Below are 54,671 nucleotides of genomic sequence, written 5' to 3' on the forward strand. Positions count from 1 at the left end.
CGGGCGACGACGGATGGGTAGTTCTCAGGGAGTGCCTTGATGTCCAGGCCGACCCAGTCGACGAGCCCTTCTTCGAGGAGGGTGCGAAGGCGCGCGGGATAAGCACCCGCGGTGTGCAGTCCGACGGCAAATCCGAGGTCTCGAACACGTCTCATTGCGGGGATGAGCGCCAACTGACGTGTCGCTTCCCCGCCAGAGAAGACGACGCCGTCAAGTAGGTCGTGCCGTCGCGCGAGTAGGCGTTCCAAAGCATCCCACGCGACGACGCCCGGGATTCTCGGGTCGAGGATCGCACAATTCTGACAGTACGCGCACTCCCACGGGCACCCCTGGCAGAAGACGGACGCGACGAACTTTCCCGGCCAGTCCACCGTCGACATGGGGACAAGTCCCGCGATTTGCAGGTCGTCGGGGGTAAATTCACGAGGCCCGGAAGCGAGCGTCAGACCGATTTGACCAGTGTTCACCGCTCGCCAACCGGCGGGAACGCAGACACCAATTCGCCGTGGTGGGAAGCGGCATCCTCGCTGAACATTGTGCGCTCAGCGTATTCGCCCTTCTTGCCGATATTGAAGGACTGGACTGGGCGGAAGTAGCCCATGACGCGGGTCCAGACCTCGCACTGCTGGGGCTCGCGATCCGGGTGGGCGGCGGCGCACTTTTCGCACGTCTCATGCTCGCCAGCCAAGTAGCCGTGAACAGGGCAAATGGAGAAGGTCGGCGTGATCGTGATGTACGGGACCTTGAACGCAGTCAGGGAACGGCGAACCAATTCCTTGCACGCTGCGCCGGACGAAATACGCTCACCCATGTACAGGTGCAGAACCGTGCCACCCGTGTACTTCGACTGCAGGACTTCCTGATCCTCCAAAGCCTGGAAGGGGTCGTCCGTGTAGGAAACGGGAAGCTGGGACGAGTTCGTGTAGTACGGCTCGGTCGCGGTTCCCGCCTGCAGGATGCCCGGGTAGCGCTTGCCATCTTCCTTCGCGAAACGGTAGGTCGTACCTTCAGCCGGCGTCGCTTCGAGGTTGTAGAGGTGGCCTGTGGCTTCCTGAAGCTCCACCATGCGATCGCGAATATGGTCGAGGATGCGGACGCACATGTCGAAACCGCGTTCATCGGTCAGATCGTAATCATCGTGACTGAAGTTTCGGACCATCTCGTTCATGCCGTTCACACCGACCGTTGAGAAGTGGTTGTCCAGGCTTCCCAGGTAGCGACGAGAGTACGGGAACAGACCGCGATCCATGTGGAACTGGATCGTTTCACGCTTCAATTCAAGGGACTGTGAGGCAAGGTCAATGAGGTGATCAAGTTCAGCGATGAGGGCTGCTTCATCATCGGCGAAACGGTAACCGAGACGCGCCATGTTGATCGTCACCACGCCGATTGAACCCGTCAATTCTGCCGAGCCAAACAGACCGTTGCCGCGCTTGAGCAGTTCGCGCAGGTCAAGCTGCAGGCGGCAACACATCGAGCGGATCATGTGCGGGTCAAGGTCGGAGTTGATGAAGTTCTGGAAGTAGGGCAGGCCGTACTTCGCCGTCATTTCGAACAGGCGATCCGTGTTCGGCGTATCCCAATCGAAATCCGGGGTGATGTTGTAGGTCGGGATCGGGAAGGTGAAGACGCGACCGTCGGCGTCACCACCGGTCATGACCTCGATGAAGGCCTGGTTGATGAGGTCCATTTCATGCTGGAGCTCGCCGTAGGTGAAATCGCAGACCTCGTCGGCGATCAGCGGGTATTCCTCTGCCAGGTCATCCGGGCACGTCCAGTCGAAGGTGAGGTTCGTGAACGGGCACTGGCTACCCCAGCGCGACGGAACGTTGAGGTTGTAGATCAGTTCTTGCATGCACTGGACGATCTCGTCGTACTCCATGTTGTCCAGGCGGACGAAGGGCGCCATGTAGGTGTCGAACGAGGAGAACGCTTGGGCGCCGGCCCATTCATTCTGCAGGGTGCCAAGGAAGTTCACAATCTGACCACATGCGGAAGAGAAGTGTGCGGGTGGTCCGGAAGCAATCGCGCCACCCACACCGTTGAACCCTTCCTGGATCAGGCGTTTCAGCGACCAGCCTGCGCAGTAGCCGGCGAACATGTCGAGGTCGTGGATATGGTAGTCACCCCGGCGGTGCGCTTCGCCAATTTCACGGGTGTAGACCTGTTCGAGCCAGTAGTTCGCAATGATCTTGCCGGCTGAATTCAGGATCAGGCCACCGAGCGAGTATCCCTGGTTCGCGTTTGCGTTGACTCGCCAGTCAGAACGGTCGAGGTATTCGTCGACAGTTCCCAGCGCATCAACGTCATAGCGCAATTGGGTGCTGGTGTTTTCCGCGAGCGGGGATAGTGTGGATGGCGAGGCTTTTTCAGCGGCGTTCATTGGTTGACCTTTGGCGATTCTTCGTTGAGGAAAAGCTCTGACCAGTGGAAACGGTGCGTTCCCAACGGTCAGACACGAACGCAAACACTACATCTAGTGCTTGCGCGAAACGCTCACCACTATATGTAGTTGCTCAAGTGAAATCGAGTCTCTTTGACGCAACACGCCCTAGTATCTTTCGATCATGACACACACCAACGCAAAAACGGGACCAACGTCCCGATCGTCGTTTTGAAGGCGGGCGAGTGTCGACTCTAGGCACGCGCCGGATAACAAGAATTAGCGTTCGTTCCCACTGAGTGAATCGACCTCATCAATGACCCAGCCGGAAATCACAACAACCCACAGTGTGCCCGCGATAGCCAGAATGCGCGCGCGACTGGGAGATTCTTCAAGGAACTCGGCGAAGCCGTATCCGGACGGTCCGGGGTTTGCGACCGCTGACACGTCTACGCCCGCAAGCGCCACAACTGTCAAGATCGAGGCAACGATAAAGCCAATCACCAAGGCCATTGCGACGTACGTGCGCATCCCGCCGATATGTCGTGTGCGGTGTTCAATCGGCGCCAATGCCAGCGCCCAGGCGCCACAAATCAGGAACGCGACAACGACGTCCGCGATCCGGTGCCACGCTGAGATCATCACCGATATCCCCATCAGGGCAGTCCACACCCAGCCAACCCACGCTGAAGGTGCGCGAAGCCACGGTGGCGCAACCATGACCAGAGCAAGCGCGATCGCCATGGCAACTGTTGTATGCCCAGATGGCAGGGAGTTTGCAACGTCTGTTGTCACGCCGAGGTTTGGCCGATCCAGCAGGTATTTTGCGATCTGAGTTGTTGCGTTAGCCCCGATCACGACAAACATTGCTCGACCCGCCAATGTTGGGCGACGACGGATCACTGCCACAACAAACACGATTGCGCCGACGATGATCATCACGGGAACAGATGCAATGGATGTGATCAGATGCGTCAGGTTGCCTGCGCTGTCACTCCAGCGGATCGCGGCTTCCATGAACAGGGTGTCCAGAGCCTGCCCAGCGGGCGTCGTGACGGCGACATAGCTGATAACAACTGCGCCGATCACACATGCGATCGCCGAAACGATCCTTCGACGAAGCCGACGCGCATACCAGTGGCCCGTTGACGTCCCGCGGGCAGGTGCCTGGCTAGTTGGGGACGAGGCCGCGCCTGCTTGCGTGCCTCGTGGTCGGTTGAGGCGCGATGGTTGAGGCTGGCGCGCTTGGGGAACGTTTGGGCGTTGCATACGCGTGTCACCTCTTCGTGCCTGTTGCCTTGAACTGTCCGCTTCATCTGGTGAAAGTGTCGAAGCAGGACTCTGGGACTGCCTGCACCATTTTCGTGGTCTATACAAGTAAACGGTACGCACATACCTTATCGATAACCCGCCCATATCCGCTGAACAGAGCGGGTCAGGCGTGAACAAGCGCGCTTGAACGCGCCGGCGTACGCATACTTCGATAGAGTAAACCAACTCTTTCGAACGTCGTTCGCCGAATCACGATCCGTGGTGGTGGACGGCCTCGTTCCTTCATCTTCAGGAGAATCTGGATGTCCACGACGACGCCCGTCAGCACCGAGCGGATTCGGCAGTTGCTTTCCGATCGCGATGTTTCGTTCGGAGAATACGGCGAGGCCGAACTCGCGATCCCGACGCGCAACGCCGTTTTCTTCTGGAATATGTCGAACCCGCAGGTATTACAGTTGCGTGCTCAGTGGCGAGGAATTGCCACCGACGACGCTCAGTTCACCGCACTGGTCAACGAGGTTTCGGCGTGCAACTCGTCGCGCATCCTGCCCAAGGCGTACCTTGCTCCGCTCGAAGACGCCGGGAAGTTCGGCCTGATTGCCGAGTGCAATGTGGTCGCGTCGCAGGGGTTCACGAAGGCTCAGCTGGATGCGTTCTGGGAGTCGTCGATGTCGATGATCCTGACGTTTATTACCGACTTGGAAGCAGCACTTCCAGAATTCGTCACGTGGTCTGACGAGCTTGATATTCAGGAGGACAACTGATGAGTGCTCCCTTTGCCGTCCCGAACGATGATCAGACTCCCTACCCGATTACTTTCGACCGTCTGCTCAAGGCGTTCTCGGATAAGAACTTCCAGGTGGAGCAGGTCAGCGAAGGCCGTGTTGCCGGCGCCATGTTCGATACGACGCCATTCCTCATCATGCTGGATACGTCGAACCGTTTCATCACGATCCGCGCGATGTGGGCAGCCGACATTCCGCTTGCGTCGTCAACCCAGCAAGTTTTTGCCGCCGCAGATTCGTGGAACCGCGAAATGTACTTCCCGACCGTCTACTCAATGCCGGACGAAGATGGAAACCTGCAGGTGTGCGCTGATTTCAGCATCGACGCGATCGCCGGGATCTCGAACGACCAGCTGTCCGAAAACATTGACGCAGGCATTTCGACGGGTCTGAAGGCGATCGAATACATGAAGCAGGCAGCCGAGCAGACTCTCGGTTGGACTGACCCGCGCAAGTGAACGAGGTTCCCGCGTCGGGTATAGCCGGTCAATCCGACGGTGAAACACCTGCGCGCGCCGACGCCTCCTTCGCCCCAATTCCGTCCCCGAATGCCGGCGATCTTGCGCGTCTGCTGATGGATATCGGTGCGGGCGATGATCGTCTGATCGATATGCACGTCATCGAAGGACGGGCCGAGCGCACCGCTGAGTGGCCCACCTGGGTTGCACTCGACGTTGTAGAAGCATGGAAAGCACGAGGTGCTCTTCGCCCGTGGTCTCATCAGGTTGAGGCGCTGGATGCCATTGCATCGGGCAATGATGTTGTCCTCGCGACGGGCACGGGGTCTGGTAAGTCTGCGCCAGCATGGACCCCGATCCTCTCTGACCTGGTGAACGCCGAAGACTCCGGGCGTATTTCGCAGATTCGTCGTCGCCCGACCTGCCTGTATATTTCGCCGACGAAGGCGCTGGCCGCCGACCAGATGGCACACCTGTGTGCGTTACTGTCAGCTGCACCCTCTGATTCTGCTCTGCGTCAGGTTCACGCGGTGACCGCAGACGGTGATACTCCGAGGGAAACAAAGGATTGGGCGCGAGCCAACGCCGACATTATTGCGACGAACCCGGACTATCTGCACTACGTGATGCTCCCCGGCCACGAACGCTGGACGCGATTCCTGGCTTCCTTGAAGTACATCGTCATTGACGAACTCCACCATTGGCGTGGCGTCGTCGGCGCTCACATTTCGCTGGTCATCCGCCGTCTGCTGCGCATCGCGCACCGTCTGGGTGCTGATCCGATCATGATCATGCTGTCGGCGACAATCCGCGATCCCGAGGCCGTCGGCGAGGCTATGACCTCCCGCCCGTGCATCGGCGTGACCAACGACGGTTCGCCCGCTTCAGACCACCAGTTGTTCCTCTGGCAGGGGCGCCTCGTCCCCGATGAGGCCGAAATGGATATGAGCGCATTCTTGAAAGCGGTCGCAGGGGAAGAGACCGTTGTGGAAGCGCCGATGCGTCGCGTTTCTGCACAGACCGAGGCCGCGTCCCTGACTGCCGCAATGATCGAAAAAGGCGCGAATCTTCTGACATTTGTTCGTTCACGTGCGGGTGCTGAGTCGGTTGCGGCGCAGGTTCGCGATCAACTCTCATCCCGTGGTTCGCCTCTGGCCGGGCGTGTTGCCGCGTACCGCGGTGGCTTCTTACCCGAGGAACGTCGCGCCTTGGAATCAGCGTTGCGAAGCGGGCGATTGCGTGCGGTTGCCACAACATCTGCTCTGGAGCTGGGGCTCGATATCTCCGGTTTGAACGCGACGGTGACTGCAGGCTGGCCGGGGACTCGCGCGTCGCTCTGGCAGCAGATTGGTCGCGCCGGACGCGCAGGGGCAGGGGGCGTTTCTGTTCTGGTTGCGTCCGATAACCCGATGGATGAATACCTTGTTCACCACCCGGATCAGATTTTTGCCCCCGTAGAAGCAAACGTCATTGATGCCACCAACCCGTGGGTGTTGGCGCCTCATTTGTGTGCGGCGGCCTCGGAAATCCCACTGTCGCTTGAGCGCACTGATGGTGAAGATCTGGCGCTGTTTGGGGCCTCGTTCCCACGTCTTGCACGCCAGCTTGCCGACGAGGGCTACCTTCGCGAGCGACCAGCCGGCTGGTACTGGGACGCCACCCGTCAAGAGAGGGCCGCCGACCTGACTGACCTGCGAGGCGGGTCGGGAGACGTGCAAATTGTCGACGCACGCACGGGCGCGGTGATCGGCACGATGGACGCTGGATCCGCGGATGCACACCTTTTTGCCGACGCGATTTACGTGCATCAGGGGCGGACGTACCACATCGTGGAGTATTCACCGATGATGAGCGCCGCGCCTGCTAAGGAAGCGCGAAGTGGCGGGGGCGTGCCACGGGAGCGGAGTGCGGGCACGCTCGCACAGCCGGCCAGCGATTCTTTTGGGGGCCAACCCGACGCCGGCACCTCGTCCGCTCGGCCTCGACCTATCTCTTACATCGCGCCACCGACCCCTGAGGAGAAGCAACGGATTGCGCTCGTCGAAGAGGTCCGCACTCCCCTGCGTACGCGCGCCAAGCAACATGTGTCCGTGTCGATCACGTCGATTGACGACACGTGGACATCCGACGATGGGCTTGTGACCTGGTCGTTTGGCAGTGTGGATGTGTCGACGCGCGTGACCGACTACGACCTGTTGCGCCTGCCGAGGCTTGAGTTCATTCGCAACATCGAGCTCCACCTGCCAACGCATACTCTGCCAACGAAGGCGGTCTGGTACGAATTGTCGCCGGCCGCTCAGGTGCAGTTGCGCGGATTAGGAATCGGGAACGAGGATCTGCCTGGGACGTTGCACGCGGCCGAACATACGTCGATTGGGCTCCTGCCCCTTTTGGCTACGTGTGATCGCTGGGATTTGGGTGGCCTGTCAACCGCGGAACATGATGACACGGGTCTGCCGACTGTGTTTGTGCACGATGCGTTCCGTGGTGGAGCTGGATATGCTTCCGCTGGATTTGAGAACGCAGGTGAGTGGATGCGGATGGTGCTTTTAACCCTGGAATCCTGCGACTGCGAGGACGGGTGCCCGAGGTGCGTTCAAAGTCCGAAGTGCGGGAATGGGAATGAGCCACTATCGAAGGCTGGCGCCATTGTTCTGACGCGGTTCCTTGCCGAGCGCGCGCCGGGAGCCTGAAGCTTTTCTTTGTGCAACTGGGCTCTTCGAGAGTGTGGCCTGATCCTGGCAATACGCCACGTGATGGTGGCGTAGATGCTTCAAAGGGCCAAACCTTGCGGCTTGGCCCTTTGAAGCATCCCATCAACACAGAAAAGAGTCTCCCGATAGCGTCTCCTTAACAATTCCATCGGCGCTGACGAACCCTTGTGGTCCGTTCGCCGTATTTCTTTGTGATGACTATTAATGTAGACACCCAACCTGAGAAGACCACCGAATCTCCCTATGAAAATGCTGTGGGTTGAAGGCTATGAATTGAAGGAGCAACCAAAACCATCGGGTTATACGACAAAATGTGTGGCATTTGGGGTCCTGGTTCGTTTAGTCCCAGGGGTTGGTATATGGGCTGGTGTTGTGGTGGAGGTCTTGCCAGGTGATGGCGTCTCCCCATTGGGGCAGGCTCGTTGTTTTGATCTCTGCGGGGTGGATAGTTTGATAGGCGGCTTCAATGTCAGCATCTGTTGGCATCGTTTTGAGGATTTGAGCTGGTGGTAGTGGGTGCTCAGTGTGCATGTAGCACCACCAGAAAATTGCTTTGATCCGCCTAGTAAGGCTCAGACCACGGTGATCGGGCAGCATCTGACGAAGAGGGGCATTTGTCGCCCCCTCAATGCGGTTGGTCATTGCAGGCATGGGCCGATCCCAACTGGGGTCAAGGAAAGCAAACAAAGTGCCCGTGCTGATCAGACGGTTAAGAGTGCGACGGGCTTACCAGCCGAGCATGCGTGGGAACCCAGCCCCCATCTGGAGTGAGCGTGCGTTGGGCAAGGAAGTCCTCCCACCGTTGAGCCCACCCAATGTAGGCTGCGAGCCACTCTGAGGCCTCAGGCGCGGTTTTCGTCCGAATCAGGCTCTTACCTAGAGCGTAGAGCTCTTGACTGGCCTGTAGTCGCGGGCGAGTGGTGGTGGCACTTCGGATATTGACAAAAGCGTGGAAGGTGCACCGCTGCACCACGGTAGTAGGCCAGATGTTCTTGCGCGCCTTCTCAAACCCGCTTCCCCCATCAGTGACCACCAACAAGGGCGGGGCGATACGGCTCATTAACGCTTCCCACGCGCTTGCTTTCTCCGCTCTTGCCGCATACCAGCCCAACACATACTCATCGCTTCGGGCAATCAGAACAACAGCTTTGCGCCCTAGATGGATGCCATCAACGTAGATGACGTCATGGACCTGGTCAGTGATGGGTGGCAAGGCCCAATAGCTCCACAACGCCTGGCAACGCCTCTGGAAGGATCTGCCCTCACCGGGAAGCTCTTTGAGGGTTGTCCCTGACAACAGCCAGTTAAGGAACGCTGATAAGTCTTTAGCTCCCGAGTCGATACGTTGCACCATCGAGGAATTACACCCCCGACACCTCCACCTGACTCGTCCAGCAGACGTTCTTCCATTGCGATTCATTGACTGGGCGCACACAGGGCAAACGGGAACTCTCATATCTCCCAAGCAAACACATCAACTTAAAACCCGACTTTTCCGCACCAAAACAACGAAAAGTCACCAAAAATGCCACACATTTTGTCGTATAACCCAAACCATCAGCCTCTATCGGCAACCAGATACTCACTGGTGCAACCACACATAAACAACGTAGCTTAGATACCACGAGGGGCTAGGCCTTACGGCCTAGCCCCTCGTGGTATCCCATCAACACAGTCAAGTCTTCGAATAGCGCCCTTTCCGTCAGTTACGAAGCGTCCATTTTCTTCGCATCTGCTTTCCTCTTGATGTCTACAACAGTAACGAGCTCTCCTTGAGAAACCATTGAGTCTTCCTTAAAGTTCTCTGGGAGTTTTTGTTCCCTTCAAACATCAGTTCTCACGTTCACCTCACTCGTTCACAGGCCCACCACGCGCACGGGAACGTAGCGTCACCGGAATATTCATGACAACAACCGACTGTCTGACAACAATTCGGGTATCCGACTCGACCACTTCGCAACTCTCGAGATCCGCATCATTACGAGCCACCACGTCGCCCGCCAGCTCACACGGTCTGGACCCCACGTCTTCCCACTGCGCAGTCGCCGACGCATCCGCACCCGCGAGCGCTCCAAGGTCGGCGATCGCATTCAGACGAGCTTTCGCCGAATAGAGTGCACCGGCGAACACAATGACCAGCAGGCAGATCAACACCAGCGCACAGATAGCGGTAACGAGGATCGTGCCCGAGCCCTCTTCCTTTTCCATCGCTCGTCTACAAGGTTGCCGATCAGGCGGTGTAGTGCACGTTCTCATGGCACCAACGAGTCCTTTTTGGCTCTGATCATGCATGTGTTGTCACCAATGGTCAGTCCTGAAATCGCATGCCTTGAATACATGGCGCGAGCTTCAACCCACTCACCGTTTTCGACAACTGAAACACTTGCCCCTTTTTGGGCAAGAGAGCCCAACGCTGTAGCTCCAACTTGGGTTGGATTCGCTACTCCCATCATCGCGGCACGCGCTGCTTCACTTGCCGAATGGCACAAGCTCTGACGCGCCAACACTGTGGAGGCAACACCGAGCACCAGCGCCAGCATCAATGCGATGGCAACACAACCAATTGCCAATTCGACCGTCACTGAACCTGTTTCATCGCGACTCCGCCGCGTCTGTTTTGCCCCATCGGCTACACGAGCACGGAAGTGCCTGAAATGCGCATCTCCACGCACACACCAGGCGAATCGCACCTTTTCGAGCCCTCGTTTCCACAGGCGCTGACCCGGCCAAGGCGGTTTCCTTTCGATTCCCCGTGGGGAGGGGTATATACCCCTCCCCACTTCCACGTCAGTACTCACAATGACAGCGCCTGAGTGATGATGTTTTGAAGCAGTCCTTTCACGACTCCGGACTTCAAAACGACAATCAGGAGTCCAGCCAATCCAGCAGTGGCAACCGCACCGATTGCATACTCGACTGTCGTCGAGCCTTCTTCTAAGTCCTGGTTACCCTTCGGCATGACTTTCGTGACGAGCGCCGACGTGGCGTCATGCACCGCCAGTTGCCCCTCGATCGTCTTTGTCGTGAGCGTGTCTAACATGATGTTCTCCTTTTGTCCGATGACCCCGAGTGTTCTCCGGGAGTTCAATGGTCAAATGTCTGCTCGAACTTTGCGAACGGACGAAAGCGATTGTGTGGATAAGTTCTGGCCCAGAGATTGGCCTGTGAATAACTCAGGGTGACGGAGGCGAAAACATGCTTCTTTACCCAAGTCCGATAATCCCGTCGCCCATCAGATGAACAACGATCGGCCCTAACCCGAGCGCCAAGAAGGCTGGTAACAGCAGGGACCCAAGGGGGATAACAAGCGTCACGCCGAGCGCTTCAGCGCGAGTCCTCGCTTCTGCAAGACGACGAGCACGTATCTGGCGAGCAGTGCGAGACAGCAAGTCGTCTGGAGCGATCCCATCGACCCACGCCGAGTGAAGAGCAAGCGCAAGCTGGTCTGCGGCTCTCTCTTCCCAAGCTCGTTCCCATGACACTCCGAGCCGTAGCTCGCGCCCGATTCGGGCAAGCTGATCATCACGGGTCGCCTCACCTAACGATTCGATCACGCTGGGGATTGCTGCACCTGATTCAAGGACAGCTCGCGCAAGATCGCAGGCAAGAGCAGGATCAATTGTTTCTTCTTTACCGCGAGCCCTTCCCATCAGGTAGTGGCTCAGAAAGTAGGCGCCGACCATGCACGTGAGCCCTACAATTGCCAGAACAGTTCCGATTCCGCCCGAAACAAACTGTTTCAAGGGCTCAGCGCCCAACGCTTGCGCTGCTGTCACTCCCATAAGTGGCATTGCCAGCAGGATTCGCGTTGACATGCGGGAGCCTTCTGATGCGATCCGGCGAGCTTCTTCCACGGCCTCTGCATCTTCTAAACCATCGGCAACCGCATCGAGGATATGTGCCAGTGGAGCGCCCGTTGCTCCGCTTAAACGGCAAGCTGAATCCAGCGCCTTTGAGGCATGAATAACCCCACTACCCTGAACGGAACATATCCACCTCCCAAGACTCGCTTCCTTCAGAGAACGGGGAATACGGTGCCCGATGCTTTTCAAGCCGATGATGTCCGTCAAGACCAGAGGCGTCCCTACTTCGTCAATCCCAGCGAACACCACATCGGGAATGAACCGTTTCCACGAAGTCTCCCAAGCAACACCGGTCGGCGCACCTCCACGCAATCTGCCGGCCACATCCGCGACAAGAAGGGCAAGGCGCGCACCATCTAGCTGTGTGAGCGGCGAACGCCACGGAGTGCTTCGGTGGCGTCGAGCCAAACTACCCGGCACAGAAGAGACGCTGGAGCGTCCAGCATTGTCGCGATCGTGCGATGACTTCTTGATTCCGACTGTTTTACCCCACGCTTTCACCAGGTTCTTTTCATGTCTGACCTGCGCATACTCAAGAAGAATCCAGGTAGTGACTGCGACGCAGCAGGCAACAAGGCTGATCATGGCGCACCGCCGTCCAGCCCGCACAGGCGCTGTATGTCAGTCCAAGCGCTACCGAAATGGGCTGTCCCGTCTTGGCTCACCTCAAGCGCAAGCTCACACTCAAGCTCACCGCCCTGACGTTTCAATATGCCGATTTGCCCGACCCATCGCCCGGGTAGCTGAGCCTGTTCCGCGTAAGACGCATCAGTGTGCGGCTCTGCTTCGTCAGACGGCTGAGAAACCTGGGGTTTTATGGCACTGCGACGCATATGAATAACCGCATCAAACGCTGCGACCGATTGGTTAATGACCGCGGAATCACTGAGTCCCGCAAGGCCTCCCAGCGCATGTAATCGGGCGGGAACATCCTCGGCAGAGTTTGCGTGCAGGGTGGCCCATCCGCCGTCGTGCCCAGTGTTGAACGCGAGCATGACATCGCGAACTTCCGGACCACGACATTCACCAAGAATCAGACGGTCGGGCCTCATTCGCATGGCTGCTCGCACGAGCTCCGACAGACTGATCCCACCCTTGCCCTGCACATTCGGGTGCCGTTCGACAAGGGATACAGCGTGAGCGTGATCCGGGTGGAGTTCCGGAATTTCTTCGATACACACGATTCGCTCGTCGTTAGGGACAAGCGACAGCAGGGCTGAAAGAAGCGTCGTTTTTCCGCTGCCGGTTGCCCCGGAAATCAGAACGTTGGCACGACAAGCACACAATGCGCGAAGCACCTGAGCCACAACGGGAGCAACCGACCCGCACTCCTCCATTTCACTCAGTCCCATCCCGCGAGCGCGCGGGGTTCTCAGCGAGATGAGTGTCCCGGATGCGCTGGGGGCGGGAAGGACAGCGTGGAGTCGGATTCCTCCTTCGAGTGTTCCGTCAACGATGGGACTGGCATCGTCAAGGCGTTTCCCGCAGGCGGCCGCCATGTGTACAGCGAGGGCGCGCGTTTGGGCGTCCGTTGAATGTGAAAACTCGCGTTCTTCCAACCCAAAACCGCGGTCGATCCACGCGTGAGTGGAGTTAATGAGCACGTCGGTGACTCCGTTGATTGCCAGTAGGCGGGCGACTTCCGGCCCGGTTCCCTGCGCGAGAGTTCGGATTCTTTCTTGAAGGTGTCGCATTTCGTCGACGCCCGCGCCGGGGCGAGCGCTTTCTGCGACGGCTTTTTCGAGGTCACCGTGTGTTGCCAGGTGCCGCAGTGTTCGCTCTTCAATTTCTTGACGGCTCAGTCGCCATCCGTCTTCGGGCGGATTCTGAGCTTTCTGACGAGGCATGCTTTTGGGTGCGTGGGGCGTGAAGAACATCAGAGCGCACCCTCACCGATTCCAAGCTCGCAGAACAGGCGACGACAGTGCGCCTGTAGTGCTCGCTTGAGCGTCAAGACCGGGGCGTTAGTCAGCGCGCGGATATTCCCACTATTCCCCGTCGTAGTCAGCAATACGCAGGGCAGGCAAGACTGAAGTGGCCACAACGTCAACGAGCACGCGCACTGGGTGGCGCCCTGGCGGTCTGCTCGTCCGATCAATACGAGTGCGCTCGCATGTGCACCCACGCAGGCGGCCGACCTCTCGTCCCACCGTCCACAGTCAACTACGCACCCGTGTCCGGCTTCGTTCAGACTTGAAATGACCGCGCCTAAGCGAGAGTCCAGTGGCGTAGCGACCCCAAGCCCATCCCCCGTTAACACGCTGACGCGTTGAACGATGGGCAGGGTGCGCGCAAGTTCGGGTGAATACGCTACTTCCCCGTACGCCAGATCCGCCCATCGCACGCCACGGCTCTCCGGTAGGTCTGCGCACGATGGGGCTGGTGCGTGTCCGCTTGCGTCAATGAGTACGAGGCCGCGCTCATGCGCGAGTTGGTGCGCAATCGAGCTGGTCCCGACTCCTCCGTTCCACCCAGCAACGCAGATACATGGGCGGGATGGATGCGTTGAAGACAATGCTGTAGCTTCCGTTTCTTCGCGCGGTTGTCCAGCGTGTTCACGAAGGATGGCGCGAAGAAGGTCCTCGTCTTCAGGAAGGCGGAATTGGCCGTGAGCTCCTACTTCGATGCGGGTGCTTCCCAGTCTGCCAATCGCGTACGGTCCGGCAATAACAAGAAGAGGCGAAGAGTAAGGTGTCCGGCCTCGTTCGTCTGCGTCCTCGAGCCACGAGTGCGCATCACCCACCTGGATGTCCACGTGCTCGCGCGCAATCATGCGACGCACGAAGCGCTCATCGTTGCGGGTAAGACCGTCGAGAATCAGACGCGCAGTGCAGGGCGCATACTCTGGCTTCACCGTCCCGAATCTGCCCAGCCCACGCCGAGCACCCCGGATGAAAGTATTGCGTTTACCCATCGAGTTTCCTCCAACACACCCGCCGAGCCCCACTGAAAAGACCCGACTCGTTGGACGCACTCTTGCACTGCGAACAGGCAGATTCCACGTGAGCGTAGTGAAATTGTGGAAGACTAATCTGATACCAATCGACCTGTGGATAAGCGGGGTCACAAGCCCCGCAATTTCACCAAATACGTCAGTGCCGACTCTAATCCGTCCCGCTGACCCTCGAATGGCAAGGAGCATGTGATGATTCAACCCCCGCTTCAGCGAAATTCAGCTGCCTTCTTTGATCTTGATAAGACGATCCTTGCCACGTCGTCCTCGATTGCTCTTCAGAGCTCCTTCGTTGACGCCGGCCTCCTGTCGCGCCGAGCTGCCGCCATGTCCGTCCTCGTCCAGCTTCCCTACCTGCTCAAAGGCGCAGATGAAAAGCGGATGGACAAGATGGCTGAAGCGATCGGTGACCTGGCCAAAGGCATGAATGCTTCCCTCCTTGAAGCGACCGTTGAATCCTCCATCAGCCACGCGATTGACCCGGTGTGTTTCACGCAGGCACTCGAAGAAATCCAGTTCCATCATGACCAGATGCGACCCGTTGTTGTTGCGTCCGCATCTGTCATTGAAATCGTTCGCCCGATTGGCAAGATGCTGGGTGCTGATGCCTGTCTCGGCTCGATCGCTGAAGTGAATGACGACGGTGAGTACACGGGCACCGTGCTCCACTACAACCAGGCGGCGAACAAGGCGGCGGCCTGCAAAGAGCTTGCCGCCAAACGCGGGTGGAATATGGATGAATGCTGGGCGTACTCCGATTCTGTTTCCGATATTCCTCTACTGTCTGCCGTCGGCCACCCGATCGCCGTCAACCCCGACAAGGGCTTGCGTGAGGCAGCCGTGAAGAACGGGTGGGAGATCATGCGTTTCACTTCGACCGCAGCTGTGCACCGAACGATTCCCACGCCGTCGCGTCGCACGCTTGCCATGATCGGCGCGGGTGTGGCGATTGGCGCGGCAGCCGTAGGGTATGTGACAGCAAAGCGCGCCTAACTACTAGGGCAACGTGTCACCTGCGGGTTTCTGGGCTAAGTCGCCTTTTGAATCGCCTACTGTCGGACCTGCTTGTACTTGACGAGCCTTGCGATCTAGCTGAGCCTGCCAGCTTGGACGTGGAAAGCAATGTCAGCGCCGATCTTCGCGCCGTATTCGAATGCGCGTATCGAATGAACAAGCCACCTGGCAACGCTTTCCTCGCTGGCAGCCACCCAACCGCCGAGCGCGCGCGAGGCTTCCGCTTGGTTCTCAGCATCGAAGGCTGAAATCACTGCGACACCCGTGGGTTCAACTCCTTGGGTGACCAGAAGCCATCGCGCAAGCCCATACCCGACCGCGCCAGATGCTGGATCAAAGACGGTGCGAAACCGGAAGTGCGCAACCAGGCAGGCTGCTTTCACAAGCGCCGGTAATTGCCCGTTGATCAGCGTCATCGCATATGCGAGCGCACCGCCGTCGTGCGGAATTGCTACGTGTCCAACATCGAGTCTTCCCGATTCGACGAGGCCGGAACAGGCATCTCGGTGGAGTCCCGCGATCAGGGCCGGAAGTGGCCGAGGGGTTTTTCGGGTGGGAACTCGAGCGTTTAAAGGATCAAAACCTGCCCTGAGGTTCGCTTGGGACCTCCAAATCCCCAGTGCCAGGTCCATCGCTGGATCGCGGGTGGCACCCGATCCGGTGCGTTCATCGGTGACAGCAGACCAAGGCGCGTCATTCATTGAGGCGATACGCATGTCGTCAACATGTGTTCTGGCGCCACACAGGATCGCAATCGCTGCTGCCTCACGGACTGACGCCTCGGCGCGAGCTTCTTCCCAACCGCGACGCAATCCCTCGTGAAAGCGCAACGTGGTAAACGCCTTCAAGGCGTCCTCGCAAGCCAAACGTACTTCTTCGCGGGCACTCGCACCGGCGATGACGGCAAGCGTGGGGTCAACAAGGGAATCGATAGTCACTTCTTCAGACTACTAACCGGTGGCCACTGGGCGGGCATATGCCCGGATGTGCGACATACTTGAGGCATGAATCTTCGCCCGATCCCCCGTTCTGAGCACGTGCGCAGTGGCGTATACGCCCTTGTTTTTGCGCCCGTCGCCCTGATCTTCATGGGGTCGTCGATGGCTGATTTACAGGCGCAAGCCGCCGTTGGTCTGCCACTGGCTTCGGTCGAAGGTTTGATCGGTGTCGCGTTGGCGACGATTATCTTGGCATTGGTATCACTGAACTGCGAGGAGTCTCCCGCCGGAATGTACGTGACGTCCGCGCTTTCAATTCCGATTGGGCTGAGCCAAGCAGCCGGTTACCTGCGCGTTCCACTCTTGCAGTCGATGATTTTGGATCTGCCAGATATGCGTTCGTCGGTCCTGTGGAGCCTCTACCCACTGTCGGTCACTCTGATCACCGGATGTGCCGCGGTTGCGCTGACGTATGCGCGCTACCCGGCAGTCAAAATCGATTCTCTGGTTCCCTATCCTGCGATTACAGGGCACCGGCACACGTGGGTGGCCTCGTTGTCGATTCCCGCAACGCTGATTGCGTCGATACTCTTTGTCTTAGCGGCACCGAATGACACCAGCGCGGTGAGCGCGAACGGACTGTCCGCACTGGAGCCGACGGCGGGAACGCACGCTCTCGAAACAATCATCGCCGCGATTCTCTTGGGTTTAACTGCTCTGGTCGCACGTTTTTCGTTGACCGGCCCGCAGGCTGGCGCGTGGCTGATCATGGCGATTCCCACGTACATGCTGGTTCCGCTCTGGTCATCAATCACGGGTTCCGTGGTCACTCCGGGGCCCTCGGTGACGACTCAGTTGGCGCTTGCGTCTCCCGTCATTGCGTCCCTGGGATGTCTGTTGGGCGCCTCCACAATGGGTATCTACGTGGCACGACAGCGGGTCAGCGTAGGGGACGAGGCCACCCAGCTTGATACACAGCGTGACCAAAACAATGGTGACGAAACGCGCCTAGCGGATAAATAAGCCGAAAGTCCGGCATTTTTCTCGATAGTGTGTACCCACAAGCAGGAGGAGCACCATGTCTGATCAGGATTTCACAACACCCAAGGACGATGACTTCGTCGCACCCGAAACATCCGAATACTTCAGCGATGAACCGATGATGGCCGAAGGTGAAGCTGCCGATAGCCCAGCACTTCCGCTGACCGGCGAAGAGGTTGACCTTCCAGGTGAAATCTCAAGCGCGGACGACATTATCGGCGAATCGTCTCTTGTTCAGACCGGCCAGATTGAGCCCGTGATTCTGACCCCGCACACGACCACCATCCCCGTGATGACGGACGGTATTCCTGCGATCGTCATCGACCCGGTTTCGGATCCGACTCCGACTCCGCGTGACGTGATGGCGAATCGTGTTGACACTCCCGCTACCGACGAAGCTCCCGCAACTCCCGCTTCGGTTGAAGCATCGACCGTTCAGCGTCGTTCCTTTATGACGGCCGCTCCGGTTGAAGAGGTCGAGGAAGAAACTGAAACCACGTGGAAGCCCCGCGAAGAGGCTGTTGAAACGACCGAACCGGAGCAGCCTTTCGTTGCGACGACTCCAACTTCGCTTGATGATTCGATCTTTGAAGGCGCAACCCTCACAGCAGAAATGCCGTCGCGCGCCGGAGCCCACTGGGGTTCCCTGCTCTCGTTCTTCATCCTGGCACCGATCGCCTGGTATCTGGCCGCGGATGCTAGCTCGCGCATGACGAATGCGATGACGGGCGCTCCGATAACCGACACTCCTCTTGTGTCGACGCTGGCACTGGGTGAGCTTCTGGTTGCAATTGTGATCGGCATTGCTCTGCTGATCGCCGCGTGCAAGTCCTCACTTGGCCCCTGCTTCTCCGGTGTGATCACCACGATCATTGGTCTGCCGTGGCTGGTTGTTCCGGCCATGACCGCCGAATACACCAAGCCGGTTTTGACATGGCTGTACAACTGGAACACGGTGGGCGCGAACTTCACGCACCACGTCCAGCTTGCCGGTTATTCCGGTCGATTCCTTCTGATGGGTATTGCCATGATCTTCATTGGCATCCTGTCCCACCGAGTCCGTCGCACCGGTCGCGCCGAAGAGGTCCTGCGTTCCGAGGTCGAAAAGGTGAACCCGACCAGCGCTCACTACACTGCGCGCGCACGTCGCAAGGCAGAAAAGGCCGCTGGCCTGCGCTGAAGATCCTGATCAGGCTCTCCCCGGTGGGTGCAAGCAAAAGCTTGCACCCACCGGCGTTTTTATGCCCAGACCATGCGCAATAAGCCGGATGAACAGTGATTAAACAAAGACGACAGAGGAATAAAACAGGTCGCCTGCTCGTTGTGATCAACGCACAAACGCTCGCAGATTCGGCGGTTATATGCGCGTTTTCGGCGTGTCCACACGGTTTCTTCACCTAGTAGCGGTCAACAGGGCATACTGTGTGGTGTATCAGTCTCGTATGTCCTATGGCACACGAGTGCTCAATAATGGTTTCGACCTCGTTACCCACGAGGCCACGAGCAGAAAGGAGCCCCGCCACATGATTGGTGACGGTAACTTCATCAGCCAAGTCCCGCTGTTCGGCGGCCTCGATGATTCCCAGCAGATTTCCCTGCAACAGAAGATGGGCCACACGACCCTGCGTCGCGGCGAGACTCTCTTTGACGAGGGCGACCTTGGCGATCGCCTCTACATCATCACCGAAGGCAAGGTGAAGCTCGGTCACACGTCAAACGATGGTCGTGAGTCCCTGCTTGCAGTCCTCGGCCCCGGTGAAATCATTGGTGAACTGACCCTGTTCGATCCGGGTCCGCGTTCCACCACCGCAACTGCCGTTTCCCCGGTTTCGCTGCTCCACCTGGACCACGAAGACCTCATGGAAATCCTCGACACGAACCCGACCCTGGCAAAGCACATGCTGAAGGCACTCGCCCAGCGTCTGCGTCGCACCAACGAGTCTCTGTCCGACCTCGTCTTCTCCGACGTCCCCGGTCGCGTGGCAAAGGCTCTGCTGGATCTGGCAGATCGCTTCGGCACTGCATCCGACAAGGGCGTTCACGTTCCTCACGACCTGACCCAGGAAGAGCTTGCTCAGCTGGTTGGCGCTTCGCGCGAAACCGTGAACAAGTCGCTCGCCGACTTCGTCTCCCGTGGCTGGATCCGCCTGGAAGGTCGCGCAGTGACCCTGCTCGACGTTGACCGCCTGGCACGTCGCGCACGCTGATCTCACAAGGTAACCCTCGGGGTTTATCCTTCATTAGACGCAACTGGGGGGCTCGGAACTTTTAGTTCCGAGCCCCCCAGTCGTATTCAGTCTGTTAAATCCGTCAGCGAAGCGCCAACCGATCAGGCCATCACAGCTCAGTCTTCGATCGGTCGCTTCAAGTAGGCAACCAGATTCTCTGAACCAGTCGGACCGGGGATCACCTGAACGAGCTCCCACCCGTCAGAACCCCACTGGTCAAGAATTGCTTTCGTGGCATGCGTAAGCAACGGAATCGTTGCATATTCCCATTTAGTCATGGCTCAATCCTACGTTCTTCACTGCCACTCGTTCCACGACGGCCACGCCGTCGCGGCCTCGTCAATCAGTGGCATCAAACGAAACTGATGTTCACCCGCGAACGTGCGCAAGCACCCGCGGAACCTTCGCCGCACGAATCTCAGCAGCCAGCGGATCCGGGGAGGACTCCAGCCAGGCCCGCCAATTTTCAACGGTCGTGTAGTGGCGAAGCATTGCGCGTCGCTCACGCTCTGTCAACCCACCCCACACGCCAAAATTGGCTTCGGACTGCAGGGCGTCAGCAAGACATTCCAAACGGACCTCGCACTGCAAACAACGCAGGCGTACCTGGCGCTGCGCAGCCCCTTGAACAAATGAAGCATCAGGTTCAGAGTTTGCACACAGCGCCTTTGCTACCCAACTCTGATCCTGGTCAATGGTGGTCATGAATATGCACTTCCAAATCGCTCGCCTATGAGCTTCCACCTGTGACGATACACACATCCACAGTAATTAACAAACCGAAGATGTCTCGCCCTGGCAGAGAGTCACACAAAAAAGAAGCGTCTGCTCACTGCGGAGCGCTCACCAACACGTATTCTTAACCTATGTCGCACAATCACTCGCGCCTTATCCGGCCCGCACAGCTCGTCGCGCTCCTCGTGGCATTCGTGTCCACGTCAGCACTCATCGGCGTGCTCGGGGCAGGCATGTTCGTCCCGCTCACCGGATCTCTCGCGCTCGCCGCCAAGTCGATGCCGGAAGTTTTCAACGACCTCCCCAGCGAAATTGAAGTCGTCGAGCCCGCAGAAGAATCGCAAATGCTCGATTCAACAGGCGCAGTGATTGCACGCTTCTACGACAAACAGCGCATCGTCGTCCCCTCGGCAAACATCGCCGACATCATGAAGCAAGCCATCGTCACAGTCGAAGACAAGCGCTTCTACGAACACGACGGCGTTGACGCAACCGGCATCGCCCGCGCATTCGTCAACAACTTGGCCGAAACCGGCACCCAGGGCGCATCCACCATTACGCAGCAGTACGTTCGAAACGCCCTCCTTGAAAAGGGCTACTTGGAAGGCGACGCTGAACAGGTCAACGCGGCAACCGAACAGACCGCAGCCCGCAAGCTCCGCGAGATCAAATACGCTCTCGCCCTTGAACGGAAGCTGGACAAAGATCAGGTTCTCACCGGTTACCTAAATATCGCGCCCTTCGGCCCCATCACCTACGGTGTCGAAGCCGCATCGCAGCGCTACTTCTCCAAGAGCGCCTCTGAAATCAACTACCTCGAAGCAGCAATGCTCGCAGGCTTGGTCCAGTCCCCCGTTGAATACAATCCTCTGTCATACCCTGAAGCAGCAAAAGAACGTCGCGACCTTGTTCTTGGCTTGATGCTTGAACAGGAAATCATCACGCAAGAGGAATACGACGCGGGCCTCGCCACCACCATTGAAGACATGTTGAACCCGAACGTCTCCGCCGAAGGATGCTCCGGCGCATCGGGCTCCTCCGCATACTTCTGCGACTACGTCCTGTCACAATTCCTTGCCGATGACACCTACGGCGATACGTCCGCGAAACGCGAACACATGCTGAAGACCGCGGGCATCACGATCCGCACCACCCTTGATCCGACGAAGCAAGCGGCCGCTTGGAACTCACTGACCAGCGCGATCCCCGTCGACGACGCCTCCGACGTTGATACCGCACTGGTGTCCGTTGAGCCCAGCACCGGACACATCCTAGTGATGAGCCAGAACACCAACTACGGTGTTGAAGCCGGCCAGACCATGGCAAACTACGCCGCCGATGGTCAGTTCCAGGTCGGTTCAACCTACAAGGTCTTCACCCTGTTGCAATGGTTCAAGGAAGGCCACAGCGCCTACGAAGCCGTTGGTTCAGCAAACCGCTACTACGGTTCGAACGCCTTCCACTGTGGCGATCAAACGATCAACACCGGCGCCTACAACGTCGTCGACCTTCCCGGCAAGGACGGCGCAATGAACGTCATTCGCGCAACCGGCCTGTCGGTTAACCAAGCGTTCGTGAACATGGCATCGCGCGTTGACTTCTGTCAGATCTTCCAGACCGCCTACGACCTTGGCGTAACCCAAAACGGCGAGGTCGCCGACCTCTTCCCGGCAAACGTCTTGGGCACCTCGTCAACAAACCCGCTTGAAGTTGCCGGTGCTTTCGCTGCGATCGCGAACAACGGTAACTACTGCAAGCCGAACGCGCTCCTGTCGGTCACAGACCGCGACGAGAACACGCTGAAGGAATACGCGCCCGAATGTAGCCAGGTCATCCCCGAAACCGCCGCCCAGCAGACGGCAACGACGCTGACACAGGCCGTGAGCCAGTACTACACGTCCACACACATCGCTGACGGCCGCCAGTTCGCCGGTAAGTCGGGTACAACGGATAACAACTCGAACACATGGATGAGCGGTTTCACCCCCTCTCTGGCCACCTCGGCATGGGTTGGCCACGCGAACGCTTCAACCCAGCCCGTTCAAGACGTGACCATCAACGGCGTCTACTACTCCCAGCTTTACGGTGAGACCTTCGTTGGTCGCACCATCTGGGCACCCTACATGTCAGCCGTTATGGCGGGCACTCCGATCGAGCCCATGCCGATGGTCAGCATCGGTTCCCCCGCCCCGCAGCCTCATACTCAGCAGCCCGAAGCTCAGACAACCGAGTAGTACGAAGAGGAAGACTCCGAATAAGGCAGACCCATGACGTACGACGTGCACACAAGCTCCCTCAACATCGCTGGGCGCGCGTTTAAAGGCGTCGCCTACACGACCCTTGGCATGGGGTTGGCGGGGGCGTCAGCACTCGCCTGGGGCTCGTTTGAACGACGCTGGCCAACATTGCGACACGTCCACGTCACCTTGGATCCATCGCGCAATATCCAGCCACTGACAATCCTTCACGTCTCTGACCTGCACATGTTTCCCGGCCAAGACTTCATCGAAGATTTCCTCAGGAAAGTTACGGCCACAAACCACATTGATTTCGTCGTTTCTACCGGCGATAACTTCTCCAGTGTGGACGGCCTCGTCCCCCTGATGCGCGCCTACAAACCACTGCTGGACTACCCCGGTGCCTACGTGCTCGGCTCGAATGACTACTATTCGCAGATGCCGAAGAGCTGGGCACGCTACCTTGTCGGCGGACACCCTCAAAAGGCGCGCACAACGCCGGACCTGCCGTGGACTGAACTGACTTCCGCATTCCACGAAGCCGGCTGGACGAACCTGACTAACCGCGCAGATACGCTTTCGATTCCCGTTGTCTTAGCACCGGTTGCGCGCGTCTCGTCTTCGTCGACCATCGCACCTGGCGCTTCTTCGCCTTCTATTCACGAGGCCGCGCACACGTCCCAAACACTCAGCTTTATCGGGACCGACGACGCGCACCTCAACCGCGATCGACTTCCCATCCCGTTGGATTCGTGGGCGAACCAGCAGAACCTGCGTATCGGACTCACGCACGCTCCATATACGCGCGTTTTGAACGCCATGACGGACGCTGGAGCCGACCTTATCTTCGCTGGTCACACGCACGGCGGTCAGATTGGACTTCCCGGCTTTGGAGCGATCGTGACGAACTGCGACGTCCCACGGAAATACGCAAAAGGGCTGCACTCGTGGCGATATGGCACGCACCAGTCCTTCGTCAATGTCAGTGCCGGACTGGGGACATCGCGCTACGCGCAGGTTCGTATCGCAACACGCCCCGAGGCCACTCTTCTTTCAATCGCATAGCGTTCACGCAGCCCGTTTGGATAGCGCTACCGGCGAATGACTGCCACGCATTTAGGCTGAGTGCTCGGATCGGGCACTGTGACTTATTCGGCAGATTCTAGAGGCTTTCCGTTTTGTCATCTGGGACTTTGACTCGCTATACTCGAACAGTCGCACGGGGTGTGGCGCAGTTTGGTAGCGCGCTTCGTTCGGGACGAAGAGGTCGTGGGTTCAAATCCCGCCACCCCGACTCGTGTGAGATCCTCCGGCACTGCAGGTGTCGGAGGCTTTTTCATTTTTTGGCGACGGAGAGCTTAAACGACAAATGTTATATATCAATCGTTCATCAGAGAAGCGTCGAGCAGACAAAACCACCGAATATAAAGAAAACGGCCTCAACCCGCAAGTCCAGACCGTTTCAGTCGAGCCACCTGTGGGAATCGAACCCACGACCTATTCATTACAAGCCCGGTAAAGGGTTCCACTCATTTTCGGCATCGTATCTTCGCTGGCTCTGTGCTTCGTTTTTCTTTTTACTCGTATTGCCAGCAACTATGGCAATGCCAGTAATGACGGCAACTATGGCAGTGATGGCGCTGCCAGCAATGCCCGTTTTTTTCAACAATTGGGCATGCTTGCCAATGCTAATGGCTGAAACTTTAGTCATGCTCAAAACTGTTATTCCTTTTGAACAACTCGCCCGCCTATGGACTGTAGAGATGTCCGCACGCTCTTTGTCAGTAAGGACGATTGATGAACGATTACGTGTCGTAGACCAATTCACTCAGCAAACGGGGGTGAACGCTCAGGTAGCCAATTTCGAGGACATTACTTTATGGCTTGCCACGTTACCGTCTGCGATCACGCGCCACACATATTACGTGCATCTGCGAGCCTTCTATCATTGGCTGGTTATCAGCGATCACCGTCAGGACAATCCTATGTCCCGCGTTGCAGCGCCTAAACGTCCTAAGTATCAACCGCGACCTATCACAGATGAACAGCTACGAGCCGTTCTCACCTCGCCTCTGCGTCCCGCCACGCGCACCCGCATCATGCTTGCTGCCTTTGCTGGGCTGCGAGTCCACGAAATAGCGAAAATACGCGGACAAGACATCGATCACGCAACGGGAATGATAACCGTAGTTGGAAAAGGCAATAAAACCGCCGTTCTGCCAGTGCATCCCATCATCTTGCGCGAGGCTGAACACTACCCTCTACGCGGTTGGTGGTTCCCTTCTTCCACATGCCCTCACACGCATGTAGAACGTCGGGCAGTTGGCTCAAGTATTTCTGACGCTTTTGCGCGAGCGGGTATCACAATGACTTCCCACCAGCTACGCCACTATTTCGCCACAGCCCTACTTGAAGCAGGAGCAGACGCGCGGGTAGTGCAAACCCTTATGCGTCACGAAAACCTACAAACAACCGCGCTATACATGAACGTTTCAGTGCGCCTACAACGCCAGGCTCTCGACCTACTACCAACCATGTTCAACAACTACCTGTTCTAACCGCCAGCACTGCCAGCAACGTCGGCATTGACGGCAATGACGGCAACGCTGGCAACCGTAGACATGTAACCCATGAGGAGACAATGATGCTCACCATTTCACTGTGTAATCAAAAAGGTGGAGTTGGTAAATCAACTACCACCTATCACCTAGCCCGCGCCGCGGTTCTTGAGGGCTTGCGCGTGATCGTCGTAGACCTTGATCCGCAAGGCAACATCACCAGTAGCCTCGCAAAACACCCAGTAGATGAGGACACTGCGGGGTTGGCTGACGTGCTCTCAAACCGAACCAAGCTACCGATAAGCGAAGTCACCGTACCTGGCCTATGGGACGGGGTAGACCTCGTACCCACCACGGGTGAGGCCCTACCAGTAGTAAGAGACGAACTAGTAGTAGCAGGAGCTGGACGCGAAAGCAGGCTACGCGCCGCCTTAAGTCCTATCGCGAGCAACTATGACGTGTGTCTTATCGACTGCCCACCATCACTCGACCAGCTCACAATCAACGGCCTGACCGCCACCGACATCACCCTGATCGTCACACACTCCAAACTCTGGAGCGCTAACGGGCTAGCGAGACTACTCAGTTCGATCGACCAGATCCGCACCTACTACAACCCCACACTCACAATCGGGGGAATCATCATCAACCAGCACGAAGCCCGCACCACCAGCGGCGGGCACTGGATAAGCGAGCTAACCCATGAAGTAGAACAACGCGGACTAACAATCTTTAACCCACCCATCCCCAAACGGGTAGCAATCGCAGACAGCGTGGAAGCCAGTCAGCCACTAGAACAATGGCCCACACAAGAAGCAGCACAACTAGCCGACATCTACACCCAATACCTCCACGCAATCCAAACCCACCAGGAAGAACAGAGCAATGAGCAAAATCAGTAACAAACAACTCTTAGCCACCTACAGGCAGGCGAGCAGTGAAGAAAAAGACATCTATCTGAAGTTGCTGTACAACGACACTGTAAACGCAACTCACTACCTCCAATACTGGATCAAACCAGAACACCTAGGACCTGGACCCTACACGTGGACAGAGAAAGTCCAACACGTGCTAGAAGGCAAAGACTTTGAGCAAATGCTCCAACTCCACACCCGCCTATCCGAAACCGCGCATGCCATCAATCGACTAGACAAACACATGCGTAAACTCGACGAAGGACACACTCATGACTAAACCACAACCTAGACGTAGCGCCCTAGCAGGCCACAGCGTCATCACCCAGACCCAGACCGAGGCCAAACCACGGGCACAAACACCCACATCCAAGCCCCAGGCCAGTGGTATCCAAAAGATCACTGTTCGGGTAGATGAAAAAGTGGCAGACGAAGCACGTGGTCTATTCATCGCCAGCCTTGCCAATAATGGGCCGACTACGTGGAGCAAATGGGTAGAACAAGCCCTCATCGCCTACAACACGCAAGCCCGAGCGCGACTACACGCGCCTGTCCCACCACGCCAAATCGGCACCCTACCCGTCGGACCGCGCGGCCCCATCAACTAGACTCGACATCAACACAGGTCAAGGAAAACACCATGAGCACCAGCCAGCCTCACACCCCATTACAAGAAACAACTGATACTGCGATGAGCGAGCCAGTCTCTACGGTGACACCACCGTGGTATAAGCGCCCGCCCATTATTGCCACCCTCGCCGTAGCACTCATCGCCGTGCTGGTTGTGGTTGGGGTGGTATGGAAAACCCACACTGATACGTTGAGCGCGCGCGAGGAATACCAGGCGACCCAGGCCACCTATCAGCAGACCTTGACCGAACTTGACCAGACTAAGACGCAAGCCAAAGCGCTTATTGATCTAGTGGCTCAGCGTGCTTTAGACACTGACACCACGGCTCTAGCCGTGGCGGTAGAAGAAGCAGACGCACTTTCAAGCGTTGAGGCCCAGGATGCTTCCGCGCTAGGACGTGAACAAGCCAAAGAAGCTACGCGCGCGGTCAAGGACGCCCAAGGGGAGGCTCAAAGCGTGCTTGATAAGCTCACTGCTTCATTTGCTGGCGTGCGCGAACACGTCGCGGCCGTGGCTACAACCACTTTTGGCCAGGCGGTAAAAACCCTGAATGAGGCAATCGAAGCCGCTGGCATGGCTAATCGTGAAGGCGTAGAAACGAGCGTGACCGACCAGCTTGATACTGCACTGAAAGAAGCTCAAGCACTCGACCAAGCCGAGCCTGAAACGCTGGAGGCTGTAGCTGATATTGAGGCTGTGTTTACCCGCGCAGACCAAGCAGGCACAGTAGCCAAAACCCTAAGCGATGCCACCACAGCGGTAAACGACGCGGCCACAGCCTACACACAAGCCCAACAGGCTCAAAGCACGGGCGGATACAACGAAGGCAATGGTGGTGGCTACAGCGCCAGTAACTACAGCAACTCGAACGCAGGTGGCAATGGAGGCGGTGGCTACAGCGGTGGTAGTGGTGACGTGTGTGGCGGCGGACCATACTGCTATAACCCAAACTTCCCCGAATATAGCTATGACGCAGACGGATGGGCACACCATCAAGTCGTACCAGACGAGAATGGAACAGTTACCGACGCGGGCGGATGTATCGCTGGATGTGACTAGCAACCTGCGAATCCGATGAGTCATATAAGGGGGGCACCCGACCGGGTGCCCCCCTTACTTTGTGCGCGCACACTCCACGTAATAGGTGAAGCCCCTGAATGGGTTTCGTGATCGATCATCAAACCTATATGAAAGTGGAGTAGTGATGAGTATTCCTATAACCACGCACGCTCAAGACGCGCCTCGCGCCACTAAGGGCGGGCTGGCCTACCGGCTAGCTCTCGCTTTAACAGCGCTTGCGCTTATCTTTGTCGGCTCTCTGAGCGCCCTACCGGCTCACGCGGCAGGCTCTTGGGTGCGCGGCGTGCCTATTGGAGGAAGTGTTGGCTGGCTTGGCACGTGGATTCCCTACCAAGGCCAGCCCATCCCAGGTCTGTGTATTCAGGCCGACGCGGTCAACCCCTCGGCGGCAGTTGCCGTCACCCCCGGAGAGCTGACGAGTCAGCCTGGCCTTAGCCGTCCGGCTGATCTGAGTGTTGATATTGCTCAGATGGCGTACATCATGAAGTGGTACACGCCAAAGTCCTTAGAGTTTTCCAATACTGACGTAGACGCGGCCGCCACAGGCTTCCTTGCACACGTGAACTTTGAAAACTCGGGTCGCGCTCAAGCGAATGTCAATGAGCTACTCCAACTCACGCCGGCTAACATTCAAAACCGTGCACGCCAAATGGTCGCAGAAGCCAAAGCGGCCGGTGTCGTCGGATGGGAAGCAGGTGAACCAGAAACCACCAACCACATGTACGGCACGCTAGGTAAGTTGGGCTTAAAGAATGCTAACGGTAGTTTTATTGCGGGATACCCCTACACGATTACGCTAAATGGTCCAGCGGTGTTCGACGAAACGGGTACTAATACTTACACTGGCACCACTGCATCTACCCCCATTATGGGCATCAAGTGGCACTCAACCGCCAACGGCAAAGTCTTTGCTACGACGGAATACAAGAATGTTACTGCCCCTGTTCTCGGTTACGCGTCGCCTGGCGGTGGCAGGCAGGACGTGATTTTCGATGTTATGAAAGTTACATCTAAGACCGTTCAGTCTCCGACGTGGGATGTTATCTTCGATTTCCGCCCCCAAGGCCTCTCAAATGTGGATACCGCTAAGGTCATTGACAGCGGCGCTGAGCTGACTGACACGTTCACCCCGAACGCTGACCCGAACTACGGGGACGGTAAGTGGCTCAACATCGATGGCACCAATGTGCCCGTGAACTACCGCGCGAGCCTCTACTACATCGACCCCCTCGCTCCAGCAGGCCAGAGCGCGACCGTGCCAGAAGGCGCAGAACTCATCAAGTCCGTCATCGTCAAAGCAGACGGGCCTGAAACGGTGCTTACCGTTAGCGCAGGGGCCGCACCCAAGGACGGTTTCTACACGTGGGTGTGGGAAGTAAAGGCCGATGACCAAGATGCTGAGTGGTCAAAGTACATTAAGGCCGACTTTGTTGACGACTATGGCATGGCAGACGAAACCACGTCGGTAAGACACCCAGCTCAGATTGATTCGAAGTTGAGTGTGCGTGACACCAAGGCGGGCACCTACCTAGTAGATGACGTGTTCGTCACCGGAATGCCCTCCGATCACCCCAACTTTGAAGGCGCAGCCGGGTTCAAGGCAGACGAAAAACTCATCTCTCACGAGGTCTTGTTTTTCCCCGCCGGCCTTAAAGTAACCGAAGCGAACCGCGACAAGGCTGAAAAGATTGGTCAAACCGTCACCATTCCAGCCAAGAACGGTGTCTACCCCAGCGTTGGTGACACGTCGTGGATCGCTAAGAAGGGTGCAGACGGCAAGCTAGTAGCCGGCACCTACGTATTCATCTCTACTTTTGCTGGTGATGACCGCGTAACCCCATTGGCTACTTCTGTAGAGGATGTGACCGAGCAGTTCACTATCACAGCTGATGGCCCGAAGCTCAAGACCACGTTCACCGGCGAAAACGGTGAAAAAACCTTGAAGCCTGGCAAGGACACGAAGCTGATTGACAAGGTGTGTGACGCGAACGAGAAACTTGTTCCCGGAACTGAATACACCTTGAGGCTCAAGGTTCACAACAAGACCACCGGCAAGATGGTCATGGTAGACGGCACAGAGTATGAAGCGACCGCGAAGTTCACGCCCAACACTCCGCAAGACTGCGGGAAGGTAGTAGCCAACCTGGACACTACCGGCATGGCAAACACTGAACTCGTTGCCTTTGAATACGTCTACGACGCAAACGGGCAGCTCGTGGGCACCCACACGGATGCTGGTGACGCGGATCAGACCATTAAGCTCGCAGCCGCTGACAACTCCGGTGGCGGGTCGGCCCTGGCCAAGACCGGCGCAAACCTCGCACCGCTAGGCGTAGCCGCACTACTAGCCACGGGTGGTGCAGGTGCCCTCGTAGCTAAGCGACGCAAGAACTAACCCACAAGATCCCCTCCAGGGATAGTTAAGGCCCGCACCTTTTGGTGCGGGCCTTAGCTGTGCGCGCACAACCTACGTAGTAGGTATGAGCGAAAACCAACTGCACAAACAAGGAACTGCATGAGGAATCTATCTCCCCTGCGATACCCCGGCGGAAAAGTACGCCTCGCACCCTTTTTCGCCCAGCTTCTCGCTATCCAGGACCCCGTTCCCACCCGGTACGCAGAACCCTTCGCTGGAGGCGCTGGTGCAGCCTTACGCCTCCTCGACGAAGAGCGCGTCTCCCACATCCACATCAATGATATCCACCCCGGCATCGCGGCCTTCTGGCGCTCCGTAACTACTCACTCCGATGAATTCATCCAGCGCATCGAAACAACAAAGGTCACTATCAGTCAATGGCACGAACAGCGCGCAATCTTTGAAGCGGGCCCCAATGGAGACGATCTCGCCCTCGGCTTCGCCACTTTCTTCCTCAATCGCACCAACCGATCTGGCATCCTCACTGCACGCCCCATCGGTGGACTCAACCAGACCGGCAGATGGCTCATCGATGCCCGCTACAACAAACAAGGACTCATCTCGCGCATCAAACGCATCCAAGAATTAGCCGACCACATCACCGTGACCGAGCTTGATGCGCTCGATTTCCTTGACAGTATCGAGCACTACGAGGACAACATCTTTGTTTACGCTGACCCCCCATACGTCGTCCAGGGGAACAAGCTCTATCTCCACGCCTTCAATGCTGACGACCACAAAACCCTCGCCGATAAAATTCTGAGCGCTCCATACCCTTGGGTTCTCACCTACGATGATGAAAAAATCATCTGGCAAGATCTATATGGAGGCGAACGTTGTGCTCGCTTCAACCTCGCTCATACCGCACAAAACAGTCATATCGGGACAGAAACCATCATCTACGGGCCAACGATTAACGTTCCTCGCACTCAGGAAATCACCCCCGGCGTACAAGCCAATTGGATCTAACCTCATTAGCCAAAAGACTCAATCGGCGTACTCATGACGTCGCGAACGCTCTGGGTCAAATGAGCACCGAAGGGACGAATCGCAACCTCTCTCTGGCCCCTTCCAGGGATAGTTAAGGCCCGCACCAAAAGGTGCGGGCCTTAACTCTGTGCGCGCACAACCTACGTAGTAGGTATGAGCGAAAACATTACTATTTACACCACCCCGCACTGTCCAGGGTGTGCCCTGACCCAACGCAAGTTGGACAAGGCAGGAATCACCTACAACGCCATTGACTTAAGCAAGCGACCCGACCTGGTAGAACAGTTCAAAAACGAAGGCCTCCTATCAGCCCCGATCATAGAAACCCAAACGGGTCGCTCATCTGGGTTTAACCCCCAGCGCATCCGCGAAATCATCGCCCTGGCCACCCCTTACACCAAACCAGACCAGGCGGGCCGCGCAAACAATACCGGCCACACAAGCGCTGTCAGCACCCCCAGCCACACGAGGAACCTCGATCACGGTGTAACCACCGAGCAAGGGCGCGGGCTGTGAAAACGACACTCATCGCCGCAGCCCCGCTCATGCTCTTGCCTCTGATGATGACTGGAGGCGGAGCCGAAGGAGCAGGAGCGGGCCTAGAGGGAGTGCCCCCCGAATATGTGCAGGCCGTGATGAAAGCGGGGAGTATCTGCACCGAAATCACGCCGAGCCTCATCGCCGGACAAATCGAGGCTGAATCCGGGTGGGACGCGAAAGCTGTGAGCCCAGCCGGCGCACAAGGTATCGCTCAGTTCATGCCCGCCACATGGAAATCTCACGGGATAGACGCAAACGGGGACGGGGTGGCCGACCCGTTCGACCCTATCGACGCTATCGCCAGCCAAGGCCAGTTCATGTGCAAGCTAGTAGACGCCGTGAAAGCCTACGTCGCGAGCGGGCAAGCAACAGGAAACGTGGTTGATCTTGCCCTAGCCGCATACAACGCGGGACCGGGAGCAATCCAACAATACCGGGGCATACCCCCATACTCTGAAACCCAAAACTACGTAACCAAAATCAAACAGCTGGCCAAAAAATACACTCAAAAAAGTGCTTCAGCCTCGTCCGTAGTGGCCACTGCCCAAAAATATCTTGGCACCCCCTACAAGTGGGGAGGCACCAGCGCGGATGGACTGGACTGTTCGGGCCTCATCGTGCGCGTCTACACCGACCTCGGCAAACCCCTCAACGCGCGAACCGCCCACGACATCATCACCCGAGCAGGCACACCCATAGACCAATCAGCCCTACAACCAGGCGACCTGATCGGCTTTTCCACTCCGGGCAGTGGTCACTACCACCACATCGGCATCTACGCAGGCAAAGACCCCAGTGGCAACCGACTCATGATCCACGCCCCCGACGTGGGCGGACACGTCGAACAAATACCCCTCGACACCCCCTACTGGCTCAGCTTGCACTGGCAAGCCGTCCGCATCTAACCAACCAAACAACCATTGAGGAGTCCAACAGTGAGCTACATAGTACGAGCTGGAAATCTAGCAGGCCCCGTCAAACTCACCCTCAACGATGACGGAACCCACCAGGGTCGCGTAACCGTGATCGTTAATGACCGGGCTAAAGACCCAGAAACCGGCAAGTGGGAAACCGTGGCCACCACCGGCTACTACCTACGAGTCCACGGGCAGACCGCCGTGAAACTCAAAGACTTCCAAGAGTTAAACGGCAACGCCGCCATCATCTTCACTGGCACCTACCGGGCGCGCACCTACACCAGTCAAGACGGGCAAGAGCGCGTAGCCCACGACGTGTGGGTAGACCACATCGGAGCAGACATTGCCCTCCAAGAACTACACATCAGCACCAACGACTCCACAAACAACTAACCAGGAGATTCAAATGGAAAACCAATACACCACGCTAGAACTCGTAGAAACCCTCATCGAGCAGGTCGAAGCCCAGCAAGACCAGATCGAACAGCTCTCACAACGCCTCCAGGCTCTTGAAGCTCAAAGTGGCAAGGTAGGCAACTAATCATGGCCAGCCGCAGCAAAGAAGAAGCCAAAGAAGAACGCGAAGCCAAACTCGCCAAAGCGCACGAAGAAATCGCCGCAGCAGCTGCCCGGTTCAAAGACACCCAAACATGGAAAGACATGCTGGACTACATGGCGAAAATGCCCCAGTACTCATTCCGCAACCTCGTGTGGCTCCAAACCCAAGCACACCAGCGAGGAAGCAAGGAAACTTCGTTTGCTTCCTACACAGCGTGGAAAAAGCTAGGTAGACACGTCCAAAAAGGAGAAAAAAGCTACCACGTCCTCGCCCCCATCACCTACAAGATCCCCTTCCTCAAAGATGAGGACCGGCCAATAGACAAAAGCGAGCTAGATAAGTACGACAAGAAAGACATTATCTGGAAGCCCGCCGTCACAGGGTTTACCGTGCGCCCCACGTTTGGCTACCACCAAACAGACGGCGAGCCAATCAAAGGCAAAGACCTACCCCAAGTAACCGGGCAGCGTTCCGAAGAACTCTGGCAACGCGCTAAACAGATAGTGGCAGACCTTGGATACACGTACGAAGAAACCACGCGTCAAGCTCTTGGTGGCGCATACGGGGTAACAATGCGGCCGATGGTTGAGGGGCAAGGTGAGAAAACCATCGCGGTAGCCAGCGACGCGCCTGAGGCCCACCAGTTTAAAACTCTCATTCACGAGATCAGTCACGCCCGACTACACATGGGCCAGGCAGATCAACCTGAGTCCATGCACAGGGGGATCAAAGAAGTAGAAGCCGAATCATGCGCCTACCTAGTCAGTAAATACTTCGGCCTCGACACAGCCGAATACTCCACCGGATACATCGCCGGGTGGGCAGACGCGGACGAAAAAACCATCCTCGCCACCGGGGAACGGGTAATCCAAAACTCGAACTGGATCATCGACCAGCTCAACCCGCAAACCCCCAGCGAAGAAGCGGTAAACACTTTAGAGCGCGTACAAACCCGCCAGCACGAACAATCCCAAGTAGAAGAAGCACACGAAACAACACCCACACGCTCAAAACCACCACTACCCGGCATCGGGGAAGTCCCACAAATCAAGAAACTAGATCATCCAACCAAGCACCCCACCACCCGGCGCACACCACACCAAACCGCGAGCCTGACCCTACACAGATAGGAACCAGCAAGCAGGTAACACCATCAGTGGCACCAAGTGGAAATGGGGCATATTCATGGCTGAGAAGTGGACGTTAGCGTCATTCTTTGCGGGAATCGGAGGGATCGACCTCGGATTTGAAGAAACCGGCAAAGTAAAGACGATTTACGCCAATGAGTTCGATCCATATGCCGCCCAAACGTATGAACAGAACTTTGAGATCAAAGTAGATGAGCGCGATATTCACGAGGTTCTGCCCGAAGAAGTACCCGATGCCGATATCTTTGTCGGCGGTTTCCCCTGCCAGGCCTTTTCAGTGGCGGGATACCGTCAAGGTTTTACCGACAAGAAAGGTCGAGGCGATCTTTTCTTCGAATTGATGCGGATTATCGCAGTGAAGAAGCCTCGCGTCATCTTCCTTGAAAACGTGAAAAACCTAGTGAGTCATGATCGTGGGAACACATTCAGAGTCATCCTCGAAGCGCTGAAAGAAGAGGGATACCACTACCGCTACCAAGTATTGAATGCGATGGAATATGGGAATACTCCCCAGAACCGTGAGCGTATCTACATTGCCTGCTTCCGGAATGAAGCAGATTGTGCGCGATTCTCATTCCCAGATCCGATTCCGCTAACAAAGAGTCTGTCAGACATTATCGATTTCGATCATGAGGTGGGTGAGCGCTACTACTACACCGATATTTCGCTCTACTTTGTGTCCTCGCACGGGCAGAATCGTTCGTTTATGAACGCCCCTTGTACACCTGTGAACGATGATTTACATCGACGACAAGAACTACCATTACATCATCTTCAATGAGGCACACGAGCCGATAATCTCCAACTCGGTAACGCCACAGTCCTGCCAGGTTTCCAGTCAGACCCTTCCCCTGCATCCGAGGGTCATCAAGCTCTGAAATCTGCCGAAGTTTAGCGACGATACGTCGAGCTATTGGCTTATCCAGCTTCGCCAAAAAGCGTTGCGCGCCTTTATCGACCTCAACCTTCCACGCCAAGATCAGCCTCCAACTCATCAAGGCTTACAGTTTCAAGTCTGCCAGCACGCCAATCTTCAACCTTTTGCATGAGGCCATACTCGTATTCAAGGCGATCAATCGACTCTGCGAGAGCTTGAGTGAGGTAGTAGGTTTTCGTTCTGCCTGTCATCATCGCAAGGCGATCATATCGACCTGCAAGGTCTTGCGGAATACGCAGTGCTGCGACTGATGTTGCCATAACTCCTCCCAAGTGTTTACGTGTAAACATCTTAGTTGGTTCCCGCTTCTTATTCAATCTCTGGCGATCGTTTTTCGGGGAAAGAGTATTACTTGGAGATTCTCATTATGAGTCGGGCACCGGTGATGTGTGTCGTGGTGGCCCAATACGCAGATCCAGCGCTGTTTGGTCCACGCCCAGCGCCTTAAGCAGCGAGGGTAGCGAGACTCTCTCAGTGAAGATTCCTGCCGCTATGAAACGGGCGCTAACAGCCACGGCAGACAAGGAGAACATGACCACTAGCGAGCTAGTGCGCGCCATGCTCACCAAATCACTCATAGACGCATAGCCACTAAGCAGGTAAACCCACGGTTTTCGCTACACACCCCGCGCAATGCGGGGATAACCCCTACACACTAGCTAACAGCGCCACAATCACTGACGCAGACATCGAGCACGAATTTAGCCCCTACGACTGAGAGTCCAGACGAGTGTGCATTATCGACCGATAACGCACGCCATGACTACCGAAACAAGAAACCGCGTAAAACCAAGCAAACAAAACGTGCAAAACTAGCGCCCAAAACCCAAACCGTGCAGAACCACCACCCATTGAGTAACGCACGCGCCCGCGATAGAATTAAAACAATACGGGGAGGCATTATGGACACTTTCGACATCGAGCAACGCTGGCCCGAATTGTTCCACAATCTTGATGAGCAACAACGACTCGGCGTGCTCAATACACTTGCCGCATTGTGGCATGAGGGATTCGAGCTGACCAGAGAAGATGTCGAAAACCTTACCGACTACGCTGCGGGCATTATCGACGCTGACGAATACCGGGTGAGAGCACACGCAACGGTGCGCGCGCAGATGAAACTTGCCCGTACAAGTGCTTAAGACATGCCCAAATCTTACGAGTCTTGGGAATCGTATTTTTACCCTGAAACATACGACCCCGACACGAGACAAGGAACTCTACGAAACCTATTCGGGGAGCGCGACAGGGAACTTCTTAAGCAATTCGAGAAAGTCGAAACGGCTTCTAGGCTGTACGAACTTGAAAGCAACCAAGTCGCTATAGAGCGCACTTTTGACTCCGCTCACCTACGGGCATTGCATAGCTACATTTTCCAACACGTGTACGAATGGGCGGGGCAATACCGCACGGTAGGCATAGCCAAGGGTTACTCATCCTTTGCCGATGTAACGATGATTGACCGCTACTTGAATGATGCGCACGATCTTGTTGAGAGAACTGAATGGAACACGCTGGATAAAACAGACTTTAGCGCCCAGATCGCGACCGTTTACGCCCTACTTAACCAAGCCCACCCTTTTAGAGAAGGTAATGGCCGAGCAGGCAAAGCCTTTCTGCACCACGTTGCCCAACTATCTAACTACACGCTACGGTTCGACCAGGTCACACCTCGCCAATGGAACCAAGCGAGCGCCTTATCTGGCCCAGACCTTGGCTCTTACGAAGTAGTGCCCGACTCACTCATTCCAGTCTTTGAGCAAATATCAACCCCAAAGGCGACCGTTCGCCCACCCTTGCCCGGCATTGGAGAGGTCCCGCAGATTAAGAAGCTGGATCACCCAACTCGGCACGCCGCGCCTCAACCGCGTCAAAGCAGAGGCAGGAGTCACGGTTATGGACGGGGGATGTAATGAGTCTTATTGGTTATGCGCGCGTGTCTACTCTTGAGCAGAACCTGGACGGACAACTAGACGCTCTCACCCAGGCAGGGTGTAGTCGTATCTTCACTGACCACGCTTCGGGTACTAAAACCGTGCGCCCCCAGTTAGACAAGGCGATGGACTATTTGCGTGAGGGTGACACGCTTGTGGTGTGGAAACTCGACCGCTTAGGCCGCTCACTGCCCCACCTTGTTGAGGTTATTGCGGACTTAGATAAGCGCGGTGTTGAGTTTCGCTCTCTTACCGAATCGATCGACACCACTACGCCGGGTGGGCGTTTGGTGTTCCACATGGCCGCAGCCTTTGCTCAGTTCGAACGTGACCTTATTAGAGAGCGAACCCGAGCGGGCCTTGCTGCCGCGCGCTCTCAAGGACGGCTTGGAGGACGGCCCGCGCTCATGACGCCTGAACGGTTAAAGACTGCTAGAGCCATGCAAGAAAACGGGTCTAATAACGCTGAAATTGCCAGGGTACTCGGCGTTAGCCGCTCCACCGTCTCAAGAGCCTTAAACCCTCATAAATAGTTAAGACCCTCGCTAATGTCTGAACTTATGCCCGCTAGCGCGGGGAGTAGATAAGCTAAAGCTCTGGTCATCGGCGTCATCCTTATAAGCGGAGCGTCAACGGCCAGAGCAACTAGTAAGCAGTTTATATCTACTCTTAGTTAAGGTCCACCGCCCGTCGCACATCATCGCATTTCATCGCGTTTCATCACTCCAATATGTTCAACAACCTTCAATCAGCACTATCCGCCATCACTTCAAGAAAACAGGACTGGCTTTGTCCGGCTAACCATTAACAAACAACACAGATTGAAGTACAATGTACTAAAAGGCGTTGGGAGACGGTAAACATGGCTTTTTCAATCAGACTTAGCGAGAAAGAACGCAAGCTAGCCACAAGCTATTCGCACTTGCACGGGATTTCTTTAGGTGAAGCATTCAAGCAAGCACTGTTCGAACGTATCGAGGATGAATACGACGTACAGATAGCCCAAGAAGCTCTGAACGAGTGGGCACGAGACGGATATAAAACTCGCCCGATTGAAGAATTATGGGAAGAGTGCGGGCTGTGAACTGGCGTTTAGAAACATCCAAAGCATTCGATAAAGAATTTAAAAAGCTCGATCACTACACTCAACGAATCATCAAAGGCTGGATTACTAAAAACCTCATGGAAGCCGACAACCCGCGTATTCACGGCAAAGCCTTAACAGGCAATCTCGCTGGCTTATGGCGCTATCGCATCGGCGACTATCGACTCATTGCCGAAATCAAAGACGATAAGCTTTCTATCTTGGCTATCTCCATCGGGCACAGACGCGAGATATACCGCTAAGCAAAAACGGCTAGGAAGTTTCCTAGCCGTTTTTAACGTGATTTGGCCACGCGAGGCGTGGCCTTGTTTCTTTTGTGCCACTGGTGGTGGCAATTGTGGAGCGCGTGAGCGCGCACTCTTCTTGTCTCCGGGGTTTTTCCTGCTGGCTTTCGAGTCTACGTCGCGCGGTCTGCCCGTCAAACGCTTCGCGTTCAAGTGGGTGCGGGCTTTCACGGCATAAACCACTTCGTTTTTTATTCCATGACCCGCGCCCACTTGCCGATGGTGACGGGCAGACCTTGTCCGCGACTTATTGACTCCGTGCCAGCCGGCAAAAACAAAGTCACAACCGACACACAGCACCTAGAGGAGTCATCATGGATAGGGACGTGGCGCTATTAAAGGAACGCGTAGATGAGTTCATAACCAAACTAGATAGTTTGGTTCAGTCGGATTACTTGGAAGAGTTGTCTGAATATCTTGACGATTGTTGGGACATTGAGGTTACGTTCAACATGCAAGGAGAGTTCAATGGGTTCAGCTTAGCGGTGGCTATTGGCGGGCCGAACATTTACATCTCTTACCATCGTTGCCAAGCCGTGGCAACGATTAGCGGTTCGTGGGGAACGATCAACTATCAAGACTTCCTTAGCGCTAATGTGAGCGATACTCTCTGGGATGCAGGAGAGCATTTAGCAGAACAGGCGACATACGCGATCGAACGCCGCAGCCGCAACCCGTGGTCACACGTGGCATAAGAACACAGGGGCGTGCTAACCCAAACGGGTTAGCACGCCCCTGTTCTTACTACTCGTCCTTAAAGAGCGCGCTTGATGGGGGCGCGGCGATCTTCTTGACCTTGGGTAGTTTTGCTACGTCGAAGAATCCGGCTACGTTGAGGTCGCGTGTGGTCCAGCCCGTAGCAATTGCCGCCTTGTATGCGTTCTTGTATGAAGATACGACTGCTTCAAGTTGGATCATCGCCTGGCCGAGGTTACGCACTGCGTCCTCCCGGTTCTCATCGTGGTTTAACAGTTTGGCCACTGGGTCGAATGGGTTTGACATTCAAAGTTTTCCTTTCACTTCACAAAAAGCCACGGGTTAATGGCTTCGCCCGTTACGTAGGTTGTGCGCGCACACATGCGCACAACCACCAGACCAAACCGAACCGAACTCGCAACGCGCTCAGCCGCGCGTAGGCGACGACTATCAAGAGTGATCGTGTCTCACAGCGAAGCGGTGCGCCACTGCGCTTCACCATCGCAACGACAGGCGTAGCCACGCACCTTAACGTCGCAACGCTAGGCGCAACCGTGCCCCTCGCCGTCGCACTCGCGCGCGCTCCGCGACTCACTCCGCTGCTCATCGCGGACAGCGGTCAAGCCACATCCATGTAGCTTGCACCCCCAGCCAAACAAACGCACACGGTGCGTTTCCCTCGCCCCCTAGCGCACACAACAGTGTGCGCGGTCGCCTGGGGAGCAAGCTATATGATAATGGTACCATTATCAGGCTTGCAGGTAGACACGTGGTTCTACCTGGGGCACACTAGGAGTGTGATCCCTTCGGGTCGCTACGCTGAGGAGACTGAGACTGATGAGTGGGTCGGACAAGCCGGATAGGCAGCGCGTTGCATCGCGCGATGTTCGTCGCGCTCCCCGATCGATTAACGGCCTTCAGCGTTCGTCGTTGCGTGTTCACCTCACAAGTAAAGAGCGGGCGTTGCTTGAAGCTAAGGCGAACAATCAAGGCTGGTCACTCTCTCGCACTCTCGTCCACGCTGCGTTGCATCCAGCTTCGGCACAAGAAATTGATACCGACAATCTTGCAGAGGTTATTACCGACTTGCGCGATTACCGTCGCAAGCTCACCGGCTTGGCTAACAACCTCAACCAGCTCACTCGCTACGCTCACGCGAAACAGGAACTGCCTAAACATATTGATGATGTGCTAGGCCAGGTTGAGCGTAGCGTTGATGAGATCAACTATTTGCTTGCGAGTGTGCGCCGATGATGCCCAACATTGTTGATGGTGGCGACACTGGTGGTCTCATGCGTTACCTGGTTGGTCCTGGACGCGCGAACGAACATGTCGAGCCGCACTTGGTGGCTGGCTCAAGGACGATCATGAACAGGTGGGGCGACTGGTCAGAACTGTCGCTTGCTCAAGCAAGCGAGATAGCGAACTATCTCGACTCATTCATGCACGAGACCGAACGCTTCGTTAGCGGACCTATCCGCAAGTTTGATCCTGAAATGGGTAAGACACGCGTCGCTGATTACGGTCCAAACCACGTGTGGCACTGTTCTTTGTCCCTGTCCCCCGATGAGGGTCCATTGTCTGAGGACAAGTGGGTGGCAATCGCGCGCGACTTCATGGACGAGATGGAGTTCACCGCCGCGTCAGGCAAGGCTGAGTGCCGGTGGGTGGCGATCCATCACGGCACGTCTAAGAACGGTGGGGATCACATTCACATTGCCGCGAACATTGTTCGCGAGGACGGCACGAGGTGGAACTCGTGGAACGATCAACCACGTAGCCAGCGCGCGTGCAACACGCTTGAGCACAAGTACGGGCTACGCATTGTTGAGTCGCGCGAACACGCGCGCAGCTCCAAGTGTGACAGCGCTCAAGCACTCAACGCTGCACGGCGCGCGGGCAAGCAGGTGACCGACCGGGCCGCGCTTGAGTCACGCTTGCGCGCAGCATCTAAGGCTGCGACTAGCGAGGTGGACTTCATTGCCCGCGCCCGTGGCCTGGGCGTGAGGTTGCGCCCACGCTTTGCTAAGGGACGCACCGATGTGGTGGTGGGCTACTCGGCTGCGCTGCACACTAAGCCGGGCGTCAAGACGCAATGGTATGCGGGCGGTTCCATCGCGCGTGACCTCACGCTGCGGGCGCTGCGTGATCGTTGGCCAGACACTATCGAGTCCGCCACTGACGCGGTGGGCGCGTGGCAAGACGCATGGAAGGGCATGCCCCTGTCAGGCGGCCGCCGCTCATACACGAGGGAGGAATGGCTTGGCCACAAGCGCGGCCTGGACATCTACCGCGACCAGCTGAGCAACGTTGATCCAACTGATCGGCTTGGTCTTGCTAACGCCACTAATGATGTGGCTGGTCTACTCGCTGCCGCTGCACAGCAACCAGACTTAAGCGATGAGATGCGAGGCGCGTTGGACTACTGTGCGCGCCAAGTGGGGCGTAGCGGGCAACTCAAACAACGGCCCGCACAAAAGAGTGGGACAAGCCCGTGGGTTGTCCTTGGAGCCCAACTGCTGAGCACCGCTGTTACTCCAAAGAACAGTGAAGTCTCCTACGCGCTTGCCCTGGTGGCAACGATGGAGCTAGTAAAAGCGTTGGCCGACCTATACCGGCAAGCCCAACAGGCCAACACTGCGGCCGCAATGCTGCGTGACACGCGCGGCGTGTACGAGCGCGTGCGCATGGAAGCCCCCTATCTGCAAGCCACTACGCAGTTGCAGGCTGAGCCGGTGCCTTTGCAGCAAGACACGCTCCCGGAAATCACGACTGAGCCGGAGCCGCCACTTTCACCTGAGCAGATCATCGAGCCGGCAGTGGCGCGGGCCAGCGTAGGTGAAGAGGCGGAGATTGAGCGTATCGGCCAGCGCACCCCTTGGCTTGCCACTCCCCAAGGCTTTACCACTCCAACAGAGCACAGTGATAACCCTGACGGTAATAGCCATCGTGACTACATCGCTGAAATGCACCAAAACTTGAACGCGAACGACGACAGTAGCAACAGTGATGAAACGCCGAAACGTCAGCGGCCGCTACCTGGTATTGGAGAGGTGCCGCAGATTAAGAAGGTGGACCATCCAACCCGTCACCCGAAGATGCCAACTTGGCAGCCACCCGAGCGCGGGCGTGGCCGCTCCCGCTAGTGCGCGCACAACCTACGCAGTAGGTATGAGCAACGAAGAACAAACCCCAGACTTGTACTACCCCACCCTGGACGAGTTCGTACGTGATTTTCTTGTGCGCATCTACGAGCGCGCCTTACCTAAAGGGCGGATGACGTGGTGCCCGCAATGGTGGAAACATGACGAAGCGGTCTACCGCCTACAAGCCTTATGGCATGCGTGGGAGCACATGCGTGTCAACGCCGGGCCAGTAGCATCTGCACAGTGGCTGGTGAGCTACGCTGACCCGATCATGACGGTACTACTCGACAATGACGGCCCCTTCAAAGGCTGTAGCGTCGAGGGCGGGCATCGCGACATGCGGCCTCACCCTGATGGGGAGCTTCCTTGTGAGCCAGCCGATCCTGACATTTTCAAACCGCGCGAATAACATTAGCGGCCGACACTACCTAGTGTCGGCCGCCTCCAGTTCGTGCTTGCTACATGTGGCGGGTCTGTACACGCACCGCCTTCTTACTTGGCACTCGCGCGGGAGTAGTGTTCGTCTTACCGCTCTTGCGCGTGGCCATCCTAGCGGGCTGGTGTAGTCCCGTGTCGGCAGTCATCGCCGCGCGCACCGCCTGCGGGTCTGCTCCCTGATCGAGCAAAGACTGGGCGTGCGCCTGTCGGGCCTGCATCGTATCCCACGCCACCTCAGCGCCGCGCCCGGCATGCTTGGCCTCGCTCATCTCTTTCACCGCTACGCCTTCTGCACCCTCGCTAGACTCGCCCGCCTTGAGCTCCTGCCTCGCCTCGCGCCCTTCTCGGCCTTCAACGCCCGCCTGACGCTGAGCGTGAGCGGCCATGCCAACGGCTTCGGCGTACATCTGCTCAGCTGCTTGAATGTCGGGATAAATATCGCGCACCCGCTGCGCGATATGAGCGTCCCCGTCTAGCCACTGGGATAAGTCTTTTTGCCAGAGACTATTGAGCCAATCCGGGGCAGTGTCCTTCTGCTCTTGCACGTAGTCCAAGATCGCCTCGGCCCGATCCTGGCCCACCATCTGATAGTCCCCGTCCTGATAGGCCCGGTACAACACTTCTTGCACGGCCGGTTTTAACTCGGCCGCGTCCTCACCATCGAGCACGGGAGCGTCCTTCAGTGCCTCGTCCACACTGGGAATATCACCTGGTCTTGCCAGCGGGCCGTGAACGTCAATGCCCCACCGCTCTTTAGCCTCCCTCTCACACCTGCGCGCAGCTAACTCTGCCTGGGGGTCAATATCGCTAAAACGGCGTGCCACCCCGTAAACGTAGGCTGCGTCATCTTCGACGGCGGTGTGCCACCACTTATCGTCAAGGGCTTGAGAGTAAACCTTTTGCGCTAACAGGCGCTCATCCTCAATCGCCCTTCGCAACGCTCTCTCATGCTGGACTGAGGATTGTTCAGCCTTGCGTAAGGCTTGTTCTCTGCGCATGGCCATGAAACGGCCCACCGCCATCGCTACCCGCCATGCGCGCACCATTTCCGCGCTGGTCTCATTCAACACGTGATCTGCCATAGTATTCTCCCTTAACTACTTGCCCGGCTGATAATCTTCCTGGTCCCAAAACGGGATCAGTCGCACCAAAGTGGCTACCGCGCCCGACGCGAACACCCACGCCCTGCCTTGCGGTAGTGCCTGCAAGTCCGACACGGTGGCAATAGGCCGCTGTTGGGATGCCTTAGATGTTGAATACGACCTGCCCTGAGAAGAACTTGAAATCTGGGTAGAGTCCACCCAATGTGTACCAATCAGTTCTGAGAGGTTGCGCAAAAAGTCTGGCTCTGACACGCCACCGCCATACACCTTCACATTCGCGGCCGACCAAAGGGCCTTCATGCCCTTATCGCCCCACACTCGCTCACCCTGACTCCACGACTGCAACACCGTGTCTACACACAGCCCGCGAGAACCAAAATGGGAATACTGCGAGGGCAGTTCGTTCCACCGACACACATTCGCGGCCTCGTCCAACTCGATCAGCATGGGAGTAGCCAACCTGCCGCCCGCCTGGCTAGTGGCGTAGGCCGTGGCCGCTTCAACCACGGCCACGGTAAGCGGGGTGACAATCTGGGTTGCACTGCCGCGTCCTTCTTGCGACAAGCAATACAAGGTTTGCTTGGTCTTAACGAACTCGCTTGGGTGAAACTCGGGCACGCCCTTGACGGGGGTGACCCAACGCATGAGACGCGTGTTATTCAAAAAGTGCATGATCCGCACCGCGCCACCATACACACTGCCGCGCGTTTCAGCGGGCATACCCATAAACCCTTCCAGGCTAGTAGCAGCTTTCAACAGATCATCTCGCACGTCATCCTCAGCGCACTCGCCTGCAAGGCTGCGGAGCAACAGAACCGGCTCATCATTAGTCTGGTCAGCCAACCACGTGTGCAAAGCCGTAATGGGCTTGCCTGCCGTGGCGGCCGCTAACAGCATCGGGGCAATCAGTTGGCACGCCCACTGATCCCACATGTCGTTGCCGTCCTTATTCGACACGTCCTCAGCAGATAAAAACATGTCCGCCAACGCGCCTGCCTGCACATAATCAGTCACGTACGACAGCGGGTTCCACCACCACGACTGTTCCTCCCCAGCGAGGCCTTGAGGGTCAAACACCCACTCTTGTTCACCCGTGGCCTGAGCACGACGCGTGCGGGTCTCATCTACTATGTCCCGTTTGTTCGACGTGGCCACAACCGCGCCAGGAGCAGCGAAAATGCGCGGCACCACCCACGAGGTGGTCTTACCTGTACGCGGCCCTGCAATCGTGATACACACGTCCTCAAACGATGACATAACCGGTATCCCACCAGCCACCGTGCGACCCACCGGGAATCCGAGGGCACCACTCACGCCTAAACGCTTCGCTTTAGCGGCCACAGCCGCCTTCGTGATCGGCTCAATATCTTTACCCCTACCAGCCCACTGCGCGGCCTCATCACCGCGCCTAGAGCGCTTAGAGCGGCGTGGAAGTGCCAGAACCAGACCAGTAAGGACAAGGATGAGGAGGGCAACGCCTACCCCGCCAATCCACCAATACACTTCGCCGGTCGGGTCAAGCCGGCCCTGAAACACCTCGATCATGAGAGTAAACGGGTTCCACGAAACCCCGTCTACCCCGCGCCAGAGCGCCCAAGCGTGTGCGCCAAGAGTGATAAGCAGGCTAGCTGCGCCCACAATGGCGATAAAGACCGCCATTACAACAGTGGACGGCTCCCACGTGGATACATCATCGCGCGCACTCATCTTCTTTTGTTCCACCGTTGGTTCGTATCCGACAAGGCAGCCTCCCCCGCTACGAAACGCACCTGGAACGGTGTGCCCGGAGCGTTCGAGGTTTTCAACATGAACTTGCCCATGCCAAGAGGCGGGGCGTCCCTACCCGTGGTGGGGTCGTACGTGCCCGGAGCATTCCACGAGGTCAGCATCGACTTTTCCTTCTCAGTCAAAGAAAACACGCCCTCCAACAACTCCATCTCACGGGCGGGCAGACCACCCAAAAACAGCATTTTCGACCGCTCAACAAACCCCAAGGCTTTCAGCCGGTCTGCCGGGGAAGCCAGAGCGTTAAAATCTGCCATCGAGTGCGTGACCATCAGCTGGCCCACACCCACCGTGCGGTTCAGACGAGTAAGAGAGTCAATACGCTCAACCAAGCCCGATGAGGCGCGCAAAATACGCCACAGCTCATCCATGACAATCTTGTAACGCCGCCTCGGAGCAACACCCGCATCAGCCAGTGTCTGCGCGATCTCCACGGTCGCAAACCCGTACGACCACGTAGCAAGCAACAACGCGGCCTGTAGGTCCTCTGAGGCTTCCTTAAATGCGGACACGTCAAACACTACGGAACGATCCATCATCATCGGCGTTGTAGTCTCCACCGCGAATAGACCGCCAAAGCGGCCCGACAACAAAGCCATGAGCGACGCTTCCAAGCTCTCGGTGACCGTCCGGTAATGGTTAATATCGCCGCGATCCAGTGCGGCTGCGCGGAGCTCATCTGGAGCGGAGCGCACAACCTCCAAAAGGTCAGCCAACACTACTGGCCGATCATAGGTCTCCAAAATACGGATAGCCTCGTCAACAATCGTCTCCTCCCTATCTGAAGGTGGCGTACGACGAATAATGTGGATGAGGGAGCACACCATGTCTTTCTTACGCTCATGGGCTGCGGCCAGGAGCTTGTCACGATCCTCAAACTTGCCTGCCGCTTCCAACAACTCCACGGCCTCACGGACGTTGCCAGCATCGAGTGGGTTAATACCCGCACCACCATGCTCAATACTGATGACTTGCCCGCCAAGGGCTTCAATCAACGCCACATAGTCTGGCTTAATATCGCCCAGAACCATCGTGTGCACCCCGAACCCGGCTGAAGCGGTAATCATGCGCCGAACCAGAGAGGACTTACCCAAACCGTTCAAGCCGAGCACCATTGCCGAAGGGGCACTAATCAAACCGCGCTCAAACCATGAGATTTCGTCGGCGCACACTGCTCCCCCACCATGCAAGGCCCGACCAAGGGGCGCTCCCACTAAAGCCGTGTTCGACCCCACGATGAAAGGGAACATGCCACACACTTGTTTCGACGTGGCGCGCCACGGCTGGATCAGCGGCTGATTAGCTACCGTGCCAGAACCAGGCTTGCCCCTACTGCTAGTAGTGGTAGAGCTGGTGAAAAGGGCTGATACCAGGTCAGTTACAAAAGCCACGCCTACCAGCCTCCAGACAATGCCTGCGAAGCCGGGCGAAGCCCTAAAGGTAGGCCGAGTGCGAACGCGCTATCCTGCGCGCCATAAGCCGGGCGCACCAAAAGACGTGAAGAAGCGGCCAACGCCTGGACCGCGCTAGAAGTATCATCAAGCTCATCGGCACTCGTTGTAGCGCTAATAATCAGCGCGAAATCCAACAAGCCCGCGCCCGACGCTTCCTCATCAGCCACCTGCTGAGCTGCACGAAGCTCCCTACGCGCAGTAGCGGTAGGCCGAGGCGTGTTCTCCACCCGCGCGGCCGCGCGGTTCACATCCGCATCCGCCGCCCCTGGAGCCTTGGCCGCATCCAAAGGCCGGTACACAATAGTGACGCGCTTGCGCTGCACGTCACGAGACGGCTCTAAAATCTTGCGTAGCACGCCAGATTGGACATACCCGCGCGCAGGCCTCGACATCACCCACGTGCGTGAAAGACCCGAATCGTGCCGGTAATGATCCCACTGGGCCACAGCTCTCATAGGCCCGGCATCCTCCCACGTCAAAGCAACGTCCTCACCAGCATTCGCTGCCTGCTCAAACAAGGCTTCACTCGCCGGATCAAACGCCACGCGCGTGAGCTGACACACCTCACGCGCGGTCAAAAGATGCACCCCGCCCGCGCCCGTGCCCATCAGCGTTTGAGTAAGACCCGGCAAGTCCGAAGAAATACGTGAAACAACTTGCGGACGTTTCTTAGCCGAAGCGCCCATCTTAGACGGGTCAAACGTGAGCGTAATCCACGCGCGCACCCTCGCCGCACCCTGCCCATAATCATCGACCACACGGGTCAGAATCTGGCGGGCTACCAGCGGGGCCTGATCGCTCATGCGAGCACCCACCTCGCGGCGAAGCCGATCCCCACTATCAGGAATCGTCTCCACACACACGCTGGCCTGAGCCACGCCCATTTGCCCGCCCAAATCACCAAGCCACATGCCCCACAATGCCACCTGGTGATCCACCGTGTCCTGATCGGTCAAACCGCCCCCCTCAGGTGAGACAGACATGACCACGCTGAGCGTGCCATCCCCATGCTCAACCAAACCATAGGGACGCTCATAAGAGTCCTTATGCTCACTCAGACGCGAGCCGTACAACATTCCAGGTAGGTGGCACTTACCCTGCGTTGGATCAACCGCAAGACCACCAGAAGCATGAATGTTCGACTTCCTACGCGCCGCCCGCCGAAAACGCATCTTTTGCCTCATCCTTTCTAAAACCGACACTCCGTGCACGTCGCGCGTAATCACAAGCAACACTCCGCCTGCCCACGCCACGGCGACAAGGGCTGCCACCATCACGCCTTTGGACATGGCCACCACCGACACCACGGCCAGGCCAAGCAAAACAATCAGCGACTCACCAAAACCGAGCTTGCCAAGCCCTGCGCGACGTGGAACCCGCCAGTTGCCGTACGTGCGAACCTTTACCGCCTCATCACTCACCACTGAGCCTCCTGCCCACCATTAGGCCCGCCACCAGCCGTATCTGCCGCCTCACTCGCACCCGATGGGGCCTGCCCGCCCGCGCTAGGCACCGCATCTTGCCCGCTAGCACCCGGCTGGCCACTAGCTCCAGACGGTCCTGTAGCGCCGTCTTGACCGTTAGACCCAGAAGCTCCCGCCAGCCCTGAAACACCAGGCGAACTATTCTCGCCGCCGCCAGGCGAACCACCCGAAGCTACGCTATTGATTGCCCCGTGAGCTGATTGGGCTGCGCCAAGGGCAGCGCCTGCTACTTCGGTAGCGCCACCACTAGCGGCCGCACCCGCGCCCCTGGCGACCGTCATCGCGCCAGTAGCTAGAACCGCGCCCGCACCAGCACCAGCGCCAGAACCGCCACTACTGAGCGCTTCAGTGGCTGGAACCATGAAAGTAATCAGTGCGGGCAACGACAGTACCGCCAAAATCATCATGATTACCCCGGTAATGAAACGAGTAAGCTCATCACCATCAGCAATAGACCACGACTCGCCCTGCACCAGCTTGATTGCCACCGCGTAAATGATTGACGCGGCCGGTTTGAACATTAAGAACGCGAAAAACCAGGCGATGATCTTGCTCAGCCATGCCCTACCCCACTTGGTAGAAAACGCTCCCGCCGCCACAGGCATGATCCCAACCAGCAAAATCAGCATCGATGAGCGGATAAACATCAGGCCAATCTGCACCAGGTTTGCCACCAGTGCACCCAAGCCGCCCACGATCAAAATCGTTAGCCCCAGGCCACCGTTAATACCAGTGACGTTGAGAATCTTGACGCCAAACTGTCCTGCATCACCATCTATAACCAAGCCAATAACCCACGTGGAAAACTCATCTGAGGCCTCCACCAGTAGCTGGCCTGCGCCAACAGAAACACTGGAAACCAAAGCGAGAGCTAACAGGGCGTGCAAGACGTTCATCGCACCCTCGCCGCGCTTAGAAAGGGCCAAGTGAATACCAGCGACCATAAACGAGCCGATAGCTAAAGCCAGTACGAGGAGACGAGTGGTGGAATGGATGAAACCAACCGCAGAATCGGCTCCAGTCAGGCTAGGCGTGCCAACGCCTAGCCATACCGTGCCGACTTTCAGCAACGTGGCCGACACGTCCTGAATGATGTTGAACGCCCACTGGGCAATAATGTTCTCACTCGCCTCAGTCGCGGCCTCGCTAATTTTGCACGATAACTCCCAGAAATGACACATTTACGCGCCCCACTCCACGAACCCCTCTAAAGGCAGCGAATCAATAATCCGCTCACCCCACGAATCAGTAGACGGAGCCTCCACCTTCCAATCCCCGCCCTGCCACACCAGCACCACCGGGAACCCCATCATCTTGTCGGGAGAGGCCACGGGTGAAACAGCGAGAACCACCATCGCGTTATCAGGGCCGCGATCTTCATACTTAAACCCGTGAATCATCACAGGCGAACCAGTCTCGCCCTGCCACTGACTCTTAATCTGAGACTCCAACCGATCCCGATTAGGCCCTGTAGCCATGAGCGTAGGCACCACCTCATCGAGGCGTTCCTTCGATGAAAACCACGTGACGAAGTTAGCCGACGCAAGAATCGCTCCAGACGGGGTGTGCGCAAAACAATGCGAAACGCCCTCCGTCACGCCCGGCCCATACCCGTCAACATGTGGCACCTGAATACGATCACCAACATCGATCGGCACAGACGGCAAGGCCTGAGATGGAACCACCTGGTCATGGGCGACAAGCCCGCACACTGAATCAGACTCAGGTAGCCCCGCGTCCTCGACCAGGCCAGACTGGGCCTGGCCCCCACTTTCCTGCCTAGTAGATGAGACTTCAACAGGCTTATCACCGCCGACCTCGCGAGCGTTCTCGCGGGTAAACAATAAGAACGCCAACCCCACAATCAAAGCGACAAGCAGCAAGGCAGAAACAATAAACCCTGGGCGAACCAGACTATTAACAGCCTTTTCTTCCTCCGCCATCACAGCAGTGCTTTCGCTAAAGCCGCAGCCGCTGCGATCACGACCGCGCCCATAATCACAAACCCGATACGGCGCACGTTCTCATTACCCATGCCACGCTCATTAGAAACCGCGAGCATAATGCCACCAATAATGAAGCCCACAATCACCGTTGCCCCGGCAATCCACATCAGCCAGTTCAACACCGTCGACACCTTATCCACCACGCCAGGGGGAGCCACAGGAACCGGGTTGAGCTCCAAACCAGCCAAGCCAGCTACCAAGCGTGCCTTACCCGCACCAATCAGGGCAGTACCCCTAGAAAAAACCGTCATCAGACTTCCTTTCCAATCACAGACAAATCTTTCAAAACCTTGCGAACCTCACGCGAAACAGGGGCCTCCCACGCCAGTTGGGCGCGCCACGCGGCCTGGAACGACACCAGCCACACGCGCGGAAACGCCCCCTCTATCCGCTTACGTAGCTCCACCAGCTCTTTAACCGGCCTGCCCGGCGCGTCCGCAGACAACACCAAGCCCGCCAACTCCACGCGCTCTACCTGGCCAGAAGCCCACTGGATAGCGGCCGACTGCGCGGCCCGAAGCCCCACAAAACTATTGCGAGCAACCACCACCGCGCGAGTAAACCCACTCGGATCAGGCCAACCCACGCCAGCATCGCCAGCGCCAAGAAGCCTCGCCCACGACGTGGCCCCAGCCCCACCATGAGCAGCAACCACCCACAGCGGACACTCCTGGCCCTGAGCCGAAACAATCGGCAACCCGCCCGTCATCGACACCTGTGCACCCGGCTTCCACACCCGCGCCCGCACCGGCCTTTCCGGCGCGGGCGACTGCACAGGCATGACAGGCGGGCTAGCCCACGGATTTGCTTCACTCATGTGCGCTCCCTTCTACGTACTACGTAGAACGTGCGCACACACCCAAAACAAGGACGAGAAATGACCGCCTGGCCACCCATCACCATCACCCAAAACACTGACGGCACCATCACCATCGCCAGCGCCGGCATCACCCAAGCCCAACTACCACCAGGACAAGACGCACAGAGGCAAGCCATGAACGTCGCTGCCTCCATCGCCAAACACTACGGGCGCACCCTCCCCGTGACCGCCAGCGGCCCAGACGGCACCTACCACATGAGCATCCACCCAAACGGAGACATAGACACCCACCACACCGACAACGCGGAAACCCCCACCACCGACAACGCCAGCAATGCCAGCAATGCCGGAGTTGCCAGCAACCTTGCCCGCGACGAACTAGACCACACTCAGCCCCTGCCCCAAACCCTGCACAAACAAGCCACCCTTCCACCCCAAAGGCCACCAGAGCCACAAAGAGTAGAAGAAACTATTGCCCCAGGGCCTCAAGGCATTAACAGAAAAACGCCTCAGGAAAAAGCAGAACCTGCAACGCACAACCCAGGTGACAGCAAGGATAAGCCGGCCCGAATCAAACGGTTAAAGCTCATCGTGGCCACACTCATCATCCTCATGACGCTAGCGGTCATATTCAGTGTGCGCATGCTACAACCAGGTGGCGGAAAACCCAGCGAACCAACCGGGCAGCCAAGCGCGCCGGTTTCGACTCAAGAAACCGACAAACCCACACCCCAGTCTGAGACCCAACCGCAATCAGCACCCCAACCAGAACCTGCACCCACGCCGGAACCAGCACCAGCACCAGAACCCGAACCAGAACTCACACCAGCACCCTCGCCAGAACCAGCACCCACGCCGGCTCCAGCACCAGCCCCAGCACCTGCTCCGGCTCCTGCTGGAGTGACATCAATGAACACCTCGGTAAACACCAGCGGAGGCGGAGCCGCACACTTCGCAATCAATCTTTCAGGCAGCGGCTACGCCACATGCAGCATCAGCATCGGCGGAACCGGTGGGGCGGCAAGCACCTCAATCCCCGGAACCGCATACGCCACCGTTAGTGGCATCCCACTCGGCACACAATCATGGACCACCAGCTGCGACGGCCTAGCAAACTCGGGCACCATCACCATCTACTAACCGGAGAAACCAACACATGCAACAACTCGAACACCACAACGAATACATCGTCACTTTCGAGGGCACAACCCCCGACCAGGCCGGAAGTAGATACTTCATCGCCCACGACTACGCCACAGCTCAAACCGTGGGAACACAACTGGCCTACCAATACGGCTTTGACCCAAACGAAAACAGAATCTTCTACCGCATCCTCATCACCGTCGCCACAAACACGGTCGAAGTAGGACAAGACACCAACTACGAAGAAGTCATCCAACAAATCAACGACGAATTCAAACCCCTATAAAAACCAAAAAGCAGAGTGCCAATTTGGCACTCTGCCCACACTCCCTATAGTGGCACGCGTCACATTAACTAGGCTGCGGGGGTAAGAGCCTCAACCACCTCGCGAGCCGCTAACGCTAATGATTCATCATCAGCATCCAAAATACTACCCTTCACGCCACGGCGAGAGCCAACTAACATCGTCATCCACGCCCTGCCCGCATCCGGGCTCACACCAAGATCAGATAAACGCGGATCAACACCAGCTGCCCGGTGCCGCCTTGACGCATCACTCACCGCCAGTTCAGCCACGCGAAGCGTGCCCGCCCACGCCAAGGTCTCACTCATACCCGCATCGATCAAGGCCTCAACCAGTCGAGCAAGCGGGCCGGAAAAATCATCGACCGACACCCACACCTCACCCTCCTGGCCCATACCAGGACGCAAACCCATCTCAGGCATCATCGCTGGCTCCACCAGCTCCTCCACGCCACGAGCATCATCACGAGCAAAACAACGCCGGTTCACAATCGTTGTCCACACCGCCCACGGGCTAGAAGCCTCAACAAGCTGCTCAGTGCACGTTATCGCCACCTCCCACGCGATCCCATACGTGTCACACGCCGCTTCGGAATACGACATGCCCGAAAACTGCATACCCCTTGAAATCGCGCTAGAAAACTGGCGCGCACCCACCTGGTGCAACGTCGCCGCCAAACACTGAGCCGCAGCCCCACGCCAACCCTCAGACGCGGCCTGCTCAAGAGTCCTGCGCAAACCCTCATTATCCGAAATACGCAAAGCCACAGTGCTCTCGCACGCCTGAGCGCCCGACTCAACTACTACCCCAGCCTCGCGAACATCATCACTGACAATCGCTTGGCTACGAGTAGTCACCCAATGCAAAACAAACCTTGACGAAGCCTGCTTACCGCCCCGATAGCGCATCTTTCGAGAAAGCACGCCGCGCTCCTCCAACCCAGCTAACGCGCGAAACACGCTACGGCGCGCCACGCCCGTAGCCTCCACCAGGTGCTCAACCGCGCAAATCACCACGCCCCGAGCATCAGCCAAACGGGCAAGCTCAAACAACACCAGCGACTGCGACGGGGTTAAACCCTTCACGCCACGCGCCCACACCGGCCACGACACACTCACGCCGACTCACCACCCAGCAAGACAGCGTGACGCTCCTGCGCCAAATGCAACTGCTCCACGCGAGACGCCTCCGGGTTCTCAGACACAACCTGGCTCCACGCCTGATCCCACAACGGATCAACATCCCCAGGCTCAACCAGGGCCGCAAGAGCCTCAATGCGCTCTTGACGCGCGCGCTCCGCCTGGCGCTCACGCTCACGACGCACACGCGGATCCTCATCCGCACTACGCGCCGGGGGCTGGCCCTTGAGCACATTCGCCCGAAGCCTGTAACACACCAAGGCCGGCAAACGACCAACATTGGGCGGCAAAGCCTGATCCATCACCTGGCGAATCTGGGCCGGTTGCCAACCCGCGTCCACGCACTCACGCAACACCCGCGCCACCGCAACAGCGCCCGTAGCATCCAGCACCCTCAAGGGCGGTGGCAGGCACTCCGCGATCAACTCCGCATCCGCCACCCCCAACGGCGAATCAATCTCGACTTCCACACCAGACCCAACCGAACCAAAAAACTCACCCTCGCACCCCACAGGCGCT

Annotated in this window: 58 protein-coding genes, 1 tRNA gene and 1 pseudogene (1 of these 60 cut by a window edge); 33 read left to right on the plus strand and 27 right to left on the minus strand. The window is 57.3% G+C overall.

Translation table 11 applies throughout. From position 1 onward, the window contains the following. The 3 genes from QP503_RS01065 to QP503_RS01075 all read right to left on the minus strand — a co-directional run. A protein-coding gene (locus QP503_RS01065) for an anaerobic ribonucleoside-triphosphate reductase activating protein (protein WP_006680423.1) crosses the window boundary here: on the minus strand, nucleotides 1–467 show its 5' portion. Its footprint begins 376 nt before the window's first position; 467 of the gene's 843 nt are visible here — the first part of the coding sequence; its start codon is at nucleotides 465–467; its stop codon lies beyond the left edge, outside the window. Next, nucleotides 464–2,383 (minus strand): ribonucleoside triphosphate reductase, encoded by a 1,920-nt coding sequence (locus tag QP503_RS01070; RefSeq protein ID WP_219810991.1) that lies wholly within the window; start codon nucleotides 2,381–2,383, stop codon nucleotides 464–466. Before QP503_RS01070 ends, QP503_RS01065 begins: the two co-directional genes overlap by 4 nt. Before the next feature lie 279 nt (nucleotides 2,384–2,662). Beyond that, nucleotides 2,663–3,652 (minus strand): phosphatase PAP2 family protein, encoded by a 990-nt coding sequence (locus QP503_RS01075; protein ID WP_101628725.1) that lies wholly within the window; start codon nucleotides 3,650–3,652, stop codon nucleotides 2,663–2,665. A 305-nt stretch (nucleotides 3,653–3,957) separates the two neighbouring features. Here QP503_RS01075 and QP503_RS01080 point away from each other — a divergent pair, with 305 nt between their 5' ends. The 3 genes from QP503_RS01080 to QP503_RS01090 are packed head-to-tail and all read left to right on the plus strand — an operon-like array spanning nucleotide 3,958 to nucleotide 7,591. Beyond that, nucleotides 3,958–4,419, plus strand: coding sequence for a YbjN domain-containing protein (locus QP503_RS01080; RefSeq protein ID WP_179370019.1), 462 nt, complete (start codon nucleotides 3,958–3,960; stop codon nucleotides 4,417–4,419). Further along, entirely contained in the window at nucleotides 4,419–4,898 is a 480-nt protein-coding gene (locus tag QP503_RS01085; RefSeq protein ID WP_006680427.1) for a YbjN domain-containing protein, read from the plus strand. Before QP503_RS01080 ends, QP503_RS01085 begins: the two co-directional genes overlap by 1 nt. Further along, on the plus strand, nucleotides 4,895–7,591 hold the full coding sequence (locus tag QP503_RS01090; protein WP_285084294.1) for a DEAD/DEAH box helicase: 2,697 nt from the start codon (nucleotides 4,895–4,897) through the stop codon (nucleotides 7,589–7,591). Before QP503_RS01085 ends, QP503_RS01090 begins: the two co-directional genes overlap by 4 nt. A 360-nt stretch (nucleotides 7,592–7,951) precedes the next feature. Here the strand turns inward: QP503_RS01090 and QP503_RS01095 are convergent. The 7 genes and pseudogenes from QP503_RS01095 to QP503_RS01125 form a co-directional block, all read right to left on the minus strand. After that, a pseudogene (locus QP503_RS01095) lies at nucleotides 7,952–9,068 on the minus strand (IS1249 family transposase). A 392-nt stretch (nucleotides 9,069–9,460) separates the two neighbouring features. Then, entirely contained in the window at nucleotides 9,461–9,820 is a 360-nt protein-coding gene (locus QP503_RS01100) for an Rv3654c family TadE-like protein (protein ID WP_006680440.1), read from the minus strand. Nucleotides 9,821–9,864: 44 nt separating this feature from the next. Beyond that, nucleotides 9,865–10,194 carry a hypothetical protein gene (locus QP503_RS01105; RefSeq protein ID WP_285101003.1) on the minus strand — a complete coding sequence of 110 codons (330 nt, stop codon included), beginning with the start codon at nucleotides 10,192–10,194 and terminating at the stop codon, nucleotides 9,865–9,867. Nucleotides 10,195–10,406: 212 nt separating this feature from the next. Beyond that, a complete protein-coding gene (locus QP503_RS01110; protein WP_103632943.1) occupies nucleotides 10,407–10,652 on the minus strand; it encodes a DUF4244 domain-containing protein in 246 nt (81 codons plus the stop codon). A gap of 163 nt (nucleotides 10,653–10,815) precedes the next feature. Next, nucleotides 10,816–12,060 carry a type II secretion system F family protein gene (locus QP503_RS01115; protein WP_285101006.1) on the minus strand — a complete coding sequence of 415 codons (1,245 nt, stop codon included), beginning with the start codon at nucleotides 12,058–12,060 and terminating at the stop codon, nucleotides 10,816–10,818. Then, the gene (locus QP503_RS01120; RefSeq protein WP_285068405.1) at nucleotides 12,057–13,322 is read right to left on the minus strand and encodes a TadA family conjugal transfer-associated ATPase; all 1,266 of its coding nucleotides are present in this window, start codon (nucleotides 13,320–13,322) and stop codon (nucleotides 12,057–12,059) included. Before QP503_RS01120 ends, QP503_RS01115 begins: the two co-directional genes overlap by 4 nt. 29 nt (nucleotides 13,323–13,351) lie before the next feature. Beyond that, nucleotides 13,352–14,389 (minus strand): CpaE-like family protein, encoded by a 1,038-nt coding sequence (locus tag QP503_RS01125; protein ID WP_006680445.1) that lies wholly within the window; start codon nucleotides 14,387–14,389, stop codon nucleotides 13,352–13,354. 231 nt (nucleotides 14,390–14,620) lie between these two features. Here QP503_RS01125 and QP503_RS01130 point away from each other — a divergent pair, with 231 nt between their 5' ends. Beyond that, entirely contained in the window at nucleotides 14,621–15,421 is an 801-nt protein-coding gene (locus QP503_RS01130) for an HAD family hydrolase (RefSeq protein WP_006680446.1), read from the plus strand. A 95-nt stretch (nucleotides 15,422–15,516) separates the two neighbouring features. On the opposite strand, the gene QP503_RS01135 is transcribed toward QP503_RS01130, so the two are convergent. Further along, entirely contained in the window at nucleotides 15,517–16,380 is an 864-nt protein-coding gene (locus QP503_RS01135; RefSeq protein WP_006680447.1) for a hypothetical protein, read from the minus strand. Nucleotides 16,381–16,446: 66 nt separating this feature from the next. On the opposite strand from QP503_RS01135, the gene QP503_RS01140 reads away from it, so the two are divergent. From QP503_RS01140 to QP503_RS01150, 3 genes are all read left to right on the plus strand, one after another. Next, a complete protein-coding gene (locus tag QP503_RS01140) occupies nucleotides 16,447–17,403 on the plus strand; it encodes a hypothetical protein (protein WP_285101008.1) in 957 nt (318 codons plus the stop codon). A 55-nt stretch (nucleotides 17,404–17,458) separates the two neighbouring features. Next, nucleotides 17,459–18,601, plus strand: coding sequence for a hypothetical protein (locus tag QP503_RS01145; RefSeq protein WP_285101010.1), 1,143 nt, complete (start codon nucleotides 17,459–17,461; stop codon nucleotides 18,599–18,601). Nucleotides 18,602–18,944: 343 nt separating this feature from the next. After that, entirely contained in the window at nucleotides 18,945–19,628 is a 684-nt protein-coding gene (locus QP503_RS01150; protein WP_040318335.1) for a Crp/Fnr family transcriptional regulator, read from the plus strand. Between the two features lie 137 nt (nucleotides 19,629–19,765). Here the strand turns inward: QP503_RS01150 and sp36 are convergent, their stop codons facing one another. Further along, nucleotides 19,766–19,927: a Sp36 family protein gene (sp36, locus tag QP503_RS01155; RefSeq protein WP_006680451.1), complete on the minus strand. Its 162-nt coding sequence runs from the start codon at nucleotides 19,925–19,927 to the stop codon at nucleotides 19,766–19,768. A gap of 91 nt (nucleotides 19,928–20,018) precedes the next feature. After that, on the minus strand, nucleotides 20,019–20,354 hold the full coding sequence (locus QP503_RS01160; RefSeq protein ID WP_006680452.1) for a WhiB family transcriptional regulator: 336 nt from the start codon (nucleotides 20,352–20,354) through the stop codon (nucleotides 20,019–20,021). A gap of 161 nt (nucleotides 20,355–20,515) precedes the next feature. Between QP503_RS01160 and QP503_RS01165 the strand changes: the two genes are divergently transcribed. The 3 genes from QP503_RS01165 (at nucleotide 20,516) to QP503_RS01175 (ending at nucleotide 23,915) form a co-directional block, all read left to right on the plus strand. After that, nucleotides 20,516–22,618 carry a transglycosylase domain-containing protein gene (locus tag QP503_RS01165; protein ID WP_006680453.1) on the plus strand — a complete coding sequence of 701 codons (2,103 nt, stop codon included), beginning with the start codon at nucleotides 20,516–20,518 and terminating at the stop codon, nucleotides 22,616–22,618. Between the two features lie 33 nt (nucleotides 22,619–22,651). Further along, nucleotides 22,652–23,686, plus strand: coding sequence for a metallophosphoesterase (locus QP503_RS01170; RefSeq protein WP_285101012.1), 1,035 nt, complete (start codon nucleotides 22,652–22,654; stop codon nucleotides 23,684–23,686). 155 nt (nucleotides 23,687–23,841) lie between these two features. Beyond that, a tRNA-Pro gene (locus tag QP503_RS01175) sits at nucleotides 23,842–23,915 on the plus strand. Nucleotides 23,916–24,125: 210 nt separating this feature from the next. Here the strand turns inward: QP503_RS01175 and QP503_RS01180 are convergent. Continuing rightward, nucleotides 24,126–24,332: a hypothetical protein gene (locus tag QP503_RS01180; RefSeq protein ID WP_285068419.1), complete on the minus strand. Its 207-nt coding sequence runs from the start codon at nucleotides 24,330–24,332 to the stop codon at nucleotides 24,126–24,128. Between QP503_RS01180 and QP503_RS01185 the strand changes: the two genes are divergently transcribed. The 12 genes from QP503_RS01185 (at nucleotide 24,331) to dcm (ending at nucleotide 35,155) form a co-directional block, all read left to right on the plus strand. Then, a complete protein-coding gene (locus tag QP503_RS01185; protein WP_050998759.1) occupies nucleotides 24,331–25,179 on the plus strand; it encodes a tyrosine-type recombinase/integrase in 849 nt (282 codons plus the stop codon). The genes QP503_RS01180 and QP503_RS01185 overlap by 2 nt on opposite strands. Before the next feature lie 83 nt (nucleotides 25,180–25,262). Next, a complete protein-coding gene (locus QP503_RS01190; RefSeq protein ID WP_285068424.1) occupies nucleotides 25,263–26,081 on the plus strand; it encodes a ParA family protein in 819 nt (272 codons plus the stop codon). A 284-nt stretch (nucleotides 26,082–26,365) separates the two neighbouring features. Further along, the gene (locus QP503_RS01195; protein WP_285101014.1) at nucleotides 26,366–26,701 is read left to right on the plus strand and encodes a hypothetical protein; all 336 of its coding nucleotides are present in this window, start codon (nucleotides 26,366–26,368) and stop codon (nucleotides 26,699–26,701) included. Nucleotides 26,702–26,733: 32 nt separating this feature from the next. After that, a complete protein-coding gene (locus tag QP503_RS01200; protein WP_285101016.1) occupies nucleotides 26,734–27,783 on the plus strand; it encodes a hypothetical protein in 1,050 nt (349 codons plus the stop codon). Between the two features lie 145 nt (nucleotides 27,784–27,928). Further along, nucleotides 27,929–30,199 (plus strand): VaFE repeat-containing surface-anchored protein, encoded by a 2,271-nt coding sequence (locus QP503_RS01205; RefSeq protein WP_285101018.1) that lies wholly within the window; start codon nucleotides 27,929–27,931, stop codon nucleotides 30,197–30,199. Nucleotides 30,200–30,319: 120 nt separating this feature from the next. Further along, entirely contained in the window at nucleotides 30,320–31,189 is an 870-nt protein-coding gene (locus tag QP503_RS01210; RefSeq protein WP_285101020.1) for a DNA adenine methylase, read from the plus strand. A gap of 174 nt (nucleotides 31,190–31,363) precedes the next feature. Beyond that, on the plus strand, nucleotides 31,364–31,726 hold the full coding sequence (locus QP503_RS01215) for a glutaredoxin family protein (protein ID WP_006680464.1): 363 nt from the start codon (nucleotides 31,364–31,366) through the stop codon (nucleotides 31,724–31,726). Continuing rightward, nucleotides 31,723–32,655: a C40 family peptidase gene (locus QP503_RS01220; RefSeq protein ID WP_285101022.1), complete on the plus strand. Its 933-nt coding sequence runs from the start codon at nucleotides 31,723–31,725 to the stop codon at nucleotides 32,653–32,655. The genes QP503_RS01215 and QP503_RS01220 overlap by 4 nt, the downstream gene beginning before the upstream one ends. Before the next feature lie 30 nt (nucleotides 32,656–32,685). After that, nucleotides 32,686–33,060, plus strand: coding sequence for a single-stranded DNA-binding protein (locus QP503_RS01225; RefSeq protein WP_285101024.1), 375 nt, complete (start codon nucleotides 32,686–32,688; stop codon nucleotides 33,058–33,060). A 13-nt stretch (nucleotides 33,061–33,073) separates the two neighbouring features. After that, entirely contained in the window at nucleotides 33,074–33,208 is a 135-nt protein-coding gene (locus tag QP503_RS01230) for a hypothetical protein (RefSeq protein WP_285024194.1), read from the plus strand. A 2-nt stretch (nucleotides 33,209–33,210) separates the two neighbouring features. Next, nucleotides 33,211–34,356 (plus strand): ArdC family protein, encoded by a 1,146-nt coding sequence (locus QP503_RS01235; protein ID WP_285101025.1) that lies wholly within the window; start codon nucleotides 33,211–33,213, stop codon nucleotides 34,354–34,356. Nucleotides 34,357–34,411: 55 nt separating this feature from the next. After that, on the plus strand, nucleotides 34,412–35,155 hold the full coding sequence (gene dcm / locus QP503_RS01240) for a DNA (cytosine-5-)-methyltransferase (protein WP_285101027.1): 744 nt from the start codon (nucleotides 34,412–34,414) through the stop codon (nucleotides 35,153–35,155). Here the strand turns inward: dcm and QP503_RS01245 are convergent. Together QP503_RS01245 and relB (QP503_RS01250) are read right to left on the minus strand one after the other, a co-directional pair. Next, a complete protein-coding gene (locus QP503_RS01245; protein WP_285101029.1) occupies nucleotides 35,079–35,369 on the minus strand; it encodes a type II toxin-antitoxin system RelE family toxin in 291 nt (96 codons plus the stop codon). The genes dcm and QP503_RS01245 overlap by 77 nt on opposite strands. Continuing rightward, nucleotides 35,335–35,571 (minus strand): type II toxin-antitoxin system RelB family antitoxin, encoded by a 237-nt coding sequence (relB, locus tag QP503_RS01250; RefSeq protein WP_285101031.1) that lies wholly within the window; start codon nucleotides 35,569–35,571, stop codon nucleotides 35,335–35,337. The genes QP503_RS01245 and relB (QP503_RS01250) overlap by 35 nt, the downstream gene beginning before the upstream one ends. Nucleotides 35,572–36,213: 642 nt before the next feature. Between relB (QP503_RS01250) and QP503_RS01260 the strand changes: the two genes are divergently transcribed. The 6 genes from QP503_RS01260 to QP503_RS01285 all read left to right on the plus strand — a co-directional run bounded on the left by QP503_RS01260 (nucleotide 36,214) and on the right by QP503_RS01285 (nucleotide 39,329). After that, entirely contained in the window at nucleotides 36,214–36,453 is a 240-nt protein-coding gene (locus QP503_RS01260; RefSeq protein WP_285084526.1) for an antitoxin VbhA family protein, read from the plus strand. A gap of 3 nt (nucleotides 36,454–36,456) precedes the next feature. After that, on the plus strand, nucleotides 36,457–37,224 hold the full coding sequence (locus QP503_RS01265) for a Fic/DOC family protein (protein ID WP_285101033.1): 768 nt from the start codon (nucleotides 36,457–36,459) through the stop codon (nucleotides 37,222–37,224). After that, on the plus strand, nucleotides 37,224–37,778 hold the full coding sequence (locus QP503_RS01270; protein ID WP_285101036.1) for a recombinase family protein: 555 nt from the start codon (nucleotides 37,224–37,226) through the stop codon (nucleotides 37,776–37,778). The genes QP503_RS01265 and QP503_RS01270 overlap by 1 nt, the downstream gene beginning before the upstream one ends. Nucleotides 37,779–38,107: 329 nt before the next feature. Beyond that, a complete protein-coding gene (gene relB / locus QP503_RS01275) occupies nucleotides 38,108–38,329 on the plus strand; it encodes a type II toxin-antitoxin system RelB family antitoxin (RefSeq protein WP_138346728.1) in 222 nt (73 codons plus the stop codon). Then, on the plus strand, nucleotides 38,326–38,592 hold the full coding sequence (locus QP503_RS01280) for a type II toxin-antitoxin system RelE family toxin (RefSeq protein WP_006680477.1): 267 nt from the start codon (nucleotides 38,326–38,328) through the stop codon (nucleotides 38,590–38,592). The genes relB (QP503_RS01275) and QP503_RS01280 overlap by 4 nt, the downstream gene beginning before the upstream one ends. A gap of 356 nt (nucleotides 38,593–38,948) precedes the next feature. Continuing rightward, entirely contained in the window at nucleotides 38,949–39,329 is a 381-nt protein-coding gene (locus tag QP503_RS01285; RefSeq protein ID WP_285101038.1) for a hypothetical protein, read from the plus strand. Between the two features lie 49 nt (nucleotides 39,330–39,378). On the opposite strand, the gene QP503_RS01290 is transcribed toward QP503_RS01285, so the two are convergent. Further along, a complete protein-coding gene (locus QP503_RS01290; RefSeq protein WP_285101041.1) occupies nucleotides 39,379–39,636 on the minus strand; it encodes a hypothetical protein in 258 nt (85 codons plus the stop codon). 531 nt (nucleotides 39,637–40,167) lie between these two features. Here QP503_RS01290 and mobC point away from each other — a divergent pair. From mobC to QP503_RS01305, 3 genes are read left to right on the plus strand one after another with little or no spacing between them, the layout of a single operon-like run. Next, nucleotides 40,168–40,584, plus strand: coding sequence for a plasmid mobilization relaxosome protein MobC (gene mobC, locus QP503_RS01295; protein WP_285101043.1), 417 nt, complete (start codon nucleotides 40,168–40,170; stop codon nucleotides 40,582–40,584). Continuing rightward, nucleotides 40,581–42,476: a relaxase/mobilization nuclease domain-containing protein gene (locus tag QP503_RS01300; protein WP_285101045.1), complete on the plus strand. Its 1,896-nt coding sequence runs from the start codon at nucleotides 40,581–40,583 to the stop codon at nucleotides 42,474–42,476. Before mobC ends, QP503_RS01300 begins: the two co-directional genes overlap by 4 nt. 25 nt (nucleotides 42,477–42,501) lie before the next feature. Further along, the gene (locus tag QP503_RS01305) at nucleotides 42,502–42,885 is read left to right on the plus strand and encodes a DUF4913 domain-containing protein (RefSeq protein WP_040318430.1); all 384 of its coding nucleotides are present in this window, start codon (nucleotides 42,502–42,504) and stop codon (nucleotides 42,883–42,885) included. 49 nt (nucleotides 42,886–42,934) lie between these two features. Here QP503_RS01305 and QP503_RS01310 read toward each other — a convergent pair whose 3' ends face one another. From QP503_RS01310 to QP503_RS01345, 8 genes are all read right to left on the minus strand, one after another. Further along, a complete protein-coding gene (locus QP503_RS01310) occupies nucleotides 42,935–43,996 on the minus strand; it encodes a hypothetical protein (RefSeq protein ID WP_285101049.1) in 1,062 nt (353 codons plus the stop codon). Nucleotides 43,997–44,011: 15 nt separating this feature from the next. Further along, on the minus strand, nucleotides 44,012–45,739 hold the full coding sequence (locus QP503_RS01315; RefSeq protein ID WP_285101051.1) for a type IV secretory system conjugative DNA transfer family protein: 1,728 nt from the start codon (nucleotides 45,737–45,739) through the stop codon (nucleotides 44,012–44,014). Beyond that, nucleotides 45,721–47,052: a putative type IV secretion/conjugal transfer ATPase gene (locus QP503_RS01320; RefSeq protein ID WP_131367595.1), complete on the minus strand. Its 1,332-nt coding sequence runs from the start codon at nucleotides 47,050–47,052 to the stop codon at nucleotides 45,721–45,723. The genes QP503_RS01315 and QP503_RS01320 overlap by 19 nt, the downstream gene beginning before the upstream one ends. Before the next feature lie 143 nt (nucleotides 47,053–47,195). Next, nucleotides 47,196–48,677 carry an SCO6880 family protein gene (locus tag QP503_RS01325; protein WP_131367596.1) on the minus strand — a complete coding sequence of 494 codons (1,482 nt, stop codon included), beginning with the start codon at nucleotides 48,675–48,677 and terminating at the stop codon, nucleotides 47,196–47,198. Next, nucleotides 48,674–49,921 carry a collagen-like triple helix repeat-containing protein gene (locus QP503_RS01330; RefSeq protein WP_285101053.1) on the minus strand — a complete coding sequence of 416 codons (1,248 nt, stop codon included), beginning with the start codon at nucleotides 49,919–49,921 and terminating at the stop codon, nucleotides 48,674–48,676. Before QP503_RS01330 ends, QP503_RS01325 begins: the two co-directional genes overlap by 4 nt. Next, the gene (locus tag QP503_RS01335; protein WP_285067579.1) at nucleotides 49,922–50,683 is read right to left on the minus strand and encodes a DUF8175 domain-containg protein; all 762 of its coding nucleotides are present in this window, start codon (nucleotides 50,681–50,683) and stop codon (nucleotides 49,922–49,924) included. Then, nucleotides 50,683–50,997, minus strand: a complete 315-nt coding sequence (locus QP503_RS01340; protein WP_006680489.1) for a hypothetical protein — start codon at nucleotides 50,995–50,997, stop codon at nucleotides 50,683–50,685. Before QP503_RS01340 ends, QP503_RS01335 begins: the two co-directional genes overlap by 1 nt. Further along, entirely contained in the window at nucleotides 50,997–51,563 is a 567-nt protein-coding gene (locus QP503_RS01345; RefSeq protein WP_006680490.1) for a DUF6668 family protein, read from the minus strand. Before QP503_RS01345 ends, QP503_RS01340 begins: the two co-directional genes overlap by 1 nt. Before the next feature lie 60 nt (nucleotides 51,564–51,623). Here QP503_RS01345 and QP503_RS01350 point away from each other — a divergent pair, with 60 nt between their 5' ends. Both QP503_RS01350 and QP503_RS01355 read left to right on the plus strand, forming a co-directional pair. Then, complete coding sequence (locus tag QP503_RS01350) at nucleotides 51,624–52,706, plus strand: hypothetical protein (protein WP_285101055.1); 1,083 nt, start codon at nucleotides 51,624–51,626, stop codon at nucleotides 52,704–52,706. Nucleotides 52,707–52,722: 16 nt separating this feature from the next. Further along, nucleotides 52,723–52,995 (plus strand): hypothetical protein, encoded by a 273-nt coding sequence (locus tag QP503_RS01355; protein WP_285024170.1) that lies wholly within the window; start codon nucleotides 52,723–52,725, stop codon nucleotides 52,993–52,995. Nucleotides 52,996–53,063: 68 nt separating this feature from the next. On the opposite strand, the gene QP503_RS01360 is transcribed toward QP503_RS01355, so the two are convergent. Both QP503_RS01360 and QP503_RS01365 read right to left on the minus strand, forming a co-directional pair. Then, nucleotides 53,064–54,131 carry a MarR family transcriptional regulator gene (locus QP503_RS01360; RefSeq protein WP_285101057.1) on the minus strand — a complete coding sequence of 356 codons (1,068 nt, stop codon included), beginning with the start codon at nucleotides 54,129–54,131 and terminating at the stop codon, nucleotides 53,064–53,066. Further along, nucleotides 54,128–54,671: hypothetical protein (locus QP503_RS01365; RefSeq protein ID WP_285101059.1), on the minus strand; the 544-nt coding region annotated here is incomplete at its 5' end. The genes QP503_RS01360 and QP503_RS01365, both read right to left, overlap by 4 nt.

Source organism: Pauljensenia sp. UMB0895 (assembly GCF_030218905.1).
GTDB lineage: Bacteria > Actinomycetota > Actinomycetes > Actinomycetales > Actinomycetaceae > Pauljensenia > Pauljensenia turicensis_A.

Excerpts from the sequence above, each read along its gene's own strand:
- QP503_RS01190 (WP_285068424.1), top strand. The coding sequence starts at position 25,263 with ATGATGCTCACCATTTCACTGTGTAATCAAAAAGGTGGAGTTGGTAAA.
- QP503_RS01335 (WP_285067579.1), bottom strand. The coding sequence starts at position 50,683 with ATGGCGGAGGAAGAAAAGGCTGTTAATAGTCTGGTTCGCCCAGGGTTT.
- QP503_RS01205 (WP_285101018.1), top strand. The coding sequence starts at position 27,929 with ATGAGTATTCCTATAACCACGCACGCTCAAGACGCGCCTCGCGCCACT.
- QP503_RS01150 (WP_040318335.1), top strand. The coding sequence starts at position 18,945 with ATGATTGGTGACGGTAACTTCATCAGCCAAGTCCCGCTGTTCGGCGGC.
- QP503_RS01285 (WP_285101038.1), top strand. The coding sequence starts at position 38,949 with ATGGATAGGGACGTGGCGCTATTAAAGGAACGCGTAGATGAGTTCATA.
- QP503_RS01180 (WP_285068419.1), bottom strand. The coding sequence starts at position 24,332 with ATGACTAAAGTTTCAGCCATTAGCATTGGCAAGCATGCCCAATTGTTG.
- QP503_RS01345 (WP_006680490.1), bottom strand. The coding sequence starts at position 51,563 with ATGAGTGAAGCAAATCCGTGGGCTAGCCCGCCTGTCATGCCTGTGCAG.
- QP503_RS01330 (WP_285101053.1), bottom strand. The coding sequence starts at position 49,921 with ATGTGTCATTTCTGGGAGTTATCGTGCAAAATTAGCGAGGCCGCGACT.
- QP503_RS01310 (WP_285101049.1), bottom strand. The coding sequence starts at position 43,996 with ATGGCAGATCACGTGTTGAATGAGACCAGCGCGGAAATGGTGCGCGCA.
- dcm (WP_285101027.1), top strand. The coding sequence starts at position 34,412 with ATGGCTGAGAAGTGGACGTTAGCGTCATTCTTTGCGGGAATCGGAGGG.
- QP503_RS01320 (WP_131367595.1), bottom strand. The coding sequence starts at position 47,052 with ATGTTCCCTTTCATCGTGGGGTCGAACACGGCTTTAGTGGGAGCGCCC.
- mobC (WP_285101043.1), top strand. The coding sequence starts at position 40,168 with ATGAGTGGGTCGGACAAGCCGGATAGGCAGCGCGTTGCATCGCGCGAT.
- QP503_RS01125 (WP_006680445.1), bottom strand. The coding sequence starts at position 14,389 with ATGGGTAAACGCAATACTTTCATCCGGGGTGCTCGGCGTGGGCTGGGC.
- QP503_RS01100 (WP_006680440.1), bottom strand. The coding sequence starts at position 9,820 with ATGGAAAAGGAAGAGGGCTCGGGCACGATCCTCGTTACCGCTATCTGT.
- QP503_RS01085 (WP_006680427.1), top strand. The coding sequence starts at position 4,419 with ATGAGTGCTCCCTTTGCCGTCCCGAACGATGATCAGACTCCCTACCCG.
- QP503_RS01070 (WP_219810991.1), bottom strand. The coding sequence starts at position 2,383 with ATGAACGCCGCTGAAAAAGCCTCGCCATCCACACTATCCCCGCTCGCG.
- QP503_RS01170 (WP_285101012.1), top strand. The coding sequence starts at position 22,652 with ATGACGTACGACGTGCACACAAGCTCCCTCAACATCGCTGGGCGCGCG.
- QP503_RS01300 (WP_285101045.1), top strand. The coding sequence starts at position 40,581 with ATGATGCCCAACATTGTTGATGGTGGCGACACTGGTGGTCTCATGCGT.
- QP503_RS01215 (WP_006680464.1), top strand. The coding sequence starts at position 31,364 with ATGAGCGAAAACATTACTATTTACACCACCCCGCACTGTCCAGGGTGT.
- QP503_RS01265 (WP_285101033.1), top strand. The coding sequence starts at position 36,457 with ATGCCCAAATCTTACGAGTCTTGGGAATCGTATTTTTACCCTGAAACA.
- QP503_RS01355 (WP_285024170.1), top strand. The coding sequence starts at position 52,723 with ATGCAACAACTCGAACACCACAACGAATACATCGTCACTTTCGAGGGC.
- QP503_RS01350 (WP_285101055.1), top strand. The coding sequence starts at position 51,624 with ATGACCGCCTGGCCACCCATCACCATCACCCAAAACACTGACGGCACC.
- QP503_RS01340 (WP_006680489.1), bottom strand. The coding sequence starts at position 50,997 with ATGACGGTTTTTTCTAGGGGTACTGCCCTGATTGGTGCGGGTAAGGCA.
- QP503_RS01110 (WP_103632943.1), bottom strand. The coding sequence starts at position 10,652 with ATGTTAGACACGCTCACGACAAAGACGATCGAGGGGCAACTGGCGGTG.
- QP503_RS01260 (WP_285084526.1), top strand. The coding sequence starts at position 36,214 with ATGGACACTTTCGACATCGAGCAACGCTGGCCCGAATTGTTCCACAAT.
- QP503_RS01270 (WP_285101036.1), top strand. The coding sequence starts at position 37,224 with ATGAGTCTTATTGGTTATGCGCGCGTGTCTACTCTTGAGCAGAACCTG.
- QP503_RS01115 (WP_285101006.1), bottom strand. The coding sequence starts at position 12,060 with ATGATCAGCCTTGTTGCCTGCTGCGTCGCAGTCACTACCTGGATTCTT.
- QP503_RS01245 (WP_285101029.1), bottom strand. The coding sequence starts at position 35,369 with ATGAGTTGGAGGCTGATCTTGGCGTGGAAGGTTGAGGTCGATAAAGGC.
- QP503_RS01305 (WP_040318430.1), top strand. The coding sequence starts at position 42,502 with ATGAGCAACGAAGAACAAACCCCAGACTTGTACTACCCCACCCTGGAC.
- QP503_RS01160 (WP_006680452.1), bottom strand. The coding sequence starts at position 20,354 with ATGACCACCATTGACCAGGATCAGAGTTGGGTAGCAAAGGCGCTGTGT.
- QP503_RS01140 (WP_285101008.1), top strand. The coding sequence starts at position 16,447 with ATGAATCTTCGCCCGATCCCCCGTTCTGAGCACGTGCGCAGTGGCGTA.
- relB (WP_138346728.1), top strand. The coding sequence starts at position 38,108 with ATGGCTTTTTCAATCAGACTTAGCGAGAAAGAACGCAAGCTAGCCACA.
- QP503_RS01185 (WP_050998759.1), top strand. The coding sequence starts at position 24,331 with ATGCTCAAAACTGTTATTCCTTTTGAACAACTCGCCCGCCTATGGACT.
- QP503_RS01290 (WP_285101041.1), bottom strand. The coding sequence starts at position 39,636 with ATGTCAAACCCATTCGACCCAGTGGCCAAACTGTTAAACCACGATGAG.
- QP503_RS01130 (WP_006680446.1), top strand. The coding sequence starts at position 14,621 with ATGATTCAACCCCCGCTTCAGCGAAATTCAGCTGCCTTCTTTGATCTT.
- sp36 (WP_006680451.1), bottom strand. The coding sequence starts at position 19,927 with ATGACTAAATGGGAATATGCAACGATTCCGTTGCTTACGCATGCCACG.
- QP503_RS01145 (WP_285101010.1), top strand. The coding sequence starts at position 17,459 with ATGTCTGATCAGGATTTCACAACACCCAAGGACGATGACTTCGTCGCA.
- QP503_RS01195 (WP_285101014.1), top strand. The coding sequence starts at position 26,366 with ATGACTAAACCACAACCTAGACGTAGCGCCCTAGCAGGCCACAGCGTC.
- relB (WP_285101031.1), bottom strand. The coding sequence starts at position 35,571 with ATGGCAACATCAGTCGCAGCACTGCGTATTCCGCAAGACCTTGCAGGT.
- QP503_RS01080 (WP_179370019.1), top strand. The coding sequence starts at position 3,958 with ATGTCCACGACGACGCCCGTCAGCACCGAGCGGATTCGGCAGTTGCTT.
- QP503_RS01120 (WP_285068405.1), bottom strand. The coding sequence starts at position 13,322 with ATGCCTCGTCAGAAAGCTCAGAATCCGCCCGAAGACGGATGGCGACTG.
- QP503_RS01235 (WP_285101025.1), top strand. The coding sequence starts at position 33,211 with ATGGCCAGCCGCAGCAAAGAAGAAGCCAAAGAAGAACGCGAAGCCAAA.
- QP503_RS01200 (WP_285101016.1), top strand. The coding sequence starts at position 26,734 with ATGAGCACCAGCCAGCCTCACACCCCATTACAAGAAACAACTGATACT.
- QP503_RS01210 (WP_285101020.1), top strand. The coding sequence starts at position 30,320 with ATGAGGAATCTATCTCCCCTGCGATACCCCGGCGGAAAAGTACGCCTC.
- QP503_RS01230 (WP_285024194.1), top strand. The coding sequence starts at position 33,074 with ATGGAAAACCAATACACCACGCTAGAACTCGTAGAAACCCTCATCGAG.
- QP503_RS01165 (WP_006680453.1), top strand. The coding sequence starts at position 20,516 with ATGTCGCACAATCACTCGCGCCTTATCCGGCCCGCACAGCTCGTCGCG.
- QP503_RS01075 (WP_101628725.1), bottom strand. The coding sequence starts at position 3,652 with ATGCAACGCCCAAACGTTCCCCAAGCGCGCCAGCCTCAACCATCGCGC.